This window comes from Occallatibacter sp. (assembly GCF_036502485.1).
Lineage (GTDB): Bacteria > Acidobacteriota > Terriglobia > Terriglobales > Acidobacteriaceae > Telmatobacter.
In genome coordinates this window covers 1-54,956 of the sequence record NZ_DASXYM010000078.1, presented here as the reverse complement: position 1 = coordinate 54,956, position 54,956 = coordinate 1, and the positions used below count along the sequence as shown (strand labels likewise).

The window sequence follows — 54,956 nt, the reverse complement described above, 5'->3', positions numbered from 1 at the left end:
GGAGTCTACGGCAGCGCGGCGATGGCGATGGCCCGGGTTGGGTCGGTTCCGGTCGCGAGGGTGGTGCCGGCCACGAGCTTGCCGGGGGTGGTGCTGTCGAAGGTGTACGTGCTCAGGTCGGGGCTGCCGCCGGAGTTCACGGCCAAAAGATAAGTCCCCGTATTCTCTTCAGCCAGGCCAACCGTGCCGGGTCCCGCCGCAATGGTGTTGATGATGGCGCCCAGGGTGTATACCCCCGCAGTGGAGACCAGGGGATAGCCGGTGATGTTTCCGTTACCGCTGCCGCTCACCGCCTTGTTGGCTACATAAACGTAGTTTGTCAGCGGCACGATGGCTGACGGGCCGGTGCCGGCGGTCGGGTAAGGTGAGCCGGAGACCTCAGTGAGCTTGGTGCTGCCAATATTGAAGACGCGCAGGCCCCCGGTCTGAGTGCCGGTCACGGCAACGGTCTCGCCCACATAGAGCAGCCGATTGGTGGGATCGACGGCAACTGCCGTGGCTCCGCCGGTGGTCTTGGCCACTGCGATATTGCTCAGCGTGCCGAAGGGGTTTCCTGTGGATCCGGCGCTGAAGGGGATCACCTCGGTGCCGCCCGCGCCCATGGCGATGAAGACATAGGGGCTGCTGGAGTTGGCGGGCGAGACGGCGATTCCATTGAGATTGGTGTTGGGCAGGTTCGCGGTGTAGGGATTGCCGGAATTGCGCGTCGTGTCGAGGAGGCCAGTGGAGGCGGAGACGGGAATGGCGCGCAGAAGGCCGCTGCCTCCGATGGACTCGATAAGCCACGTGCCGGTGCCGTCTACCGCCATGGCAGTGGGCAGATCGCCACTGATGGCGCCGGAGTTGTTGAGCAGGGTGAGCCCGCCGCCGGAAGCGATGCTGTAGACGAACACGCCGCCGCCGGTGCTGACGTAGAGGAATCCACCGCCCGGTGCGAGAGCCACGGAGTACGGGATCGCCCCGAGAGTCGCCGTGCCGCTGGCGACGGCCGTGGGCGTGATGGCGCCGGAAGCGAAGGCGAAGCCAACCACCTGCTGCGTGCCCTGGTTGAGGACGTAGAACGTCCCGCTGGCGGACCCGCCGCCTCCGCCGCTGCTGGAGGACTTGTCCCAGAAGCCACTGCAACCAGTGAGTAGTACCACGAGTGCCAGGGCCAGCTGCGCCCAACGAAAGCCTTTCATCGCTGCTCCTTTGCCCGATGCGGAACCCCGGAGTGGGAAATCGGTCCGCATAAGCATCCCCCAGGGAACACTCAGGGTACCGCCCGCGGGCGAGGATTGTCTCGCATGCGAGCGTTGTGGGGGTTCACTCCTTTGGACGCAGAAGAGGCGTGCTTCGCTCGCCACCAGCACCTGCGGGCGCCTGCGGTCCGGCCAACTGCGAGCTTGGCTCGCCGCCAGCACCTGCTTGGGCCGACTGGCTGCGGGTGGGTTTGCGGTTTTCCCAGGTCTCAGAATCGAGACCTGGGAATCCCGGATTCGTGGGGAGCGATCCGGCGGCGGAGCGAGTCAAGCCAGGGCGGGTCAAGCCAGGCTGGTCAAGCCAGGCTGGTCAAGCCAGGGCGGGTTCGGCGGCGGGCTGGCCCGCTGAGGCCTGCGCTTGGACGGCGTCCAGAACGGTGCCGATCGCGTGGATGACGGCGGCCACGCGCACCGCGGCCAGCACGAGTTCTTCGCTGGCGCCCTTGTCGCGTACGACCTTTTCATGCGCGCCGACGCATTTGCCGCAGGCGTTGATGGCGGAGACGGCCAGCGACCAGAGCTCGAAGTCCACCTCCTCCACGCCGTGGCCGCGCAGGCCGTTCATGCGCAGGCGCGCCGGCATGGTGGCGTACTTCTCATTGGGCGTGAGGTGGTGAAAGCGGTAGAACACGTTGTTCATGCTCATGATGGCCGCAGCGGTTTGGGCTGCTTCGAGAGCCTGCGCGCTCAGGTGTGCCGGGGCCGCCTCAAGCACGGCCGCGGTGAGGGGGGCGCTGCGCGTGGCGATGGCTGAGGCCACAACCGTTCCCCAGAACTGCTGCGCAGTCAGCTCAGAGTTGTTGCGGACCAGCGACGAGTAGTTCAGCTTGAGGTCTTTGGCATGGGCAGGAAGGCTATCGATGAGGGCGTCAAGGGGCATGGGACTCTCCGGGTCGGTGGCTGATTGCAAAGTTAGGGAGTGACAAACTTGCAAGGTTACAGAGTGGAAGAAGTTGCAAGGTGAACCGCTCGCATCGAGCGAGAAGCGATCCGGGAAAACCCGCGGCGCGCTCCAGCCACTCTGCACCCTGCCCACTTTTGCCACTCTGTAACCCTGTCACTCGCTCGCCGCTATCCGTGCAGGGTTTCCTCGCCCTTCTGCCAGTTGCAGGGGCAGAGCTCGTCCGTCTGCAGGGCGTCGAGGACGCGCAGGACTTCCTGGGGGTTGCGGCCCACGGAAAGATCCGTGACGTAAACGAAGCGGATCACGTTGTCGGGATCGACGATAAAGGTGGCGCGCTGAGCCACACCGGCCTTTAGATCAAGGATGCCGAGCTGTTCGGTGAGATCGCGCTTGATGTCCGAAAGCATGGGGTAGGGCAGGTCGCGGAGGTCGGCGTGGTTTTCGCGCCAGGCGCGGTGCACGTACTCGGAGTCAATGGAGGCGCCGAGAAGCTGAGTGTCGCGATCCTGGAACTCCTGGTTGATTTTGCCGAACGCCGCGATCTCGGTGGGGCAGACGAAGGTGAAGTCCTTGGGCCAGAAGAAGTAAACCTTCCACTTGTCGGCGTAGGTTTCGTCGGTGATGGTCTTGAAGGCCTTGTCTTCGTCTTTTTCAATCCCGACAACGGCGCGGAGCGAGAACGAAGGGAACTTTTCTCCAACGGTAAGCATGAATAACTCCTTGAAAAAAGGTGATGTGTGACTCAGGTGGAAGCGGGCGCGAACGGGCTGCCCCGCGGCGATTTCAAATGAATGAAGCCGGTTTTTAAAAAGCCAGTGAGTAAAACATGGGTCGTTTAAGAGATGCGCCAGCCGGCCCGAAGTTGCGGGGCGCGGGCCGGCTCATTGCTAGGGCCAGCGGTGCAGGCGCGCTGGCCCGTGCGGTAGACTGCGGGGCATGATCAGTCAGATTGCGCCCGTGCTGTTCACCAGGGACATTCCGCGGACGGTGAAGTACTACGCGGAAAAGTTGGGGTTTAAGTGCCTGGGGTTGTGGCCCGGCGATGAGGACCCCTCGTACGCGATTGTGGCGCGGGATGGGCGGGCGATTCACTTTCGTTGCGCCGCGCCGCCGGCTGCGCAGGCAGACAAGTACGAAGAAGAGCTGCTGGACGCGTACCTGTTTGTGGAAGACGCCGACGCCCTCTTTGCGGAGTACGCGGGCAAGGGCGTGGAGTTTGCGCGCGGGCTGGGCGATATGCCGTGGCGATGCCGCGAATTTGTGGTGAAGGATTGCGACGGAAGGCTGCTCGCGTTCGGGGCAAATATCTGAGGCGGCGAGAGCTGGTTCAGCGGCCAGCAGCCATGCGGGCCTGCCAGACGAGGCGGGCGGCGACAAGGTCTTCGATCGCCATGCCAACCGACTTGTAAAGGATGCGGCCCCCGGTCGGGACCCTCTGCGCATGCGCCAGAATCTCGCCGATTTCCGCCTGAACCCGGGAGCCTGAGAGGACGATGTCGCCGGATTCGCGTTCGGCGGCCTGGCGGGATTCGGCAACGATTGTGCTCGTGTGGAGGGTTTCGTCGTCGAGTTCGCGAACCGTTGGCCCCACTGCGCCCACCGAGATCACCAGGGCATCGGGGTTGAGCCAGCGGCCCATCAGGACGGGCGTGGGTGAAGCCGTCGCGACCAGAACCACGTCGGCCGAGGCGGCTTCCTCGATGCTGGTCGCGCGCGGACCGAATTGGAAGGGGTGCCCCAGGTCTCGATTCTCAGACCTGGGAAGAGATGCCTCCTCAGCCAAGCGCCGTGCGTTCTCCGCGGTGCGGGACCAGATGCGGACGTCTGCCAGGCTTGGCCGGACGAGGCGGAAAGCGGCGAGATGCGACCGGGCCTGCACGCCGGAGCCGAGAATGCCGAGGCTCGTGACGTGGGGGCTGGCGAGAGCGTCGAGGGCGACGGCGGAGACGGCGGCGGTGCGCATTTCGGTGATGAGCCGGCCGTTCATGAGGGCGATGGGCTCTCCTGTGGTGCGGCTCAGCAGCTCGATGACGGCCATGTGCGTGGGTAGGTTTCGCTCCGGGCCAAGCTCCGCGTTGCCAGGGAAGAAGGTGACGGTTTTAACCGCCATCACGTCCTGGTAGACGACGGGCATGGTCGCGAACCAGCCGTTGTTCGGACCTTCGGTATGGTTGGAGCGCAGAATGAGCCGCGGCGGCTGGTCGACCCCGCCTGCGGAGAAATCGATGAGAGCCTGCCGGAGCGCCGGAATAAGGGGTTCATAAGTGAGAAGGGAGCGGATCTCGGGCTCAGCGATGTACATGTGAAATCAGGGTACACGGGAAAGACGCCGGATTACGGCGTTCGCCAATTTCTTAGGGACTTGCAAGAAAAGGTTAAGGTGCTAGTTTAGGTTTTAATGCTCGGTAGCGGCACTGTCGAAGGCCAGGGGTCGCCCAAGCGGGATCTTGGTGCGAGGGAGCGTGGCGCCAGCAATCGAGGTGAAGTGATGCATTTAAGTTTGCCGCGTATCGGTCTTAAAAATAAGATACTTATCTATCTAATTCGGCCGATTCCCGGAGGTCTTGCCGCGGCGGAAGCGGTCGTCTACCGGCTTACGGCCCTTGAAGCCGGATTCCACGGTGTGCCAATGCTCTATGGACTGCTCGCCGAGTCGCCAGCAGAGCAGGACAACCTCGTCTTCCAGCTTGAAGGGAAAGTCGAGCAGTCCGGAGTCGAGGTCTTTGATCTGGACGCCGATGGAGTCGATTTCCGAGAGCATTTCGCGGACGCGCTCCAGGTGGACGTCCATTTCAGCGCGCTGGCGGACCACCGAGCCAACATCGACCTTCATGCCCCCGGAGAGATAGATGCGACGGCTGAGCTCGCTGAGCTTTTCCTCCACCTGCTCGGCATCCTGCTTGCCCGCCAGCGCGCGCTTGAGCAGGGACTCAACAACAGGGAGCAGGGACTGAGCTTCGTCGAGGGTGAAAGTCTTCATGGCTGTATCTAGGATAAGGGAAATTGAGGGGAGAGGGACAGAGGGCGGAGCAATGAGGGGGCGTGCAGGTAACCGGTTGAACCGGTGGATAAGTGAACAAGTGACCGGGTGCTACTCGTCGTCGGAGAGGGGCTCGGTGAATTTGAGTTCGTTGCCGAAGTCGTCCTTGATGCGGAAGTCGCGGTTGCCCCAGGGCTTGCGCGATCGGTTTTGTCACGCAAAGCCCGCTTATCTGTCGATCGAGGCTGCGGCAATTCCTGAGTGCAATGACTTCCGGGAAACAGCGGCTCAGGAATTGCCTTCAGCCTCTAATCTCCAGCATGCGATCCAGCGCCACGCGTGCCCAGTGCTTGACATTGCGGCGGACCTTGATCTGGTTGACCACACGGCCTTCGACCAGGTTTTCGAGCGCCCAGGCCAGGTGCTGCGGGCTGATGCGATACATGGTGGTGCAGAGACAGCCGGTGTCGTCGAGCGTGATGATCTTCTTGCCCTTATCCGCGAAACGCTTGGCCAGGCGGTTGATCAGGTGGATCTCGGTTCCTATGGCAAACATGCTGCCTTCCGGGGCGTCTTCGACGAGCTGGATCAGGCGCTCCGTGGAGCCCAGGGCGTCGGCCTTCTGGCAAACCTCCCAGCGGCACTCGGGGTGGACAATCACCTGGATGCCTGGGTACTTGGCGCGGACCTGGTCGACGTGGCTGGGCAGGAAGCGCTGGTGGACGGAGCAGTGCCCCTTCCAGAGAAGGACGCGGCTGGCTTCGAGCGCCTGCTTCGTCTGGCCGCCCTGCATGGCGCCAAGCTGGACAGCCCACGGATCCCAGACCACCATCTGGTCGAGCGGGATGCCCATCCCGTAGCCGGTATTGCGGCCGAGGTGCTGGTCAGGGAGGAAGAGAATTCTTTTGCCGCTTTTTTGAGACTGTCCGAAGGCCCATTCGAAGGCCTGCCGGGCGTTTGAGGAGGTGCAGACCAGGCCGCCGCGTTCGCCGCAGAAAGCCTTGATGGCGGCCGTCGAGTTCATATAGGTCAGCGGGATCAGGTCTTCCGTCAGGCCAAGCTTTTCGAGGGCTTCCCAGCAGGCTTCCACCTGGGAGATTTCGGCCATGTCCGCCATGGAGCAGCCGGCGTTCAGATCGGGCAGAATTACTTCCTGGCCGCCCTTGCCGAGCACGTCAGCGCTTTCCGCCATGAAGTGCACGCCGCAGAAAAGGATGTACTTTGCGTCCGTTTCGGCGGCGGCCTTTGAAAGCTTGTAGCTGTCGCCGGTAAAGTCGGCAAAGCGGATGACCTCATCGCGCTGGTAGTGGTGGCCGAGGATCACGGTGCTGGCGCCCAGCTTGCGGCGGGCCGCCGCAATGCGCGCGTCCATGGTGTGATCGGGCAGCGCCAGGTAATTGTCGAGACTGCAGGCGGATTCCGCCGCCTGGATTTCGTCGAGTACGAGAGTCAAGTTGTTCCGCCTTCAGTCCTTTCATGGCTTGCGCCGTTCGGGACGGGGTTGTTGAAAGCTAATCGGCTGCAGTGGAGGCACATGCCCCGGCAATATTCAGCTCGGGCCCCCTCCACGGGGTTGTTGCAGCTTTCCAAATAGTTGACGCGCCTGAGGGTGTGACAGATTCATGAATCGCAACACCCTGAGATCGCGGCTATTTGTTCATATTGTAATGCGGTTGTAATGGAGATCACAACTGCAGGAAACAGGAAGCGGGGAACAGGGACAAAGGACAAAGGGACACAGCGGCAAAGGCGACGAGCTAAAAAGCCACAGAGTTGCAAAGTCGGAAAGTGACGAAGGGGTACGGGGAGGTTGGTGTGAACGAGTTGGAGCAGATTCTGGTGGGGGACGGGTATGCGGCGGCGCCTGACCACATTTTGGAGGGCCTGGCCGAGGACTTGGTGCATCGTAAGCCCGAGGGAGCGCCCCACTCCATCTATGAGGAGCTGTGGCATGTGGCGTTCTGGCAGCAGGTGACGCTGGACTGGATTCGCGGCGTGGAGACGCCGTTCCCGGTCAGCCCGTCCGACGGCTTTCCAACGGTTCTGGACATGGAGCGGGAGAGCTGGGCGCAGCTGTGCGGAAGGTTCTTCAATGGGGCGCAGCAGGGCGCCGCGGCGGCTCGGGATGAGAACTGGCTGGCGCGCAGGGTGCGGTGCCCGTCGCGGCCGGGAAAGCCGGTGCGCACCATGACCGTGCTGGAGCAGGTGGAGAACATGGCCGCGCATAACGCCTACCATCTGGGGCGCATCGTGCTGCTGCGGCAGTTGCTGGGTGCGTGGCCGCCGCGGTCCGGGGGATTCAGCTGGTAGAAGGCACGCAGGGACTGAGGCACAGAGTGACAAATGACAGAGTGGCCCTTCTGATCCCTGACCACTGACCCCTGACCACTGATCCCTGACCACGGGTTCCACGTGACCCGCGGCACTCGTCTTCCGCGGCGGATTGTTCGGGTGTGTTGCGGGCAGGTATCATGATCCTTCATGGGTGCACCTCCGCCAATTCAACTCTCCACCATCAGCATGTACGACTCCATATTCCTTATGCTGCTGGCTCTGGTGGTCTTCGGGCCGCGGCGTCTGCCGCAGATCGGCCGTCAGATCGGCAAGCTGATGTACGAATTCCGCAAGGCTTCCAACGATTTCAAATTCCAGATGGAAGAAGAGCTGCGAATGTCGGAAGACGCCGACCGGCGCAAGAAGGAAGAGGAGGAGCGGGCGCGGCAGATGGCTCTGAATCCGCCCGCAGCCACGCAAACCGTCGAGGCGCAGGCAGACATCGGCGCCGTCGAGGAGCAAGCCTCGGTTTCGGCTCCTCCCGCTCTGGAGCAAACCACTGCTTCGCCGTATCCGGGCGAGGAGACGTATCCGCCTTCCGTGACGGAGCCAGCCGCCACAGAGGCAGCTTCTGCACAGCCGGAGCCAAAGACCTATCCGCGCATCAGCCCCCCTGCGACCGGCGAACAGGTGGCGGCGTCGCGCTATGCGACCAATGGGAGCGCGCCTGAACCAGCACCGGTGATGGCTCCCCTCCAGGAAGTCGCGACGGAGAGCATTGCGGCCGAGGCCAATATCGGCGCGGAACCGGCGCCGGTCTCTGACGCCACCACCCAGCCCAAGGGAACGGAGACAGTAAGCCAGCATGGTTGACGCCGCGGACGCAATCGACAGGGCCCGGGCCGCGGTGAGCGAGCGCGTAGATCTCCCCGGCATGAGCCTGATGGAGCATCTGGACGAATTGCGCCGGCGGGTGATCCAGTCGGCCGTTTTCCTGGTTTTGGGAATGATTCTGGCGTGGGTCTTCCGCGACCGCCTGCTGACCTTTCTGCAGGAGCCGCTGTTGAAGATTGGCAAGACCCTCGTCTTTACCCACCCCATGGACGCGCTGAACCTGAACCTGCAGGTCTCTTTGCTGGCCGGGGCCATCGTGGCCAGCCCGTTCATTCTTTACCAGGTGTGGTTGTTCATAGCGCCAGGGCTCTATCACAACGAGCGGCGCTTTGTGATTCCATTCATGCTGGCGACGGTGGGCCTGTTTCTGACCGGCGCGGCGTTCGGATACTTCTTTGTGCTGCCGGGTGCAATCAAAATCCTGGTACTGGGGTTCGGGCACAACTTCACGTCGATGATCACGATTGAGGACTACAGCAGCTTTTTCCTCTCCATCATCCTGGGGTTGGGGGTGAGCTTCGAGCTGCCCATTCTGATTTTCTTTCTGGCCATGTTCGGGATTGTGAGCCCGCGCTTCCTGTGGAAGAACATCCGTTACGCCATCCTGGCGGTGTTCATTGTGGCGGCGGTCATCTGTCCCAGTCCGGATCCGTGGACGATGTGCGTTTACGCGATCCCGATGCTGAGCTTGTATGTGCTCGGCATCGGCGTGGCCTGGTGGGTGCACCCATCGCGGCGCAAGGCCAAGGCGGCAAAGGCAGGTTAGAGGATTAGTCGGAACCGGTTGTAATCGCGGCACGACGTCAGTCGGGCCACTCAATAGCTCATGGTTGAAGCGCTTGAGCTTTAGCCCCTGCTCCAGCCGGCAGCCTCAAACCAGCTCTGGTGAGCTGTTTCCCGCTGCGGTCGAAGCAGGGCCGCAGCCTTACAAAGTGAGAGCTTGATGCGACTCGCAACGTGGATTGCCGCACTGGTTGTCTTCGCGCCTTTGACGGCTTTGGCGCAGCATTTCGACGGGGCCAAAGCATACGAATATACGCGGGAGTTCGCCGCGATAGGCCCGCGCTGGGTCACCGGCCAGGGGCACACCAAGGCCGAGAACCTGCTCCGCGCGCGCTTCCAGCATGACCCCGTGGAAGAAGACACCTTCATGGCCGATACCCCGATCGGGCCGGTGAATCTGCGCAACTTCATCGTGCGCTACCCCGGCAAGAAGCAGGGCGTCATTGTGCTGGCCACTCATTACGAGACCAATTACCCGCTGCGCAATATCAACTTCGTGGGCGCCAACGATGGGGCCGCCACCACCGGCCTGCTGATGGCCATTGGCGACAAGCTGCGGGCGCAGACGGCGGGCGGCAGACAGTTGGATGGCTACTCGGTGTGGCTGGTGTTTTTCGATGGGGAAGAGGCGTTCCAGTCGTGGTCGCAGTCGGACTCGACCTATGGGAGCCGGCACCTGGCGGCGAAGTGGGGACGCGACGGCACTCTCGGCAAAATCAAGGCGTTCATCTTGACCGACATGATCGGCGACAAGGACCTGGACATTCAGCGGGAGTCGAACTCGACCGCGTGGCTGGTGGACCTGGTGAAGCAGTCGGCGCACAAGTTTGGCTATGACCGCTATTTCTTCCAGAACGAGGAGCCAGTGGAAGACGATCATCTGCCGTTTGTGAAGCGCGGCGTGCCGTCCATCGACATCATCGATCTGGACTACGGACCCAACAACAGCTATCACCACACCGCGCAGGACACGCTGGATAAAGTGAGCGCCAGAAGCCTCACGATTGATGGCGATGTGATTCTGGAAACGATCCGGCTGCTGGATCAGAAGTAGAGACGGCTGTCAGCTCTCGGCCCTGACCTTGTATGTCAACTACACGGCGTCTTCGGCAGGCAGAAACCCACTGGATTCAGCCCAGATTTCGCATTCGATGGAATCGTTAGCTGACGGCTGAAAAACTGTCAGCCGCCCCTCACGGCGTGACTTCGGCCGGACTCACGTCCGTGCCCGTCTTCGTAAAGGTGAAGCGCAGGTCCCAGGTGCTGGCAGCGGGCTGGCCGTGAATCCTCGCCGGGCGGAAGCGCCATTTGCGCGCCGCATCGAGTGCCTGATTGGCGAAGTACCGGCTGCGGCCGTCAGAGACGATAGCAGCATTCATCACCGCGCCCGAGTGGTCCACCGTAAGCTTGATCTTCACTTCAACCTTGCCGCGGATGCCGCGGGCGGCGTGAGCGGGAATCTCCGGAATAACGCGCTGCGCCACCTGGCCTTTGACCGTGGGGCCGGAGGGTTGCGGGAGAGGCTTGATGGGCTTGTCGGCAGGGCCGGCCGATGCCGCGGATGTTTGATCGGGGGCGGGCGCCAGGGTCTTCTTGCCGTGACGCGAGTAGGCGACGAGGCCGACGATGAGCAGGAAAAGTAGTGCAGCCGCGCCGGCAAGAATCGGGATGGGCAGGCGCAGGCGGGGCTCATCGTCTTCATCCTCAAGAGCGCGGAAGGATTTGCGCAGACGCGGCTCCTCGAGCCCAGCCTGATCGGATGCCTCGGGCGCGGTCTCGTCGAAGAGCGGAAGCTGTTCGGTGATGCTGGCGGCGGGAATTGCCGGGGTGACGCGCGGCTGTTCGACGGCGGCGGCCGCTCCATGGGAAAGAATTTGCCTGATGTCCGCGAGAGTGCAGCGCTGCGTGGGTTCGATGCGCAGGCAGCCGCGGGCAATCTCGGCGAGAGGCTGCGGCACCGTGACGGGCACCAGCGGATCGCGTCCGGAGCTGCGAATCCAGGTGGGCGCGTGCTGCGTGAGTGCTTCAATGATGAGGATGCCGAGAGACCAGATGTCTGCATCGGGCGTCAGCGGACCGTCATCGGTTTCAGGCGCGTCGTAGATCCGCGGGCGCTCGTCGCCCGCGGGCGACGAGCCCGCCGGCTGCAGGCTGTAGGTCGAGAGCTTTAGCCGATCGCCGATCACCAGGACGTTCGCCGGCTCGATGCTGCCGTGGACCAGGTCCTGCGCGTGCAGATGAGCCATTGCGTCGAGAATAGGCGGAAGCATCTCGCCGACTTCTTCCGCGGTAAGGGCGCGTTCAGGAAGGATCTGGCCGAGTGCTTCTTCGGGGAGTTCCGTGACAATGTAGATGATGGGCGAATCGTCAATGTGCGCGCGGGCGGCTTCAAACGCGTGCAGCAGATGCGGGTGGTTCAGCGCGGCCGCGGTTTGCCAGTTGTGCAGCAGGGTGGCGGCATTCTCCTCTTCTCCTGATGCGACGAGGAGGGCAGCCGGTGTTCCGTCGGGCAACTCGGTGCGGAAGATATCGCCCATGCTGGTGGCGCCCAGCCATTCCTGCAGGGGGAGCCTGTCGTCGATCCGCTGCCCTACCCAACTAGTTTTTAGTACCGCCGTATGCGTAGCCACAGGGCGATTGTAAGGGAGTTTGAGGCCCCCCGAGACATGAGGCGAAACTAGTTAGACAACAGGACCGACGGACAAAGTCACAGAGTTACCGAAGGACAACGGACCAGCAAAGCCTGTCGCGCCCGGCGGAACAGGCTGCCATGCTGCGGCTGTTGGTTTGTCGCGTCGAAACTCCCGCCCCTGATCTTGTAGCATCCTGACATGATTGGTGGCGCGGCGTGGAGTTGGTGGATCGGCTTTCACATAGCTGTGGTGGTGCTGCTTGTGGCAGACACGTTCCTGCCCCTGCATGGCGACGATCGCCGCTCCCACATCCTGAGCTGGATCTGGACCGGATGCCTGGTGCTGATGGCCATGGGCTTCGCCGGGTGGATCGCGATGAAAGAGGGCCACGCCACGGCACTGCAGTTTGTGGCGGGCTACACCATCGAGATGTCGCTCAGCGTCGACAACCTGTTCGTGTTCCTGGTGATCTTTCAGGGATTCCACGTTAGGACCGAGCAGCAGCACAAGGCCCTGGCGTGGGGCGTGGGCGGAGCCATCGTGCTGCGGGCGATCTTCATTGCGCTGGGCGTGACGCTGATCCATCGTTTTGAGTGGATCACCTATGTGTTCGGCGCGATGCTGCTGTGGGCCGGCTGGCGGCTGATGAGCCAGAGTTCGACGCACGACGTGCTGCCGCGGTTCTTGCGCAGGATGCACCCCGCGGAGGGATCGCTGCTGCCCGTGATTCTGGCTGTCGAGGCGACCGATGTGATGTTCGCGCTCGATTCCATTCCGGCGGTTCTGGCTGTCTCGCGCGATCCCTTCGTGGTGTACACGTCGAACATCGCGGCCATTCTGGGATTGCGGTCGCTGTACTTTGCGATCTCGTCTCTGCTCGACCGGCTGCGCTATCTGCACTACGGACTGGGGGCGCTGCTGGGGTTTGTAGGACTGAAGATGATTCTGGCGCCATGGTTCGACATCTCCATTGTGGCCTCTCTCGGCGTGATTGGCGGCATCCTGACCGTGTGCGCAATCGCCTCTGTGATCGCGAACAAGGTGGAGAACAAACGCAGGCAGCGAGACGCGGGGCAGGAATCCAGTCAGTGACGGGTGACGCCGGCCGCGAGTCCCGCCGGTGCTATCCTCGAAGAGAACCCAGCTGTGAATGCGCGTCCCCCCATCGTTTCTTCTGTCGCCCGACGACTTTCTCTGCTTGCCATTCCCTGCGCATTGCTGAGCGTTGTGGCGACCCTGCCGGGCTGCAGCAAGATGCATGTGCAGAAGCAGGAGACGGTCTGGGTGGTGTCGCGGCAGACCTATCTGCATGACCGCGTGGCGGCCGTTTCGAACCGCGTGGGGCAGGTGGCCAACGGGGAAAAGCTCGAGGTGCTGGAGCACGGGCGGCGCTTCCTGAAGGTAAAAACTCCCAAAAACGAAATTGGGTGGATCGAGCAGCACGCGGTCATCGACCAGGACGATCACGATCAGTTCGCAAAACTTGCCGAGCAGCACAAGAACGATCCGGTGGTGGCCACCGCGGTCCTGCGCGATGACGTGTACCTGCACGGCGCGCCTGGACGCGACACGCAGCGATTCTTCCTCCTGCCGGGGAATGCCAAGGTGCAGATGCTGGTGCGCGCCTCCGTGCAGAAGCTTCCTCCCGGGGCTAAGCGGCCGGCGGCTTCGACCGCCAACAAGCCGGCAGAGACGGGTCCGCCGCAGCCCGAGGAACAAAAAGGGGCGACAGGCCCGCAACCCCCTGCGTCAGCGGGAACCGCCAGGCCTGTGCCGCCAAAGCCGCCGGCCGCCTCCAGTGCAACCGCAATGCCGGAGATGCCGGTGGTGATGGAAGACTGGTGGCTCGTGAAGGATGAGCAGGGGCAGTTCGGCTGGGTGCTGGCCAGGCGCATGGACGTGGACGTGCCGGACACGGTGGCCCAGTATGCCGAAGGCCAGCGGATTGTGGGCGCGTATGTCCTGACCACCGTCCATGACGAGAATGCCGACACCCCCAATCACGACGTGCCGGAGTACGTCATGCTGCTCGAGCAGCCGAAGGCAGGCCTGCCGTATGACTTCGACCAGGTGCGGGTGTTCACTTGGAGCCGTAATCATCATCGCTACGAGACGGCCTTCCGCCTGCGCCCTGTTGAAGGCTTTCTGCCGGTGAACATCACCCGGATTCCGGGGCCAACGAAGGATGGCGCGATGGTGCCGGCCTTCGGGATCAAGATTGCGGCCAATCAGGACCTGGCCATTGACGCGCAAACGGGAATCACTCGCCCGGCCAACACGCGAACCATCAATTTCGTGATGCTGGACACGGTGGTGAAGCGCGTGGGGCCGGATCTGGCGCCGATCACGGCGATGCGCTCCGCGGAAGAAAAAAAGGCAGCCAAGGCGAAAGCCAAAAAACCGAAGAGATAGCGGCGCCGGTAACGCCAGGTTGTCAGCGTATGCGGACGCCGTCCGATACCGTGACTTCAGATCCCTCCGCCAGAAAAGCGGAATCCGGCGCGCGCCGAAGCACCTCGGCAAACGTTTGTCCGTACACGCTGGCGGCATCGCCCGTGAATCTGGACCCGGCAGCATCCCGCACCCGCCATTGCGGATGCTGAACCTGGTACTCGAGGCAGCCGCCGTCCTTTTGTGCGGCATAGCCCCAGTAGTGCTCGGTGATGAACTCGCTGAGAGATCCTTCGCGAGGCAGATATCCTTCTCCCTCGGTTTCAATGTGCATGGCACAGGCTGCCTTCCCCCGTCCCCAGGAGTATTCCGCCGCAAACGGGTTTCCGTGCACATCAAGATGCAGACGATGGGACATGGGCACGCACAGATACTTTTCGTTGAACGCGAATCGCGCCACGGCGGCGACCGCGAATTTGGGCACCAGCTCGCGGATGAACACCACGCCTCTGCGCTCTCCGCGCCGAACATAGAAGCGCAGGTTAGCCTCCTCGAAAGACTGGTGGAACGGGACCGCGAATCCGCGGAGGCGGGTGCGATTGAATTCGAATCCGATCACGCTCAGGTAGGTCTTGCCGCCGAACGAGTCCAGCAGAGTTCCCGCAGGAACCAGGGGAGCGAGCATCGCCGGATCGACGACGTAGTTCAGCATGACAAGGTTCTTCCACTCCGCGCTGAGGAACATGCCGCCCATATTTCAGCTCCTGCCGTTCAACCTCTTCGTTTCAGTTCCCGTTCCACAACCCGCCGCATTTCGCCTTCGGGCGGCGTTTTGCCGGTCCAGATTTCGAACTGGCGAGCACCTTGCTGAATAAACATTTCGAGGCCGCTGATCGTGGCGATGCCGCGGGATTTGGCGAGCTTGAGCAGCGGCGTTTCCAGCGGGTTGTAAACCATGTCGAAGACCAGATCGGCGTTGAGCTCGTCTTCGGCGATGGGCAGCGGTTCCTTCGCGTCCTTCATGCCGCAGGGTGTGGAGTTGATGATTGCGTCAAAGTGCTGCCTGGCGAATTGCGCGTGTTTCAGGGCCTTGGCCTTGGCCGCACGGGCCAGGGCGACCCCGTTCTCGTGCGTGCGGTTGACGATAAAGACCTCGGCGCCTTGATCGACGAGCCCGAAGACGGCGGCACGGGCAGCTCCCCCGGCGCCGAGAACGGCAATGCGCGCGCCTTTGAGCTTCATGCGGCGCTCCAGCGGGCGGACGACTCCAGCCACATCCGTGTTGTAGCCATACAGCTTCAGGTCTCCGCCCACGCGCAGGGTATTGCAGGCGCCGATGCGCTGGACCAGCCGATCCATGCCGGCGGCCTGCCCGGCGAGATGCGGCAACACTTCCTGCTTGAGCGGCATGGTGACCGCGGCACCGCTCATGGGCAGCTCGAGCATCAGGGCGAGCAGGTCCTGGACCGTGCGGGTTTTGAGCGGCAGCAGGACGGCGTTGACGCCTTCGCGGTGGAAGGCTGTGTTGTGCATGAGCGGCGAGAGCGAGTGCGCGATGGGATTGCCGGCGACGCCGAAGATGCGTGTGTCTCGGTTGAGCTTATGCGCGCGGTAGAGCGTGCGCATGGCTTTCGCAGTGACCTGGCCGGGTGCGGTCGCGGCGCCGTCTTCGAGCGAGGCGAAGGTGAAGGCAGAGCCCGCGCGCGGGCCGAGCACGCGGCTGACAAGCCCTTCTTCGCCCATGGCGATGCCAAGAATACGGGCGGATGCCGAACGGTCTTCAACGAGGCGCAGGATAGCCAGATTGTCGGAGAGAGCCTGCGCCGTCGAGACCACTTTGATGAGATCGGGTGCGAACGCAGCGATGCGGTCAGCAGCGCGGTCCACTCCGCGAGTCCGCGAAAAATCATGAAAGCTGATGAGGAACTGGACCCCCGCTTTGTGGAGGTCGGCGCGGAACTTTTCGAACTGGACGGGCGCGGCCTCTTCAGCGGATTCGACTTCGAGGTCGACGATGTTGCACCCCGCGCGGGCGGCCCTGAGCAGGATCGACAGCTCTTCATCCACCGAGCCTGCAAAACCGCCGGTGTTGGCAGTGCGGCGGCACGTGGCGATCGCGGTGATGTTTTCATTCGCGATCAGGAATTTTTTGAGTTGAGCCAGCGCCGCGGCGGGAGAGGGAAGCGAGTCCAGCCGGAACTCGAGGAAGCGCGTCTCTTTCAGCGCGAGGCAGGCGCGCGAGAGCATCTCCGCCGGGCTGGCGGCCTGTATGGCGATGCAGATTTTGGGCAAGCGTGGTGGCATGGGCAGTTGGGGTGATTATCGCAAACCACCTGCTGTGTCCGAGCGCGACTGCGCCGGACACCGCGACTATCGTCACAGGCTTTTACGCGCGCAAGGCAGACGTGGTTCCCCGGAAAAAGGCGCGGGACGACAAAGCAAAACGACATCGCGACCTGGGCGCCCGAGCGTGTGCTCTCGCGCCGTTCCGCCGGACCACGGGTCTGGTATGGCAACCTAGAAGGGTTGGAGGTTTGCCGTTCTATGTCGCTCGATCCGATGGCCATTGTGCATATTTGTGACGAACTTCACGTGTGGGAAGCGGGGGGCGCCGCATCGCCCGAAAAGCTGACCGCCTGGGTGGACGCGCGGCTGAAGACCCATCAGGCCGCGCTCGAGGCGCTGCTAGCCATCGATCATCCGCGCACCCCGGAGAACACGCTCCGCCTCTATGACGCGGCGCTGGAACAGTTGAGCCTTGCAGGCGCGCAGGCCGGCATTCTCAATTCCGTTGCAGCCGATAAGGCCGTGCGCGACCAGGCGCAGATGGAGGCGCAGCGCGTAGGGCAGGCCGGCAGCGCGCTGAGCCTGAACCGCGGCGTGTATGACGCACTGGCGGCAATGAATATCGACTACTGCAGCGCGGCGACAAAGCACTACGTGGAGCGCACGCTGCTCGGTTATCGCCTGTCCGGCGTCGACAAGGACGAGCCTGCACGGGCCCGCTTGCAGGCGCTGCACGAGCAGGCGACCCGGCTCGCGCTCGAGTTCAGCCGCAATATCCAGGAGGGCGGCAAAAGTATTACGGCGACCGCGGATGAGCTCGTCGGGCTGCCCCAGGATTATCTCGAACGGCATCCCGCCAATGCGGAAGGGATGATCACCATAACGACCGATCAGCCCGACATGCAGCCGGTGATGACGTTTGCCGCGAGCCCGGCGCTCCGCGAACGCATGTTCCTCGCCTACCACACCAGAGCCTATCCGCAGAACAAGACGGTGCTCGAACAACTGCTTGCAACCAGGCAGGAGATTGCCGGCACACTGGGATTCCGGAGCTGGGCCGATCTTGCGACTGCGGACCAGATGATGGGCTCGGCCGCGAATGTGCGGGAGTTTCTGCACAAGCTCGATGACGCCAGCCGTGATGGGGCGCTCCGCGAGCACCAGATGATTATGGACTTCGTGCGCAAGCACCAGCCGGGGCTGCAGGAGATCGACATCACCAGCCGCGGCTACTGGTATGAGCAGTTCCGGCGCGCGGCGTTCGATTTCGATTCGCAGTCGGTGCGGCCCTTCTTCCCATACAAGCAGGTTGAAGCTGGCATCCTGGATACCGCGGCGCGGCTCTTCAAGGTGGAGTTCAGGCCCTCGGATGTGCCCGCTTGGCATCCGGCCGTGAGTGTGTTTGAGGTGTTTGAAGAAGGCAAGCGCGTAGGACGGTTCTACCTCGACATGCATCCCCGCGAGGGCAAGGACAAGTGGTTTTCCGCGGCGCCTGTGGTCACCGGCGTGAAGGGTCGCTACCTGCCGGAGGCGGCGCTGATCTGCAACTTCCCCGGAGGCGAAGCCGGCGATCCGGGCCTGATGCAGTACAACGACGTGGTCACGTTCTTCCACGAGTTCGGCCATCTCATGCACGCCATTCTGGGCGGCCACACGGAGTGGGCCGGATTGTCAGGCTTTTCGACCGAAGGCGATTTTGTCGAAGTGCCGTCGCAGATGCTCGAGGAGTTTTTCCGCGACGAGAAGCTGCTGCAGTCGTTTGGGAAACACTATCAGACGGGCGAGGTGCTGCCCTCGGGCATCATCCACAACATGAAGGCGGCTAGCTCCTTCGGCCGCGCGGATGGCATGCGCCAGCAGATTTACTACACGACCATCTCGCTCGACCTGCACGATCAGGACGCCTCGAAGGTGGATCTCGACCGCATGGTGAGCGGCCTCTACAAGCAACTGATGCCATGGACGTGGCTCGAAGGCAATCGCATGTATGCGAGCTTCGGCCATCTCACCGGCTACTCATCGAACTACTACACCTACGCCTTCGACAAGGTCATTGCCCTCGACTTCTTCGCTCAATTCGATCCGCAGAATCTGATCGATGGGGAGACCGGCGGGCGCTACCGCAAGGCTGTGCTCGAGCAGGGCGGATCGAAACCGGGGCGTCAGATGGTGCGCGACTTCCTGGGGCGCGATGAGGAGTTCGCAGCCATCGCGCGCTGGCTGAACGAAGAGTTTGAAGAGCAGGTCACGGTAGTGAACTGAGTTACAAAGTTACTGAGTTAGAGTTACAAGTTACTGAGTTACAAAGTTACAGAGTTGCTGAGCGGTGAGCCATGGACGCCAATGATTTTCGCCGCATCGCATTGAGTCTTGAGGGCGCTGCGGAAGGCGCGCACTTCGGGCAGGCGGATTTTCGCGTCGATGGGCGCATCTTCGCAACCCTGGCGGCGGAGAAGCAGGGATTCGGAAACCTGATGCTCAGCCCGGAGCAGCAGACCATCTTCGTCAGCGAGGCGCCGGAGATATTTCTTCCGATTCCCGGCGGCTGGGGTCGCAACGGCGCCACCCATGTTCGGCTCGCCCCGGCTCATGAAGATCTTCTGCTGGGCGCGCTGCGCACTGCGTGGAAACTGCGCGTGGAAAAGAACCAGAAGACCCGCAAGCGCGCCGCCCCCACGCGGACCAGGGCGAAGTCCGCCAAAAAAATAATGGAGCTCAGTTCTTTGCCCGGGAATCTGTCGCGAAGGAGAGTTCGGATGAAAGCAGGCGTTCTGGGTTCAGGCGTGGTCGCGCAGGTTCTTGCGGCCGGCTTAGTCAAGCACGGTCACAAAGTGATGATCGGGTCGCGCGATCCGGAGAAGCTGGCGGATTGGAATGAGAAAAATCCGCAGGCCAGCCGCGGCACGTTCGCCGAGGCCGCAGCCTTCGGCGAGCTGATTGTGCTGGCGGTGAAGGGCCTGGCCGCGGCCGGCGTGCTGCGCCTGGCGGGCGTGCACAGTCTGGCCGGCAAGACCATCATCGACGCATGCAATCCCATTGCCGACGCGCCGCCGGTGAAGGGCGTACTGCAGTTCTTCACCGGCCCCAACCAGTCGCTGATGGAGCAACTGCAGGAAGAATTTCCTGAGGCACACTTCGTGAAGGCGTTCAGCTCCGTGGGCAACATGCAGATGGTGAACCCGTCTTACGCCGAAGGCAGGCCGACGATGTTCATCTCCGGAAACGATGCGGACGCGAAGAAGACGGTGACCTCCCTTCTCGACCAGTTCGGATGGGACACGGCTGATATGGGCGACGTGGAAGCGTCCCGCGCCATTGAGCCGCTGTGCATGCTGTGGTGCATTCCCGGCTTTGTGCGCAACGAGTGGACGCACGCCTTCAAGATGCTGAGGAAATAATCCCGACATGGCATCTACGCAGGACTTTCGCGGACGCTGGGCGCTGGTGACGGGCGCCAGTGCGGGCATTGGCGTAGCGTTGGCGCGTGAACTCGCGAGCCATGGCGCGAACCTTATTCTTACCGCGCGGCGCGCCGACCGCCTCGACGCCCTGGCATCGGAGCTGCGTGCGCGCGGGGTCGACGTCCGGACCGTCACGGCGGACCTCAGCGATCCCGCGGCGCCGCGCCATATCTTCGACGCCACCGAGGGCGCCGGCGTCCAGGTCGACATCCTCATCAACAATGCGGGCCTCGGCGTCTTCGGGGAATTTCGCTCGAATGCAACCGAACAGGAGCTCGGCCAGATCCGGGTGAACTGCGAAGCGATGGTCGCGTTGGCTCGCCTGTTCGTACCGAAAATGATCGAGCGGCGCCGCGGGTGGATCCTGATCACCGCTTCCACGGCCAGCTTCCAGCCGGTGCCCTACCTGTCCACGTATGCGGCCACCAAGGCGTTTGACCGCTTCTTCGCGCTGGGCCTGGCGCAGGAGGTCGGGCGCTATGGCGTCAAGGTGACGGCGCTTTGCCCGGGGCCTACCGAGAGCGAGTTCTTCGACGTATCCGGTGCCGGGATTCTTCGCAGGAAGGGCGTTCAGTCTGCCGAAGAGGTAGCCCGGCTGGGCATTGAAGGATTGGCGCGCGGCGCCTGGACGGTGGTCCCAAATCTCATGGGTAGGGCCTCCGCCTTCGCGGTGCGGTTTCTGCCGGTGCGCCTGATCACGTACCTCGTGGACAGGCTGGCGAGGCCGGCCGGCGAGCCGCCAAGTCACAAAGTTAAAGAGTGATTAACGATCGAGTGGCAAAGCGGGTCAGGCGGGCGGCAGCGTAGTGTCGGGGTGCAGGGCGGTGAACGAATTGTAGAAGCGCGTCACGTCCTGCTCGCGCCGGGCATTGGACGAGGGATAGAGCGCCATCAGGGTGTAGAGACGGTCGCCGATGAGGAGAAAACGCGCATCGAGGATGCCGCCCTCGGAGTTTCTGGCCGTGATGTCGCGCGAGGGATAGCCGTTCGCGGGGTTCTTGCTCTCGCGCATAAGGGTGGTTCGCGTACGCGCCAGCATGCCGTCGCGAGCCTGGTCGAGGGTGAGTTCAGGCAGGCGGTGGTTCACCCGCGAAACAGGCGGATTGTCCGCCCAGGTGATGGCGAATACCGTGTCCGAGTCGGGGCTGGAATAAAGCATCGTAATGGGTTCGGAACCGCCTGCCTCGTTGTACGCCGGAACCTGCGTTTCCTTGGCATCGGGCGGCATATCGACCCGAAAACCTACGTCAGGACGGGTGAGGGACTGCCACTGGATAGCTGCGCCGCGCGATTCGGAACTGCCGCCGCCCTTATCGCCGGATCCGAAATGCAAACCCCCAAACCGGAATCCGCGATAGTAATAGAGGTACGCACCGGCCGCGATTACGGCCGCGGTCAGCGCGATCACCTGCCAGCGTTTCATGGTTAAAGTGTGACAAGCCCATTGTCTTTCTGCAACTTGAATCGCTCCGGCAACGCTCGACCGGGACAAATTCAGACACCTTGAAAATTCCCGGCAAACTTTTAAGCAACCTTTGGAGGCAGGGTGGCGTCCAACCAGTTAACAAGCAGAGGCTTCCCCGAATTATGGCCCACCAAAAAAGGTGTTCCATCCTCATTGAAGGTCTCAGTGATGAGACCCCTCCTCCAATCCCCCTCCAGGATCCCTTCCTTTTGTAAGCCTCTCGAGCGGGCCTGCCGGAAGGCAGGCCCAATTGCTCCCCTCCTTTGCACTCCTGTTCCTTACAACTGATCCCCCGGTAAAATCAGGAAGATGCCGTCCCCTTCCCATGCCTCCCCGCGTTCCCGGCGCAAGGTCCCCGCAGACCCTCCAAGCCCCTCCGGCGCTGTTGAGACGGGCAGAATTGCCAGCCGCCCGCTGGATGCTCTCCTCGAAACAGCCGGATTGACGCGCAGCCCCCGCTCGAAGTCCGGCGGCTCTGTCAGCCCCGCGCGCGTTCAGGACAAATTGCCTGAAGAGCTCCGGGCTGCGGAACCGCGGACCGCCATAGCTGCGAGCGGCGTCCAGTGGATTCCCGTTCCCGCCTGGCAAAAGAGGAAGTGGCTGTGGCACGGGTTTTCTACCCGCCGCGGTGGCGTCACTACCTGCTACGCGCCGGACGGCGCTCCAGGAGAACTGAACCTGACCTTTGCGCCGCACGACGAGCGCGAGAATGTGCTGCGCAACCGCGGGCTGTTTGCTGAGGCGATAACGGGAAGCGCGGAGACGCCCCTGGTGACCGTGCGGCAGATCCACTCCAGCGTGCTGGTGGTGGCTGGGACGTCGGATCGGGCGTGTAAGGCGGATGGCCTCATTACCGACCGGCCCGGGATCCTGATCGGGGTGCAGACAGCGGATTGCACGCCCGTTCTTCTGGCCGACCGCAAGCGCAAGGTGGTGGCCGCGTTTCATGCCGGCTGGCGCGGCACGGTGCGGCGCATCGTCGAAAACGGTATCGGGCGCATGCGGCTGGAGTTCGGCTCAAAGCCGGAGGACCTGATCGCGGCGGTAGGTCCCGGAATCGGTGCCTGCTGTTACCAGGTCGGCGAGGAATTGCTCTCGGAGTTCGAATCGCAGTTTGTGTACGGGCGGGAGCTGTTTCACGAGGTATACGATTCTGACCCGGTGAAGGCGAAATACCCCATGCTGTTCCTCACCAGGAGGGCCCCGGGCCACTCTCCCATCGGTCCCGGTCTACACCTCGATGTGGCGGAGGCCAACCGCCGGCAGTTGCTCGACGCCGGGCTGAAAGCCGAGGCCATTCAGATGGTGGGCGGTTGCACAAGCTGCCATGGCGAGCTGTTCTTCTCGCACCGCGGATCGAAGGGACATGCGGGCCGGATGCTGAACGTGATCGGCATCCGTTCGTGAACGCGCGTTCCCCGCAACGCTATACTCGACCCATGCGCCGGCTCATTCTCGTTCTTCTTCTGCTGCTATCCAGTCCCTTTCCGCGCATGGCTCACGCCCAGACAGAGGCTCCTCCCGCGGAAATCTCCGCGGACCTGGGCCCCTGCTCGGCGCTCATTGCCGTCACTGACGCCGGCGCCAAGCCGGTTTATGGCGCCAAAGTCTCCGCCCGCGTGCAGTACGGGATGATGGGTGTAAAGAAGCTCGATCTTGAAGCGTTCACCGGCGCTGACGGCAAGCTGAAGATCACGCGCCTGCCCGACACGCTCAAGAAGCCGCTCATCATCCACATCGACAAGGACGGCAAGGCCGACCAGGTAGAGTTCAAGCCCGGCGTGCAATGTCACGCCACCTTTGACGTCCAGTTGAAGTAGCGCCGCGCGGCATTTAAACCCCGGCATCCAAACCCCGGCATCCAAACAGGTGTGCCGCAGACCGTTGAATCCGCCCCCCTCAGCAACGCGGAAATCGCGGACCGGCTCGCTTCTCTGGCCCAGATGCTCACCGTCGAAAAGGCCAATCCCTACAAAATTCGCGCCTACCGGCGAGCCGCCGCAGTAATCCGCGGCCTCGGCGAGAGCGTGGATGAGCTGGTGCGCAGCCGTGCCGACCTTCGCGTCTACGCCGGCATTGGCGAGGGGATCAGCGCGGCCATCCGTGAAATTGTGGAAACCGGCTCGCTCAAGAGCCTTGAAAAGCTGCGCTCCGGCGCAAGCGCGGAAATGGTGAGCCTCAGCGAGCATCCCCGCCTCGACCCGCGGCGGGTGCTGCGGATCTACAAAAAGCTGGGAATTTCGAGTATCGAGGCCCTGCGGAGGGCTCTCGATTCCGGTCAGATCGAGCAGACGATGGGCCCTCGCATAGCCCAGCATGTGCGCCAGGGGCTGGTGGAGACGGAGACCATCCTGCTCTACCACGCGCACCCCCTGCGCGAATCCATCGAGAACTTCCTCGTGAACAAGGCCGGCGCCGAGCGCGCCAAGGCGGCGGGCGAGTACCGGCGCCACGTCGAGGTCATCAGCAGGCTTGATTTTGTAGTGCAGGCGCGCGACTTCGGCAAAGTAGTGGAGGCGATCAAGCTCTTCGGCGGCCGCACGCCCCTGATAGAGGCGAACGCTGATTCCGCCACTTTCTCGCTGCCCTCTGGGCCCCTGCTGTGCCTGCAGCGTGCCCGAAAAAAGGACTGGGGGCTGTTGCTGGTTCGCGCCACCGGCTCAGCGGCACATCTGCGCAAATTGACGCGAGTGACCGGGAGCCTGGCTGCTCTTGAAAAGCCGTTTGCAACGGAAGAAGCGTTCTACGAGCGTTATGGCCTGGCGTTTATCCCGCCGGAACTGCGCGAAGGGCGGGACGAGATCCGGCAGGCCCGCAATGGCGCCCTGCCGGTGCTTGTCACAGAGGAGGACCTCCGCGGCGACCTCCATGCCCACACCTTCAACTCGGATGGCGTCGATTCACTCGAGGACATGGCCCGGGCGGCTCAGGAGCGCGGATATGAATATGTCGGGATCACGGACCACTCCCCCAGCCTGAAGATCGCCAACGGCCAGTCGGTAGAGAATCTGCGCGCGCAAATCCGGGCCATTGACAAGCAGAATGGGCGGCTGACAGGGTTTCGTGTGCTGAAGTCGGCGGAGGTGGACATCCTCGCGGATGGCTCGCTCGATCTCCCCGACGACGTGCTCCGGGAACTGGATTACACAGTCTGTTCCATCCACTCGCGGTTCGCCATGAACCGCCAGCAGCAGACCGAACGCGTGCTCCGCGCCATGGATAACCGGTACTTCACGATTCTCGGACACGCAACGGGGCGCCTCCTGCTGAAACGGCCCGGTTACGAGCTGGACTTCGAGCGGGTGATTGCGCATGCCAGGGCAAGGCGGTGCTTCTTTGAGCTGAACTCGAGCCCGGACCGGCTGGATGTGTCGGCGGAGAATGCGCGCCTGGTGCGGGCGGCGGGAATCCGGATCGCCATTTCAACCGACTCGCACAGCACCGGGGAATATCGCACGATCCGCTACGGCATCGAACAGGCGCGGCGCGCCGGCCTGGCCAAGGCGGATGTGCTGAATTGCCTCACGCTGAAAGACCTGCAGATAGCCTTCCCCCGATGAAAGCCCTCAGCCCTCTCCCCTCAGCTCACGCCGGATCTGCTGAGAGCTGAGAGTTGAGCGCCAACAGCCAAAAGCCAAAACCTGCCTTACTCGTTGCCGCACATGGGGATGGCCGGCCCGGAGAGGGGCTGTCCATCAGCCAGAGCCGCGCCTTGAATCGCGAAGGCAGCGTCCTGAATCTCAGACGGCTTGGGCGGCGCGGCGTAGCAGGCCTTGCCGGTCGTCGTGTCCAGAACCATCGGATAGCCGAAATACGAAACATAGTGGTGGGCGGGCTTATGGCGGCCGGCCACAAAGGCGGACGTCCCAATTGCCAGCACAGCCGCGGCCACGGCCCAGGCCGGCATGCGGAGAGGCTGGCGCACCGCGCTCAGAACGGGCTTCCGGAGCAGGCGGAAAACGGGTGAGACAGAGCGGACAGCGGGCTTTTCAAGGGTCAGAACAGGCATGCAACTCCTAAATAGTGTGCCCCTTCGACCTGAGACTTGCCGGATGTGCAGGTGAACCCATGCCTGCGGCTGGGGGCGCTAATTTGGGCTTGAATCTATGATAGCCAAAAATCCAAATTTCAGAGCTGCTGCTGACACCAAAGTGGTAAAGCTTTTTTAGCATTTTGTAAGGAGCCGCAGCACTCGACCCCCTCCGGTCCGCGAAGGACTGTAAACCTACGCAGTTGCCAACGCGCTGTTTCCGTGACGGGAATGGAAGCTGAGAAATTCGGGTTATCGTGCCCGGATCGCTGGTGACCGGCGGGATGAATCGCTGACCGCATATTGCGATTCGATCCAGTCGCGTATACCTTGAAGTCACCCACTTAACCTAGAGGAATCCTGTGCCGCACCCAGTTTTCCGGCATTTCCTGCCTGTATCCGCCCTTGTCACCATCGCTGCCGGCGCTGTCGCCCTGCAGGGCCAGCAGGCGGAGAATCCCTCCCCCGCGGGTCACTTCACCCGGGCCGCCAGGGAGCTGTTCGCAGCAGCCGGCTCCATGCCGGCCGACGGAGCAAACATCGCCATCCTTGAGGACGACGACTCCTATTCCTTCGACGAACAGGGGCGCATGACGCACGTCGGTTACACCGTATATAAGGTGCTGACCGAAAAGGGCGCGGAGGCCTGGGATTCGATCTCCATCGGCTGGGAGCCATGGCACGAGGCTCGCCCGGAGATCAGGGTCCGCGTCATCACTCCGGACTTCGCCGAACATGCGCTCGACCAGAAAAATGTCAACGAGGCCCCGGCCCACGAGGGCGACTACAAAATTTATTCAGACGGCAAGCGTCTGCACGCGCCCTTCCCGGCCATCTCCGCCGGCGTGGTGGTCGAAGAGGAATATACCGAGCACGAGACGCAGCCCCTCTTTGCGGCCGGGCGATCGGGGTGGTCCACCTTCGGGCGCGAGGATATTCCGGTACAGCACAGCCGCCTGGAGTTCGACGCGCCGCTCAGCCTTCCCTTGCGCACGGCCACCATGCTGCTCGATCAGAAGCCCCAGCGTACTGAGGCCAACGGGCGGGTCAAGCTGGTCTACGATGTCGCCCGCTTGGAAGGCGTTCCGGACGGCGATCCCAACTATCCGTCAGACGTGCCGCGCTTTCCGCAGGTGAGTTATTCCACCGGCGCGTCGTGGCAGGCTCTGGCCACGGAGTACGCAAAAATTGTGGACACCCGCGCCAGTGCGGCCGCGGTGCAGAGCCTGGTGGACGGGCTCATTGCCGGCAAGACCACAACCGCCGGGAAGGAAGCCGCGCTGCTCGATTATCTCGACCGGCAGGTGCGCTATACCGGCATCGAGTTCGGCGGGGCCGCAATCATTCCCCATGAGCCGGCGGAGACCCTGGCCAAGAACTACGGCGACTGCAAAGACAAGGCAACGCTGCTCGTGACGATGCTCCGCGCCGCGGGCATTCCAGCCTATGTGGCTCTGCTGAACGCCGGCTCGCGGATGGATGTGCCCACGGCCCTGCCGGGGATGGGCCTGTTCGACCACGCCATTGTGTATGTGCCGGAAAATGGCGCCAGCCCGGCGTTGTGGATCGACGCCACCGACCGCTATGCCCGGCTGGGGCAGTTGCCGATTGCCGACCAGGGACGCATGAGCCTGATTGCGCGGCCGGATACCACAGCCCTCACCCAGATTCCGCTCGCCGGCTCGAAAGAGAACATCCTCCTGGAATACCGCACCATCACCCTCAGCGAGAACGGGCCCGCCCGCGTAGAGGAAGAAACCCAGCCCCAGGGTGTATACGAGTCGCGCTACCGCTCCTACTATGCCGACAAGCCCGACAAGGACACCCGCGAGAATCTCACCGGTTATGTCAAAGCCCAGTACGCCAGCGACAGCCTTGCCAATGTAGAGCGCACCGACCCAGCCGACCTTGCCCGGCAATTTGAGCTGACCGTGGTCTGCGACAAAGCCAAACGCGGATACACATCGCTCACCGGCGCCGATGCCGCCATTCGCACCGAGGCGCTGTTTTTCCGCCTGCCCGAGGACCTGACCCACAAGGAAGACGACAAGGACAAGAAGGACGGCGCGTCCGCGCGCACCGTCGACTGGCAGATAGTCGAGCCCTATCTCGTCGATCTGCACTATCGCGTCGTGCCTCCGGTGGGATTTGTTCCCAAGGCGCTCCCGGCGAATGCCGCGATCGCCATGGGCCACGCCACCCTGACCGAAGAGTTCTCCACCGATAAGGATGGCGCGGTGCTGGCTCACCTGGTGTTTGACACGGGCAAGCGGCGCTACACGCCAGCCGAGGCCAGCGAACTGCGTGCCAGGGTATCGGATATGATCTCGGGGCCCGCCATTCTGGTCTCCTTTGAGCCCAAAGGCGAACTGCTTTTGCGCGAAGGCAAGGTGCGCGAGGCGCTGGCAAGTTACCGCGCTCTGGTTGCGCTCCATCCCAATGAGGCCGTGCATCACCTGCAGGTGGCCAATGTGCTCCTGGAGGCCGGCATGGGTGGCCCCGCGCGCGAGGAAGCACGCCTTGCGGTCAAGCTCGAGCCGACTTCGGCGCTGGCGCAAAAGACGCTTGCGCAAATTCTGAAGCATGACCTGGTGGGGCGCAGCATGCGTCCTGGCAGCGACCTCGCGGGAGCCGCCCTGGCCTTTCGTGCCGCCGCTAAGCTCGATCCCGACGACAATGCCACCCTGGGCGACCTCGCCATCCTGCTGGAGTACGACGCCGTGGGCCGGCGTTACAGCCGCCAGGCTCCGCTCGGCGACGCCATCGCGGAGTACCAGCAGATTGGGCAGGACCGCCTCAACCAACTCGACCTCTCCAACAATCTGGCTTTCGCGGAGTTCTACTCAGGCGACTATGCGGGCGCGTGCAAAACGGCGCAATCGCTGAACCCGGAGCCCAAAGCGCTGATTGCCGCCTGCATTGCGGTGGAGCAGGGCGCCAAGGCCGGTATGGCCGAGGTCAACAAACGCGCCAACGACGATTCAAGCTTCAAAGACACAGCCCACACCGCCGGCGAGATGCTGATGAATGTGCGGCAGTATCCCCTGGCGGCGGATTTTCTGCAGGCGGGCGCGGGCGGCGACAACGCCGCGCAGTCGATGAGCCTCGCCTCGCTGCTGAAGGATGCGCCCCATCACGAAGACCTCAAGTTCGACAACACCCCGCAGGACCTGGTGAAGCGATTCTTCCTGCTCTCCATGGATCCCAACCTGACGGTGGCCAAAATGGAGGTGCTGGCGTCAAAGAGCGCCCGCGCCTTGATGGCGAAGCAGGATCCTGATGAAATCAAGCGGTCCCTCGAATCCGGACGGCAGTTGAATTCGCAACTGGCGCGGGAGGGCTCGTTCCTCGATGTGACGCTCGACATCCTGGCGCAGGCGTTCGATCCCAAGGTGGAAGGCGACGACGCCACCGGCTACCGCCTGAAGGTGCAGATTCCCGGCGGCGCCAACATGACCTTCTTCGTCGTCAAAGAGGACGGAGAGTACCGGTTGCTGGATACCTCCCAGGAGCCCAACGCCGTGGCCTGGGAGATGCTCGAGCGGATCGATTCCGGCAAAGCGGCGGCCGACCCCCGCGGAGCGAAGATCCTCCTCGACTGGCTCCGCGAAGATATGCACCTCGAAGGCGGCGACGACCCGCTGGGCGGTCCCATCTTTCCGCGGTTCTGGACCCGCGGCGCGGCGCCCGACCCAAACCGGATGAAGCTGGCCGCGGCGGCCATCCTGGTCGGTTCCAGGTCTACCGCCGACCGCGGAATCGGCATCCTTGAGCCGGCGCTGAAAACGGCCGCCACGGAGCGCGAACGGCAGAATATTGAAATTGCGCTCTGCATGGGCTATTCGCTCAAGCAGAATTTTCAGGCGCAACTGGCCATGGGGCAGAAACTCCTCGAGCAGGTGCCGGAGTCACGCCTCGCTTACCTCAACAACATTCAGGCTCTGCTGGGCCTCGAGCGCTACGACGATGCCGTCAAGCTTGCGGATGAGCGGCTCAAGCTGCTCGAAAACGATCCCGACGCACTGCGCTCCAAGACCCAGGTTGAATCGGCGCGCGGCAATTACCTCGCGGCGCGCGGCTGGCTCCAGAAACTAGCCGACATGGGCCGCGAAGATGCCGAGCTGCTCAACGAAAGCGCGTGGCTGGCGCTCTACACCGGCAAGGTGGACGACAAGGACATCGCCACCGGCATCAAGGCCACCCAGATGGCAAAGGACAATCCGCATATCCTGCACACGCTCGCTTGCCTTTATGCTGAGGCGGGCAAAACCAAGGAGGCGCGGGACCTGCTGGTGCGGTCCATGGATGAGCTCAACCTCGACGAGCCCAACGACGACTTCTGGTACGCCCTGGGCCGCATCGCCGAGCAGTACGGCGAACGCGACATCGCCATCGCGGACTATCGCAGGCTGCAGAAGCCCAGTCAGGTTCTGGAAATTCCAACCTCCACCTACGAATTGGCCCGGATTCGCCTCAAGGCCCTGAATGCTGAGAAGGACAGCGGCACGACCGTGCGGGCCGCGAGCCGGAAAAGCCGCTGAGAGCCGGGTCTGCCCGACCTGTATCCGGCGCCTCCCTTGTGACCGCGAGCACAGGCACGCCGATCTGCTCTGGTCCATACTGGATTCCTTCGTTCATGGAGAGCCGCACAGAAGCCCGGGCTGCATCTCGCATTCAGTTCATCGAAGAATAAGCAAGGGTGTTAATCAGAAAACTAATAGGGTTTCACCCCCATTCGCTGCAGAAGTTCTCGGCTTACTTAATCCGATAAGTGGATGTATTCAAACAAGTTAACTACAAATTGTAGACCGGCTCGAATTTTCGCCCCGAACCCGAAAGAAAGACGAAAATCCGGCGAATAAACGAGCACCGGCGAAATGTTCATTTTTATGATTTGTGTACTAACATATAAACAGTCTCTCCCCGGATCGTCCTGACCTTGCCTCTTTTGTCCGCTAGCGTACGTACCGCCAGGCAACCCCGCTCCCGATCGTCGCACCCAAAACAGCAAGGGCGAACTACGTATTGCGTGCTAAAGCGTTTAACTCATGAAATCTAGAGATATAAACGCCCGCTGGAAAGCCTCCTGCCCGGGGCATAGTTGGAGGAAGGGCCGTGAGCAGGGAATTCTGCCAGACCTGCGAGTCGCTTAAAGAATTTTATTGGCTCAAGCTGAACCAGTTCCTCATTGCCGCAGGATCGAGTTCAGCCTGGCCGCCGCCGCTCCATGTCGCAGGAGAAGAGGAGCTGCTGGTGCTGAAAAACGAGTCGCTGGACGCGCTCCGGGAACTCATGCGCCACGCCAAGGCCTGCTACGGACTCACCATCGACGACGTCACCGTCGACGACGCGGCCTGACCGCGCTCAACTCCATCCGCAACGCCAAAAAATTGACCCCGGCACGATGGCCGGGGTCGGGGTTGAACCTGATTGGGGTGCGTTTAGGCCTTGGCGGCCACTACGCGCTCCACTTCCTTGAGACGGGCAGCCTTGCCGCGCAGTCCGCGAATGTAAAAAAGCTTGGCGCGGCGCACCTTGTAGCTGCGGATCTTTTCGACCTTGTCGACGACCTTCGAGTTGAAGGGGAAGATACGCTCCACGCCCTGGCCAAAGCTCATCTTGCGGACGGTAAAGGTGCCCTGCGGTCCGCGGTTGATGGCGATGACCAGACCTTCAAATGCCTGCAGGCGTTCTTTTTCGCCTTCCTTGATCTTGACCTGGACGCGAACCTGGTCGCCGGGCACGAAAGTGGGTAGATCGGTGCGCTTCAGCTTATCGGCCAGGCGCTGCATAACGGGATGAATTGACATGGTTTCTTCCTGCGGTTGAACTCAGAATTTCCAGTTTATCAGAGAACCGTGTTCTGCGCCTAATGCAGCCCTGACGCAGCCTAATGCAGCCCTGACGCAGCCTGACGCAGCCCTGATGCAGCCCTAACGCAGCCCGGAACCTTGCCCGTGCGCTGGCGCTCTGCGCCGGGCGAGAGCGGGGCGAGCAGGATGCTTGCTTCCTGCCCGCCTTATCGATGGCCCGCCCTATCGACGCGGTGTGCGATGCCCAACCATAGATCCCAGTCACTCAGTGCGCTGTCACATTCACAACTGAGTGCCAGGAGGCCCCAAGCGTGTTGACGGCATAGATGTCCATCTGGTGCGATCCGGGCGGCGCCGGCACCGCCGCATCAAGGTAAGGTGTGGTCGCTTGCGTGTACTCCTTCACGCCATCCACCCAGATCTCCATGCGCGCAAAGGTGCCGTCCACGGTGGCCGACGCGTGCACTGCAATAGGCCGCCCGACCGTTGCTCCCGCCGTCGGGGTGCACACGGCAATTCCCGGCGCGGATGGGGCGGCGCAGACCGGCGGCCCCACGTTCAGGCTGAAATTGACCTTCTGCAGCGCGTTGTCGATATCTCCGGAGTAGAACGTAATGGCGTGCGTGCCGTTGGCAAGAGAGGCGGAAGAGTTGAACCAGGCCTTCGTTCCCCACGTGTAGTTCTGCTCCTCGATCTTCTTGCCGTCGATCCACAATTCCATCTTGCGAACGTCACCGTAAGATCCCGCGGAGGCGCTGAAGGCCACCGGCGAGACCGCCGTCTGGTTGGGCGAGCACACGTTGATGCCCTTCGGTGGATAGAGACAATTGCTCCAGATGCCCCCGCTGGTGCTGTTGATAAACACTGTCATGTTTGAACTGCCGCCATCGCTCTGGTTGACGGCGACGTCAGGCTTCCCGTCATGGTTGAAGTCGGCCACAATCGGATTGGTGGTGTAGAGGTGCGAGGGAAGCGGCTGGATCTGGGTAGTGAATGCGCCCGGGCTCCCCGTCGAGAGGAAGAAGACCAGGCTGTCTTTTCCGGTGCCGGCGTTGTGCTCGTAGCCGGCCAGGTCCATCTTCCAGTCGGCATTGAAATCGGCCATGGCAAGCTGAGGCGAGAAGGGAGCATTGGTCGTGTCTTGCGTGTAATTCTCAAACCCGCTCAGCGACCCGCCGGCCGAAGTGGCGCCGAAAGTGCCGGGAGGCACGGAGCTGAAATAGCTTGAGAAGGTCCCCGTTCCTCCTCCGTAGAAGACCGCCAGCTGGCCTGCCGCTGCATCCACTCCGAACAGATCGGTCTTTCCGTCGCTGTTCAGGTCGCCCGCTGAAATGTTGAAAGGCCCATGGGCCGTGTAGACGGTCGTGTCGCGGAAGCCCAGTTTGCCGTCCCCATACAACACATGCAGCACTGCGGAGCAGACGGTCGACCCGGAGGCGCAAAGCGTAGTATTCACGAACGCCACATCGGCATGACCGTCCCCATTGAAATCGCCGACCACCACGTTGTGCACCTCGGTCCCGGAGGGCTCCGCAAAGGCGAGGGCCCCGACGATCCCGAAACGGCCATCGCCATTGCCCGTATACACATAAAGCGCGCGGGGCGTCCCACCGGACGCGTAGTGCTCCGCAATCAGATCGGCTTTGCCATCGCTATTGAAGTCGGCCGCGGACGTCGCTGAGTAATCCGCGAAGTAAGGGATGTCCGGGTTGTAGGTGTCCGTCTGTGTCTCTACGGTTGCCAAGGTTCCATCGGCTTTGCCGAGATACACGTTGACGTAATAAGTACCGTGGATCGCCACAGCCACATCGGGGATGCCGTCGCCATTGAAGTCGGCGATGGCGAGCGGAAGCTGCGTCACATCCATGCCCCAGCGCTCCGCTCCCAGCACCGGAGAACGGAAGTTGCCCGGACCGGAGGCGAGGATGACGGACCAGCCGTCCGGGGTCTCAGCGGTGTCCTGAAGGATGTCAGGAAGACCGTCTTTGTTGAAATCGGTGGTGTAAAGATTGCCGGGTCGATTGCCTCCGGCAACAGTTTTCGCGTTGAAGGTGACAGTTTTTTGCGCCATGGCGGCGCAGGCAAACAGGGTGGAAACAGCCGCGGCGAGTGCGCAGCGAAGGTAGGACATACGACCTCCTCAAACGGGGCAGAAGCAAGAAGTCCCGAAGGGACATCCGGCGAAGGTGGGGCGCCGGAAAAGTCTATGCAGATGTCTACGGGCCTGATGAGAACTGCGCGCAGATTTTATCGGATGTATCGAAGCGTGTGGCGGGCGTACTCTGCAGTCACACCAGACATTCTGGTCCTCATCTCCGCATTCGTCAATTTCGATACGGCAAATGCGCAGCTTCATGCGCATGGCGATTTCTCGAACGTCCCTGGCTGGAGATCGGAAAGCCGCGCCGTGATTGATATAGTGCGGCATGGACGAAAAACGGGAGTTTCTGCGTCATACATTGGCGGCGCTGGCGTATCGGGCAAACCGCGCGCTCCAAGGCTCGCCGGACGAATTCGCGGCGTTCACCGGCTGCGGCAAGACGCCGGCGCAGATTCTGGCGCACATGGGCGACCTGTTCGACTGGGCCCTTAGCAGTGCGCAGGGGCAGCAGCGCTGGCATAACTCCGAGCCGCTGCCATGGGGCGAAGAAAAAGCACGGTTTTTCGCCGCCCTGACCGCGCTCGATGGGTATCTGGCAGGCCCGGAGCCGGTGCGCGCGGAGCTGGAGCGGCTCTTTCAGGGCCCAATCGCCGACGCCATCAACCACGTGGGCCAGTTGGCCATGATGCGGCGGCTGGCAGGATACAAAGTGCCGGGCGAGAACTTTTACGTCGCCGAGATCAAAACCGGACAGGCCGGAGCCGAACAGCCGGCTCCGGTGAGGACGTTCTGAGGCCGCGGAGCTACCGGCTGGCGATGACGCGAATGTGCGCCATCATGCCCCCATCCTGGTGCTCGCCGATGTGGCAGTGGTAAACAAAATCACCCACCTCGGCGAACGGGATCTTTACCCGCACCGTCGGCACTTTGCAGGTGCCCAGACGCCATAGCGCAACGCTGCCGTCGCAGTTGGTCCCGCCGGTGGGGAGCGGCACGTTATCCATCAGCGCGCCCCCGTCGCCTTGCGGCGCATTGTCCGATTCCACGTAGAACTTGGTCTGATGCATATGGAAGTTGTGCACCTCGCCCGCGACGTTCACCAACTCCCACTCCTCGGTGACGGGCTGGTTGCCCGGTGCGAGCGGCAGGCAGACGTTGATGCTGTTGGGATCGAACGGCGAGATCTCCTGGTAAGTGCCGGCAACCGGATTGTCGTTCTCATCCACCTCCTCATACCCAAGCCCGAACTGATCCGGGTTCCAGGGTGGGACCCCGAAGAAAATGCGGCGGCGATGGCCGGAGGGCAGCGCAGTGCACGCGGGCGAGGCGAGCGATTTCACCGGCTTGGATAGCTCGGCCATTTCCATGTGCATGGTGTGCATCTGCTGCGCCGTGAGCGGATGCTGAAGAGCCGGCACGCTGCTGGATTTTCCGGCCGCTGCCGCCTGCGCATCGCGGAGGGAAACATCTGGTCCCACGCCATTGAAACTCGCGGTGACCGGCGCGCCCAGCAGCCCTGTGGACGAGAGCAGGTTGCGCCCGACGGCACGGACCTGCGGGCGGCTTATGGACCTGCTGGAGGCCTGGCCGAAGAGATGGATCGCCGAGGTGCCCGTCGAACTGCCGAACGACACGTGCGACAGCTTGATTGACGGCCATGAATCGCCGATCGGGCCGGTATTGACTCCCTTTGTGATGAGGGTGGCCGATGACGAGCCGGATTGAGGAGCGATCCAGATTTCCGCGCGCGCGCTCGGATACATCACAAGGTGGTTGGCGCAGACCGGCGCATTGGCGCCCGAGGACGAGCCGCTGCACGCCACCGCTTCGACCTTGCCGGCCGTGGCGGCGCGAATGTGGGCCAGGTCGCTGCCCGCGGGCGGAGCCAGGGCCACGCCATCGAGCGAGAGCACCTGAAACTGCAGCGGCGCCTTGGTCTGATCGTCCTGGAGAACCAGATCGTAGGCGCGAGTGGGGCCGGTGTTGAGCAGGCGCCAGATCTGACCCGTGGATTCCGTCACACTGAGCGACGGATAGACTTGCCCGTTGATCGTGAAGAGCCAGCGGCCGCCGGTGTAATTGGACCCCTCAGGGTCGTCCGGATCATTGGAGCGGTCTTCTCCGTCGCAGGCGCCTTCGCGGTTGTCGCCATCGTCGGGATCCTGATTGCAATAGGCGGCGTCTTCCTGGTCCTGCACCTCGCCGCTGGGCAGCACCTGCATGTCTTTAAGGGCGATGTAGTGGACCGGTATGGTTGCGGCGGATTGAACGTAGTCGCTGACCGCGCCAATGGTGATCAGCCCTGACAAGCCTTCCGAGAGCTGATTGCCGCCGAGCCCATGCACGTGGGGATGGAACCAGAAGATGCCGGAGGGATGGTTCGGGGGAATATAGATGTCGTATTGGATGGGCTGGTCTGTGGCGGTTTCGTCAGCCATCACCATCGACGGCATTTTGCCCGAGGGATAGCCGAGAACATAGACGTAGTCGCCGTATGTAGGGTCGGAGGCGTCGGCTTTGCGGGGTTCAACGATCAACCCGTGGGTATGAATATTCACGGGGTTGGCGGCCAGCATCTCGTTCATCATGGGATCGTTGCCGTGCGCATTCTCGGCATCATCGGGAACGGGCGGCAGATGGTTGATAAGACGGATGCGCAGGTGATCGCCGGGCATGAGCTGGAGGCGCACGCCGCCGTAAGGCGCGGCCGTGCGGGGATCCGCAGGGCACTGATCGCCCTGCGCGTCGGCGATCTCGCAGACTTGAAAAACCCAGGCCGTAGGCTTGAACCCGCCAAGCGTGACCGGCGAAGGCTCCGCGATCATCAGCAGATCGAGCACGCCGTTCGCGCTGGTGAACGCCGGCGGGTCCGGGAAGGATGCTTGCGGTGAGCTGGAATTGTGAACGTCACTGCAGCTTGCAAAAAGACACAACAATCCCATCCCAAGAAGAATCTTGCGTATCAAAGTGGATTTCCCCCACTGGATTCGATTCAGCGAGGCGGGATATGAGTTGCTAGGAAAATGACGACACTGTCATTTTCATCTCAATGTAAGTTTGCAACGGTCGCCAGGCAAAAAAAGCAGCCGGAGCGGGCGGCCACTCCGGCTTGTTTTTCATTCGCGCCGCCCCCGCCTATTGCCTCAGGCCTTCCGTCTGGAAGGGTAGCCCCGTTTCAGGCGACTGCATCGGATCAGCTTCCTTGTTGGGCGCGATGGAGACGCCGGAAGCCGATGCGGGCGTGACGGTCGTGTTCCAGCCATCGAGGACCATCAGGGCATCTTCGCCGTGAAGGTCTTTGAGGTCGGCGTCGACGTTGATGGTCCGGCTTTCGCCGGGCGCCAGCGAAACATAGTTGCCGTCGTAGTACACAGGCAAGACGCGCTCGCCGGATTTGCGGCGGAGCTGCACATGCGCCATGAGGGCGATGTGCTTTGACGAGTTGCGGAGGGTTAAGGCGATGCGGGCGCGCCCCTCCGAATCGTTACGCGTCACACTAGCGTCGAGCGCAACCTTCGAGAGCTTGTCGAGCTTTTTGAGATCGTCGGGGCTGCCGGTTGCGCCGCGCCAGTAGAAATTGGTCGAGAGCAGCTTGCCATTGGCGTCGTGCAGATCGAGCTTCAGGAGAGAGAGGTTCTTCCCCACCTTGGCGGGTGCGTCCACCGGGCCGGCGGAGGTGGCTGTGTCGGCAGGCGCGGTCACTTGGGCGTCGTGCTGGTACGCGACTGAGCCGTTCGGTTTGTAGACCGTCTCGTGGACCACAGCGTTCTCCAGCGGCGTGGGCAGGTTATTGATGATCTGCACCTGCCCGGTGGATTCGTTGAGCTGGACGTGCTGCAACTCGCCGGCTGAGCGTACGCCGAAAAGCGATGCGCTCGGCTCGAGGTCGTAGTGGTAGAGCTGCCACACAAAGCTGGGCTGCGCGGGCGCTGACATCCAGGTGATGATGGCCGTGGTGGGATGAAAGAGCTGCGCGTTGCGGCCTTCATACATGGCGCGGTACGCCTCAAAGTTCATCAGCTGCGCCTTGCGCACGAAGTCCGCTAGATTGCGCACCTTGCCGTAGCGGTCTTCAAGCTGGCCCTTGTACTTGTCGCCCCACTGCGCCCCGCGGGCAAAGTCGTGCTCGGCCCAATCGTCGTTGATCGACTCCCAGTCCTTCTGCGGCATCATGCCGTGAATGGACTCGAGCGTGGGCACAGAGAGGGAGCCGGTTTCGGTTTTGAAGAAGTCGTCGGTCACGAGGTAGAACTCTTTAGGCGTGCGCCAGTGGTATGGACCGTTGGAGCGCACGCCGGCGCCTGAAGTAGAACTCGGCTGATAGCGCCGCGTGGGTTCAAGCTCAGACATCAGGACCTGAAGCTTGTCGTCAATCGACTTGGGCGGGAAGCCCTCGTTCCGCGCGCACCACACGGCGATCGACGGGTGGTTGCGGAAGCGGAGAATCTTGTCGCGCACATTGGCCATGTAAGTGACCAGGTCGTCGGGGTCAGGGCCATCTGAGGGGTTAGGCTGGAAGAACTCGTCCCAGAGCAGGATGCCGTACTTGTCGCACAACTCGTAGAAGTCCTCGCCCGTCGACTGGCCCACCCAGTTGCGAATGAGATTGAGGTTGGCGAGCTGGTGCATGTGGATCTCGGCATCGAGACGCTCGCGCGGAATGCGCTTGAGCATCTCGTCGAGACCCCAGTCGCCGCCCCTGATGAACACGCGCACGCCGTTGATGCTGATGGTGAGGTTTTCGGAATCGGGGACCGAGTAAGTGATCTTGCGTACGCCGAAGCTCACGTCCTGTGCGTCGGACGTTGTACCGGCCGCTTCGAAGCTCAGGTGCAGCTTGTAAAGGTTCTGCGGACCGTAGCCGTTGGGCCACCACAGGCGCGGGTTTTCGATGTGGAGCGCCGGCGTGGTCTTGGCATCGAAGGTGATCTTCTGCGAACCGTGCGCCGGGATTTCAACCGTCTGCTCGAACGTGATGTTCTCGATGGCGCCTTTGAGCACGCCTTTCTGCGGCTGATCGGTGACGTTCTCCACGGTGGCCTGAACGGCGACGTCAGACGAATCCCTGCGCGGCAGCGGCAGGTCGGTAGTGACCAGCGGGTCCTTCACCAGCACCGGGCCTGTGGCGGAAAGGTACACCTTCTGCCAGATCCCGGTGTCGCGGTCGCGGATGCCGGGCAGCCAGTCCCATCCAATGGTGGAGAGGAACGTAGGCCCGTCGAGCGCGGTGATGCCGCCGTTCTTCCCCAGGCCGTTCTTGAGGGTGTGCTCAATGGGCACGCCGGGGTGCGGCTGCGGCCAAACCAGCACCGCAACCACGGCCTTCTGCCCGGGCTTCACCCGCTCTGTGATGTCGAATTTGCCGCGAATGAAGGCACCCCGCGTAGTGCCCACCTTTGCGCCGTTGACCCAGACCTCAGACGAATAGTTGATGCCGTCGAAGTTAAGCCAGACGTGCCGCCCGGCATAGTTCCCGGGCACCTCGACCGCCGTGCGGTACCAGTACGACGCTTTGTTGAGGGACTCAGGAATGATCTCGGGGCGGTTGTTCTCGCCGTACGCCGGATCGGGATAGACCTTATTGTTGACGAGTGTGGTGAGCACGGTGCCGGGAACAGTGGCCGTGTACCAGCCGGCGGGACTGAATCCTGACGAGGAAACCTTCTCGGCCGAGTCTTTCACCTTGGCGGCATCCTGGAGCTGCCAGCCGGACGCGACAGTTACAGCCGCGGGCGGAGCGGACTGGGCCGCTGCGCGGAGAGGAGTGCAAAGCAGCAGGGCCAGTGGGACCGATATCAAACCGAGGCAAAAGCTCTTTCGAGAGGTCAACGATTCTTCCTCACTCATCTGGGATTTTCGCGCGCGGATGGAGCAGTGCGCGATGAACTAGCCATTGTAGCCGGGGTCGGCCCGCCTCCGGAAACTACGAATCTGCATGAGAAAAGCCCTCGGTGCCCGGCGGACACAACTGTGCTGGAGCGCATCGGATAATGGTGACATGGAATTCCAGCGTTCCTCGGGCATCTTGTTGCACGTCAGCTCCCTTCCTTCCTATGGCGGCATCGGCGATATGGGGCCGGCCGCTTATGAGTTCTTGAAGTTTCTCGCCGACGCAAAACAGCACGTGTGGCAGGTGCTGCCGCTGTGTCCTACGGGCTTTGGCAACTCGCCCTATGCAAGCTCCTCGGCATTTGCGGGGAATCCGTATCTCATCAGTCTCGAGTTTCTGTCGGACTGGGGCTGGATCGCGGGTCAGCGCATCGCGGGTCTCGCCGGGCGCGCGGGCGCGGTCAACTTCCACCAAGTGGAAACGCGCAAGCTGCCGCTGCTCTATGAGGCGGCCGGGAATTTCCTCGATCGCGGTCCCCACGACGCGAAGCTGGCAAACCAGTGGGCGGAGTTCCAGGAGTTCTGCCAGCGGGAGGCCAACTGGCTCACGGACTATGTGCTCTACGCCGTGCTGCGCGCCAGGTACAACACCGGCGCGTGGACCGCGTGGCCCGAAGAGGTGCGCAAGCGGGACCGTGCAGCGCTGGATGCGATTGCGCGCGAACACCGCCGCCACCTGGCCCTGGAACAGGTGCTGCAGTATGCGTTCACGCGCCAGTGGGAAGATCTGCGCGAGGCCGGCAGGCGCGACGGAATCCGAATCCTGGGCGACGTGGCCATCTTCGTGAACATGGATTCGGCCGATGTGTGGACGCATCCTGAGATCTTCGAACTGGACGAAGACCTGAAGCCGATTCGTGTCGCCGGTGTCCCGCCGGATTATTTCTCAGCGACAGGGCAGCGCTGGGGCAATCCGCTCTACCGCTGGGATGTCTTGCGCGCGCAGGGTTTCGACTGGTGGATTCAGCGCATGGCCCGCGCCAAAGAGATCTATGACATCGTGCGGCTCGACCATTTCCGCGGCTTCCAGGCTTATTGGGCGATTCCCGCGGAAGAAGAGACCGCGATTCACGGCAAGTGGGTCAAGGCACCCGGCCTGGAACTCTTCCAGGCGCTGGAGCGCGCCCTGGGTCCGCTCGCCATTGTGGCGGAAGATCTGGGCCTGATTACGAAAGATGTGGATCAGTTGCGCATGGATGCCGGCTTCCCGGGCATGCGCGTCATTCAGTTTGGGTTCACAGACAAGGGCGCCCACATGCACCTGCCGCATCAGTACACGCTGGATATGGTCGCTTACACCGGAACGCACGACAACGACACCACCCGCGGCTGGTGGGAGTTGGCAAGCGACGTGGAGCGGAAGGCGGCTGCTGCGTGTGTGGGTGTGGAGACCGATAAGAAGGCGAGCCCGGTATGGCCCCTGATTCGCGCAGTGGAGGGCAGCGTGGCGCAACTCGCGATTGTGCCCGCCCAGGATCTGTTCGAGATGGGCTCCGAGGGGCGCATGAATACGCCGGCGGTCCCGCAAGGCAACTGGAGCTGGCGCGCGCCGGAGAGACTGTGGACAAATGAACTGGCGGCCAAGCTGGCCGAGGTTGTCGAGGTGACGGATCGCGAGAATGATCCGTTGGGGGAAAAGCTGGAAGAGGTCGATTCACCCGACTCTATCTAGGAAGAGACAACGACGTTTCTTTGGTGATAGCCTTCCCCCAATTTCTCTATCTGAAGAAAGGGCGTAAGCTGCCTGACGCCCTGCGCTCTCGGGCTCTCTGGTGAAATCCGTCCTGTACTTTCTTTTGGCGGCAGGCATGACACTTCGCATGCCGGCTCAGCAGGTAAACTCTGCTCCTCCTCAGAACGGCCAGGCTTCGGCCGAGAGTGATCGCGGCGAAAAAAGAGTCGAGAGACCTCCCCGCATCGGCCCAACTGCAGCAGAAGCTTAGCGAGAATGCGGTCAAGATTCAAAGTGATGTCATGGCCGAGACCGCTCGCATCGGAGGACGGCTGGGCGGGGAAATTGGTCAAGAGATCGCGAAAGAACATCCGGGCTGGGTGAAGTCCTCCAAACCGTCGGACGAACCGATCAAGCAATGATCCAGACAGCTTGGTCTTGATGCCGTTTCCCGCAGAACTTGTTCCTTGTTATCCTTGCCCCACATGGAAATCGCTGCCATTCAGACCCGCGGGCTTACACGGCAATTCGGCGAACTCACGGCTGTCGAGAACGTCGCCTTCAGCGTAGCGCCCGGACAGTTCTTCGGATTCCTCGGCCCGAACGGGGCAGGGAAGTCCACCACCATCAAGATGCTCACCGGACTGCTGGAGCCGAGTGCGGGAACCATCGAAATACTCGGCCAGCCGTTTCACGCATCTTCGCTCGACCTCAAACGCCAGATCGGCGTCGTTCCTGAAGGCATGGCGCTCCTCGGCCGCCTCACCGCAACCGAGTATCTCAGCTTTGTAGGCCGCATGTACGGGCTTGATCACGACACCGCGAATCGCCGTGCCGGGGAACTGCTCGAGTTCATGCAACTGGCTAACGAGGGCCGCAAGCTGGTCACCGACTTCTCCCACGGCATGCAGAAGAAGCTGGCCCTGGCCGCCGCAGTGATCCACGGGCCCAAGCTGCTGTTCCTCGATGAGCCGTTTGAGGGCGTCGATGCGATTGCGGCAGGCATGCTGAAGACCATGCTGCAGGGAATGATCCAGCGCGGCGCCACCATCTTCCTGACCACGCACGTGCTGGAGATTGTCGAGCGGCTCTGCAGCCACGTCGCCATCATCAGCAGGGGCCAGCTCGTTGCCAACGGTTCGCTTGAAGAACTGCGCGTCGGGGTGGCCAGCACCCTGCCAGGTGCCGAGGCTGACCAAAAGCTCACGCTCGAAGAAATCTTCTTATCGATTGTGGGCGCCGGCGGCACCGAGCCGACGCAGGAGCTGTCATGGCTGGCGTAGCCGGACTGTCGCATGCGCATGGGGTGCTCAGCCCGCAGTCGCGTGCACAATATGGCGCTCTGGCGCGGATCCGTTGGATCATGTTCCGGAACACCATCCGCTCCACCCGCGGCGCGCTGGAACTGGGAGCGCGCATCGCCACAAGCATCCTGTTTTCGTTCATTGGCCTCTCCATCGCGACGGGGCTGGGAGCTGCGGCCTATGCCATGGTGTCGCACGGCGAATGGACGTTCCTGCCTGTCCTGTTCTGGACAGTCTTTCTAATCTGGCAGTTGGTCCCAATCACGATTGCCTCTTTTCAACAGCAGTTTGACCTGGCCGGGCTGCTGCGCTTTCCAGTGAGCTTTGGCACGTTCTTCGTCCTCAATCTGCTGTTCGGATTGATTGACGCCTCAACGATTGTGGGCGCGTTCTGCAGCATGGGACTGTGGGTCGGCATGGTGGTGGCGCGGCCCGGCCTGTTTGTGTGGGCGACGTTGGCGCTGCTGGTGTTTGCGATCTTCAACGTGCTGCTGGTGCGCACCATCTTTGCCTGGATTGAGCGCTGGCTGGCGCAGCGGCGCACGCGCGAAATCGTGATGGCGATCTTTTTTCTGCTGATGCTGGGGTTGCAGTTGCTGAATCCGGCGCTGCGACAGAGCCCCAACAAGCCTCCCTTCAATGCCGCAACGCGCACGGCGGCTCTTCATTGGCTGCATGAGGCGGATCTGGTGCAACGCTGGCTCCCGCCGGGATTGGCCGCGATGACATTGCAGCAGGGGCAGGACCGCCGGCCCGTGCAGGCGTTGGGCGCGCTATGCGCGCTGGGACTGTTCGCCACCGCCACCGGGGCCACGCTGGCCGCTCGGCTGCGCGCCGAGTATCGCGGTGAAAATCTCGGGGAAGGACCGAAACGCAGTGAGGCCGAACGCAAGGGGCGCGAGTGGTCGGTGGGCGGCTCAGGGCCAATTGCGGCCGTATTCGAAAAGGAACTGCGCACGCTGCTGCGGGCTATCCCGCTGCTCTATCAGGTTGGGTCGCCCATCATTGTGGTGTTCGTGCTGGCAAGCGTAAATCGGAATGTGAGCAGCCCGTCACGTCATATTCCGCTCGGGCTTTTGCTGTCCCTCGCATACGCGATAGTCGGGTTCACGCAGCTCATCTATAACAACCTGGGCGGCGAGGGCGCGGGGATTCAGCTTCTGTTTCTTTCGCCCACGCCCATCCGCACCGTGGTCCTGGCAAAGAACCTGTTCCACTCTGCGCTGTTCGCTATCGTCGCGGTCCTTGTGGGCGTTGTGGCTTGCTGGAGATTCGGCACCCCCCCGCCCGATGCCATTGCAGCCAGCGCGGCGTGGGTGTTGTTTGCGCTGCCGGTTCACCTGGCGGCCGGCAATGCCTTCTCACTGCTGATGCCCTACAAGATCAACCTGAGCCGCATCGGAAAACACAAGGGCTCGCAGGCGAATGCCTTGCTGAGCCTTCTCATCCAGCTTGTCACCATGGGGCTGGGAGCCGGTGTGTTTGCTTTGTGCGGCTGGCTCGGCCGGCTCTGGCTGGCGGTGCCGATCTTTGTGGCGTTGGCTGTTGGCGCCGTGTTTGGCTGGATGCACATGCTGGGCCGTGTGGATGGGATCGCGAATCGGCGTCGCGATGAACTGATCGCAACCCTCGCCAAGCCCGACTGAGTTGGTGTGCCCGCGAACCACAACTCAGACCGCGGAAGTACAACTCAGGCGTTTGGCTGAGCCTCCAATGACCGTGGAGACCAGTATCCAGATTCCGCGGCGACCCTCCTTGCGGGCATGGTTCGATCCGCAGATGGGCGAGCGCAACGCCGCCCTGGCGCGCTGGATCTGGCTGCGCGCGCTGGCCCTGATCTACTTCTCCGCGTTCTTCTCGCTTGTCTTTCAGATCAAAGGCCTGATCGGCCCGCACGGCATTGAGCCGGCGGGCAACTATCTGCGGGCCGCCGCGCAGTATTACGGGCATTGGTGCTATTGGCATGTGCCCACGCTGTTCTGGGTGTCTTCGAGTTCCGCAGCCGTGATGACCGTGACGTGGCTCGGCATCGTCGCGTCGCTGCTCGCGTTCTGCAACGTGGGCCCGCGGCTCAGCCTCTTCATCTGCTGGGCGTGCTTTCTCTCGTTCGTCGCGGCGGCCGGAGATTTCTCAAGCTATCAGTCAGACGGCATGCTGCTCGAGGCAGGATTCATCTCGCTCTTCTTTGCGCCCGCCGGCCTCTGGCCGGGGCTCGCAATGGAGCAGCCGCCCTCGCGCATGAGCCTGTGGCTGCTGCGCGGGGAGTGGTTCCGCATCTACTTCGAATCCGGTATCGTGAAGGAGCTGAGCGGCGATCCCCAGTGGCGCAACTTCACTGCGATGGATCAGTACTACCAGAACAGCCCGCTGCCTTCATGGATCGGCTGGTATGTGCAGCATCTGCCGCACTGGTTCCACGCGGCCAGCGTGGTGGGCACGCTGCTCATGGAGTTCGTGCTGGTGTGGATGCTGTTCTTGCCGCGGCGCGTGCGGCTCATCTGCTTCCTTATCGTGACGCCGTGGGAGATCGGCGTGATCCTCACGGGCAATTATGCGTTTCTGAATTACATTGTGCTGGCGCTGGGCTTTCTGCTGCTGGATGACGTGTACCTCAGGCGTGTGTTCCCGTCGCGGTTCCGGCCGGCGCGGCCGCTGGGCGATGAGGAACCCGTCCGCGCGGCCGCGCATCCTATTCGGAGTACCCTGCATGCCGTGGGTCTGGTGGTCTCAGCGTGCATACTGTCGTGGATCGGCTATGCAACCGTGGCGGAGTTGGTAGACATGGTCGCCGGTAATCTGCTGCCAATGAAACCGGCGGCCGCGATCGAGCAATTCCGCATCGCGAATCAGTACGGCCTGTTCGCAGTAATGACGCGCGGCAGATACGAGATTGAATTTCAGGGCTCGAATGACGGGCAGAATTGGCGGCCCTATCTCTTCACCCACAAGCCACAGCTGCTGAACCAAGCGCCAGGGCTCTATGCACCGTATCAGCCGCGCTTCGACTGGAACCTCTGGTTCGCGTCCCTGGGCAGCTGGCAGCAGAACGAGATCGTGCCGGTTACGGAAGAGAAGCTGCTCAACAACGATCGCGACGTGATCGGCCTGTTTCGCAGTGACCCGTTCAACGGATCGGGGCCGCGCTTTGTGCGCGCGGTGCTTTGGCAGTACTGGTTCACGACCCTGGAGGAGAAGCGCCGCACGGGCAACTGGTGGCGCCGCGAAATGCTGGGCCTGTATGCTCCGGCTATTGAGCGCACGCCGGACGGACAGTTTGAGATCAGCGCGCCGGCGGATGATTTGCCGCGGCACGATTAGGAGTGAAGATGCGAGCCAACGTGATTGGCGCCGGACCGAACGGACTCTCGGCCGCAGTGGTGCTGGCGCAGGCAGGGCTGCAGGTAGAAGTGTTCGAAGCGGAAGAGCAGCCCGGCGGCGCGGCGCGGACCATGGAACTCACGGTGCCCGGGTTTCGCAACGACTTCGGTTCTTCGGTGTATCCGCTGGGTGCCGGCTCGCCATTCTTCCGCACCCTGCCGCTCAAGGATCTCGGCCTCGAGTGGGTGCACGGCGAGGCTTGCGTTGCGCATCCGCTCGATGATGGCACTGCGGTCTTTCTTGAGAACTCGCTGGAAGCGCAGAAGCGCGAACTCGGCGAAGACGGCAAGGCATGGGTGAACCTCATGCGGCCCGGCGCCGAACGGTGGTGGGACCTTGCAGACGACATACTGCGGCCGCCGATCCACGTACCCAAACATCCCGTCCTGCTCGCGCGATTCGGCATGTACGCTGCGCTGCCGGCGGACGTGCTGGCGCGGCGCTTCAAGACGGAGCGCGCCCGCGTGCTGCTGGCCGGAATCGCGGGCCACTCGATGCTTTCGTTCGATCAGATGATGAGCTCCGCAGTGGGCATGATGTTCGGCGCCAGCGCCCCCGCGGTCGGCTGGCCGGTGGCCAGAGGAGGCGCTCAGGCCATTCCCGATGCTTTGATCCGCAGGCTCGAGCAACTGGGCGGCGTGGTGCATACTGGCAGGCGCATCCAGTCGCTCAGCGAAATCGATATGCGCGATGCCATCGCGATGTTCGATGTGACTGCGCATCAGTTGCTGCAGATTGCCGGATCGCGTCTCGCACCTACCTACCGTCGCAGCCTCGAGCAGTTTGAATACGGTCCGGGCGCATTCAAGATCGATTACGCGCTGTCAGAGCCGATTCCCTGGAAAGCAGCCGGTTGCCGTCGAGCCATGACCGTGCACCTCGGCGGCACCTATGCCGAAATCGCGAGCTCCGAGCACGAGGTGTGGAGAGGACGCATCCCGCAGGTCCCATACGTCCTGCTCACGCAGCCCTCTCTGTTTGATCCCATCCGCGCGCCGGCAGGGCAACACACCGCCTGGGCATACTGCCATGTTCCCAACGGCGCAACAATGGATCGCACCAGGGCCATGGAGGACCAGATCGAACGGTTTGCGCCGGGGTTCCGCGACTGCGTGCTGGCGCGGCGTGTTTCCACTCCGGCGGATCTCGAGCGGATGGATGCCAACCTGAGCGGCGGCGACATCAACGCCGGCGCGTTCCACATGAGGCAGGTGCTCTTCCGGCCCAGCATCCGCAGTTATCGCACTGGAACAGAGGGGCTGTATCTGTGCTCCGCATCGACCCCGCCAGGAGGCGGAGTCCACGGGATGTGCGGCTACAACGCCGCGCAGGCTGCGCTACGCGATCTGCGCCTCTAAAGCGGATTCGGGGCTGGGCTGCTCCGCCAGCAGGCGCATGACGTGGTTGACGATCATCAAATCTTCCGCCGGAGGAATCACGCGCACAATCACGCGCGAGTCCGCGGCAGAGATGACCGCTGCTCCGCGCACGTTGTTGCGCTCGGCATCCACCCTGATTCCCAAAGCTTCCAGGCCGGCGCACATCTCCGCGCGCGAGGCAATGTCGTTCTCGCCAATGCCGCCGGTGAACACCAGCATGTCGAGCCCGCCAAGCTCCGCCACAAAGCTGCCGATCCACTTCTGGATCGTCCACACAAACTTGTCTACGGCGAGCCGCGCCTGAACGTTGCCGTCGTCGATCGCGCCGCGCAGGTCGCGCATGTCGTTCGAGAGCTGGCTCATGCCCAGAAGGCCGGACTTTTTGCTGACCAGAGTTTCGAGCTGGTCCGCGGCTTCTTTTGCGCTCACACCCGTCTCGGCGATCTTGTTGAGCATGAACAGCAGCACGCCGGGATCGATGTCGCCGGTGCGCGTGCCGCTGATGATGCCGCCTGTGGGCGTGAGGCCCATGGAAGTGTCAACGCACTCGCCGTTGCGGATAGCGGTCATGGATGCGCCGTTTCCCAGGTGCGCCACGATCAGCTTTTCCGGAACGTTGGGCCGCAACTGGTGAATGATCGATTCATACGAGATGCCGTGATACCCGTAGCGGCGCACGCCCATCGCTGCAAATTCGGCGGGGATCGGCATCGCCTTCACCAGCTCTGACATGGTCCGATGGAAGTAGGTATCGAGAACGGCGAAGTTGGGCACGCCGGGAAAGAGCTTGAGCGCTTCGCGCATGATGTAGACGGCGATGGGCGTGTGCAGAGGCGCGAGCGCGGAGTGGCTGTCGATCTCGTCAATGAGTTCGGTCGTGATGTGCTGGTTCTCGCTGATGGACGGACCGCCGCACACGGTGCGATGCCCGATGGCCAGCGGCGACGGGAATTTGCCGGAATGCAGCGCGTCCGAGACCAGCGCAAAGGCCACCGCGCGATTGGGCAGCGCGGGCGTCTCATCGATGATCTTTCTTCCCTCGCCATCCTTCATCCAGAACTTGCCCAGTTCTGTGCCGATGCCGTCGACTGCGCCTTCAAAGAGCTTGATGCGCTGATCGCCGGCTGCTTCGTAGATGCCGAACTTGATGGAGGAAGAACCGCTGTTCAGAACCAGCACTGGAAAGGACGCCATGGGTAAGAGCCTCGATCTTAAATGGTGGATCGCGCCGCGCGGCTTGACCACTGTTCAGGCTAACAGCGGATCCGTCAAAATCCGGTGATTGAGATCACGGCAGATGAGCGCTATGACTCAGGGAGCGGATGCGTTTCAGCGTTCGAAATATCGCTTGAGCTTGAGGATGCGGGATTCGAAGCCGTACCACAGTAACGTTGCCGCCGCCGTGCAGGCGGCAAGGCGGAACGCGACGACTGCGAGATTGCCGGGGATGCCGTAACGGTCCATGCGCGCATCCACCCAGCCGTAATAGATGAACACCAGGATGTGCGTCATATACATGCCATAGCTGATGCGACCGTAGAAGGGCAGCGGTCCGCGGCGCAGCAGTGCATTCAGTGGGCTCTCCCACCCGGTAGAGGCAATCGCGGCAAGCACCGCGCCCCCAAAACCGCAGCTAAGCGCAGAGTCCAGCAGCGCCGTCCCACCCGCAAACGTTGCCGCCATCGTGAATCCCAAAGCCATGGCGCACAGCCCAAGCGCGATCCACGTGCGGCGCTGCAGGGGCAGCGTGTAAAGCGCGAGCGAAAGCAGGCTGCCCATCGCAATTCCGTCAAGATGCGTCAGCGTGTGCGTCTTCGTGATCCACCCAAAATGAGTAGCGCGCAAAAGCGGCGAGACAACGAGTGCCGCCGCCAGCACGGAGCCCAGCATCCACGGCCTGCGCAGAAAGCGCACCACCGGCGCCCAAAGAAAGTAGTACTGCTCCTCGATGGCAAGCGACCACGTGGGCCCCAGCCCCGGAGGAAGGTCAAGGTGAAACAGGTTCTGCACAAACAGCAGATACGCCCACCAGGGCGCGGTGCGGATGGACTGCCAGACCGGCGCGCCAATGAACCAGTCGGCTTTCAGATAGCAGACGGCCAGAACCAGCAGATAGATCGGCCAGATGCGCAGTGCACGGCGTCCATAGAAGTTGCGGAAGTAATGCGGCTTCTCCCGCGCTTCCAGAAGAATCGACGTGATCAGAAATCCCGACAGAACGAAGAACAGGTTGACGCCGGCCCATCCCCAGAGCGAAGCGCCGTAAAGCGGCGTGCCTGCAAGCCGCGGATGCGAGTGATAAAGCACGACCGCCAGCACGGCAATGCCGCGCAAACCCTGTAGTTCAGGGATGTAAGAGGGAAGCCACACCGGGCGCGCGGGCTTGGCGAGCTCTGGAGTCCCGACCATCTCATCTGCCGTTTCAACGCCCGGTTCGCCGGCTGGTTCGCGGTCAAGCCCCTCGCGTTCTTTCCCCACCGTCACCCGGCAGCCAGTTCCTTGGCGCGTTCCGTCGCGCGCATCACGGCCTTGATCAGCGTAACGCGCAGGCCGCCTGCTTCCAGCTCGAGGAGGCCGTCGACCGTACAGCCGGCCGGCGTGGTTACCGCGTCCTTGAGCAGCGCGGGATGATAGCCCGTTTCGAGCACCATCTTGCCGGCGCCGAACACCGTCTGCGCGGCGAGCTGCGTGGCCGTGTCGCGCGGCAGGCCCACCTTCACGCCGGCTTCGGCCAGCGCCTCAATGACGATGTAGATGTAGGCCGGCCCGGACGCCGATAGGCCCGTCACCGCGTCCATGTGTTTCTCGTCCACAACCACGGTGCGGCCCACGGTCTCAAAAATGCGCTGCGCCAGCTCCATCTGCTCCGCTTTGACAAAGCGGCCGCGGCACAAACCCGCTGCGCCCGCACCCAGCGCGGATGGCGTGTTCGGCATCGCGCGGATCACCGCCATCTCAAGCCCCGCGGCCTCTTCAATGGCGCTCGTCTTCACGCTGGCGGCAAAAGAGACAATCGTTTTGGCAGTCGTGAGCGCGGGCTTGATCTGCTCCACGAGATGCGGCACCTGGAAGGGCTTCACTCCAAGCAGGATCAAATCGGCCCGGCGCGCCGCTTCAAGATTATCCGTGCTTACGTCCACCCCCCACTGGGTACTGAGCGCAATCGCGCGCTCGGCATGCGCAACAGTGGCAAAAATCTGCTCGGGAGCGAAGAGATTCTGCTTGAGAAATGCCTGCAGAAGGATTCCGCCCATCTTTCCGGCGCCCAGCACTGCAACCCGTACGTTCGGCAACTGTGCAGGAATTTGATTGGCCTCAACGGAGATGTCCGCCATTTTCTTCCTTGTGATTCTGGTAGTTTCGGGGACTTGATGATGCTGTGAACAGGATACGCGCCTGATGGGTTCAAGTGCCAACCGGCCCCCGTCGAGGTCAGGGCTCCGTGTCGAGGGGAAGATATTCGGTGCGGTTGCGACCGTTCTGTTTGGCCACGTAGAGGGCGCGATCGGCGGTGGCGAGTATGGCTTCCGCAGGAGTGCCGTTGATACGCATCCACGTGGTTACGCCAATGCTGATGGTGACCTGGCGATCGATTGAAGGCAAAGGCTGAGAGCGGGACAACGTGCTCTGCAGACGCTCCGCCACGTTGAGGGCCCCAGCATCGTCAGTTTCAGGCAGCAGAGCGATAAACTCTTCTCCGCCGTACCGTGCCAGCAGGTCGCCGGGCCGGCTGATGGTTGTCTGCAGAAGATGCGCCACCTGCACCAGGCACTCGTCCCCGGTGAGATGGCCATAGGTATCGTTCAGCTTCTTGAAGTGGTCGATGTCAATAAGCAGCAGAGAAAGGGGACTGCCGGTCCGCCGCGCGCGTGCCCATTCCTGCAAAAAGCGCTGATCGAAGCAGCGGCGATTCGCAATGCCGGTGAGACCGTCCTGCAGCACCAGCCGTTCCAGCCGTTCGCTGGCCTGTTCAAGCGCCTTCTGCGTCTGCGAAAACCGGTTCTGCAGCATGGCGGACCGAATCCCGTAAACCACAAAGGCGCCGAAGATCATGCCCATCGCCAGGTTCAAGTGGGTGCGTGCATTCCAGCCGCTGAGAGCCACCAGTGCCAGCCCCAGCAGAATAGGCCGGGCATTGTCGATCACCACGGCAAGCGGACGCCGGTTCTTGCCTTCACCGGGAACACCCGCCGGCGGCCAATCCAGCCAGGCCGTGAGTGCAAGCACCACGAAGGGAATGTCTACCAGCATGTCCAGCACGCCCGCATCGTTCTGGCTGGCGACGATGTGGTTGTAGATGGAGGCTGAGACGGCATAGATCCATAGATACGCGCTGAGAGCCTTGAAATAGCGGCGCTCGGCCGATCCACGCGGACAGGCGAGGGCGCGAATGGGAGCAAGTAGCGCAACCAGAAAATCTTCCACGTCATAGATGCCGATTAGCCGCTGCACCGGAACAGGATGGAGGGTTCCACCCGAAAACGGGATCACCGCAAAGAATGCGGTGTACGCAAGAAAACCGATAGCCACAATCTGAATGCCGTCCAGCCAGAAAAATACCGTACCCAGCTGCATATCCTGAGGGGACGTAATGGCCAGCAGGATGGGCACTGCGTAGAAGAAATAGAAAAAATCGTCGATCGTGGCGAAGTCAGAAGACGCGTGCTGGAAGAACTGCGCATGGATCGCGATGACGGTGCCGCCCACCCAGAACAGCAGCGCTATGGCCAGAAGCGCCCAGCTGCGACGCACCGCCAGCCCCGAGCGGAGCGCTCTCCACGAACAGGCACACAGAGCCGCAAGCGACCAGAAGATGTAGAACACATAGGAGAGGGCGTCCGATTGCTGAGGAAAGGCGATCGCCAGGCCGGAATGCGCGCACAGCAAGGCCACGGACACGACGATGCCAATCGCCGGACTCGTCCGGATCTTTGTCACGCAGGACCCTCCCGGGGATTCAAAATGAAAAATCACAACAGCAGCTCTCAGGACAAGCAACGGCCGTCCTTCGCTGCATTCTCTACCGCTTGTCAATTCAGATGATCGGCAACTTTGTCAGCAACCGCAGAGACGGTTCACCATGCTCGCTCATTTCTGCGCGGCAACCCAGGCGTCGATTCTCAACTCAAGCATATCCAACGGCATGGCACCGGCGTCTAGTACCTGATCGTGAAACGCTGGTAACTCGAACCTGGTGCCAAGGGTTTTACGCGCCCTTGCGCGAAGCTCCAGGATCTTCATCTGCCCCGCCTTGTAGGCCAGCGCCTGCGCCGGCCACGCAATGTAACGATCCACCTCAGACTGCACAGTAGGCTCATCCAGCGACGAGTGCTCGTGGAAATAATCCACCATCTGCTGCCGGGTCCAGTGCTGCGCGTGCACGCCCGTGTCCACCACCAGGCGGATGGCACGCCACATGTCCGCGTCAAGCCGCCCGAAGTCGGAGTAGGGATCCTCGTAGAAGCCAATATCCTTGCCCAGTTGCTCGGAGTAAAGCGCCCAACCCTCGACGAAAGCTGTGTACTCGTCATGCTTGCGAAACTCCGGCACACCCTCCTGCTCCTGCGCAATGGAGAACTGCAGATGATGGCCGGGCAGCCCCTCGTGATACGAGATGGCCTCCACGTTCAGCAGGCTGCGGTTCGGCACGTTGTAGAGATTCACCCATAGATGGCCCGGGCGTCCCGCAGTCGGCGAGCCGGGATCGTAGTAGGCAGGCGGCGCGGTCTTCTCCAGGTATTCCGGCATGCGCACCACCTCGAGCTTGTTCTTCGGCAGCCGGCCGAAAAGCTGAGGCAGCTTGGCCTGCATCTCGTTGACGTGCCCCTGGTACGCATCCAGCAGCGCCTGCGGCGACGCCGGCTTGAGCTTGGGATTGTCCTTGAGGCTGGCGCGGAAGGACGCGAGGTCCTTGAAGCCGAGCTTCTGCGCAATCGCCAGCATCTCGGCTTCGTCGCGCTTCACTTCCTCCAATCCGATCTGGTGAATCTGCTCGGGGGTGAGCTTCAGTGTGGTCTCGCGGCGGATGAGGAACTGGTAATACTTCGCCCCGTCGGGAATCGACCAGATGCCGGGCTCGTCGCGGCCCGCCGGTATGTAGCTCACCTCAAGGAAGCGCGCGAAGCGCTGGTAAGCCGGCAACACGCGCTCCTCGATCGCTTTCAGCGTCTCGGCGCGCATCAGTTGCTGCTCGGCAGGCGTAATGGACGAAGGAAACTTCTTCAGCGGAGCCGCAAGCGGCGAATCTTCCGGCTTTTGAGCAGCCAGTTCTTTCACCTGGTCCAGCGTCTGCTTCAGCAGATATTTTGGCGGAACCCGATGGTCGTCCATCCCTATGGACATGTTCTCGGTGACTTGGGCGAACGCCGTGGGAATGGCCTTGAGGCGCGCAATCCAGTCTTCGTAATCCTTCGCCTCTTTGAAACTGAGATGATTGGCCAGGCCCGGATAGGTTTCGTAGATGCCATGCATCTGGTCCACCGGCATCTCCCATTCCCTGAAGTCGGCGGCCTCGATGTCGTCCGCAAATTCGCGCAGCAGGAGCTCGCGGCTGGTCTTTTCGGCGTCCGTGAAGCCGGTGTCATCCACGGCGCCCAGCTTCAGAAGGAAATCCTGCTCCTTCTCGAGCCAGGCGTTGCGTGCTCTGGCAGAGTAGTCAGTAATCTTGTCGTTCCACCGCTTGTCGCCCAGGGTGGAGGCAAACTCAGGGCTGCGCTCCAGGCTTGCGTCCCAGTATTGCTGAAAGAGAGCGTTCATCGCGGCGCGGCGCTCGGCCACCGGCGCGCCGGCGGCGGGTCCCACATCCCTCAGCTTCTGGGCTAACGCAAAGGAAGGGATCAGCAGAACGGCAGCGGCGAGAGAAGCGAACTGGATGGGGCGCAACGGCGGGTCCTCGGATAGAAGTATCTATCTATCGTCGAGTGTAGAGCAGCGGGTGCATGCTTACTCACCCCAGTTGCCGCGCCGGCCGAGCGCATAGCGGCCTTGCTCGCACTGTGATGACTAGAGGATCGTCTCGTCGCCGAGGATGCGGTATAGGGTGGAGCGGCTGATGCCGAGCTGGCGCGCAGAGCGCAGCTTGTTGCCGCGATTCAGATCGACCACATACTGCACATGCCGGCGGATCACATCGTCAAGCGTGAGGCTGCCGCCTGAGCCGGCCACGGCTGGCGGCTCGAAAGGTACTTCACCGCAGGATGGAATCGCCAGATCGCCGGGGCGGATGACATCGTTGACAGCTTCAAACAAGGCCGATTCCAGAACGCTGGCCAGCTCGCGCACATTTCCCGGCCACCCGTGCTGCAACAGACGCGCCATTGCGCCCGGACCCAGCTCAACGGGCCGGTGCTGGTAGCGGGCGCAGATGCGATCAAGCAACTCCTGCGCGATCGGAGGGATGTCTTCCTTGCGCATCCGCAGCGGCGGCACTCCGAAACGCACCGCGGTGAGACGGAAGGCGAGGTCCGGCATCAGCAGGCCCTGGCCGGCCATTTGCCGCAAGGGCGTCTGCGACGATGCGACCAGCATGACCCGGCCGTGCGGAATGTCCTGCAGAGATTTGAGCACGCTGAGCAGAAGGCCCTGTCCCGGAGGCGCCAGCAGATCCACGCGGTCCAGATATGTGAAACCAGCAAGGTCCGACGGGTCGGAGTCGCGCAAAAGCCACTCGCGCGCATCGCGGCGCTGGAAAGCCGACCCAGCCAGAGGCGAGCGGCTCAAAAGATAACGAGCCAGAGTCTGTTTCCCCGCGCCATGCTCGCCTTCGATGGAGGCCACCTGGACGTGGGGAGCGGCCATTTCGGCCTGCAGCAGAAGCTTGCGCCAGGGAGCGCTCACTCCTGCCATTGAGACCTCATTGGCCGACTCCATCGCAACCAGAGCAGGCCCCGCTATCGGATGACTGGAGAGAAGCGGGATTCGACATTGCGCGGCGTTCTGCATGGCTGTCAAAATGTCTCGCCTCCGTGACTCAATTTTGTGCAATCTTGCCAACACGTGTTTCATCGGCGCACGGGAGAAAAGCTTGAGGGCGGACAACAAGCGGCAGAGGGAACAAGGGAACAAGGGAAAAAGGGAAC

Annotated in this window: 43 protein-coding genes; 22 read left to right on the top strand and 21 right to left on the bottom strand. The window is 62.4% G+C overall.

Annotation, left to right across the window (positions count from 1 at the left end; all coding sequences use genetic code 11):
• Nucleotides 1-5 precede the first annotated feature (5 nt).
• The 3 genes from VGL22_RS11455 to VGL22_RS11445 all read right to left on the bottom strand — a co-directional run bounded on the left by VGL22_RS11455 (nucleotide 6) and on the right by VGL22_RS11445 (nucleotide 2,855).
• Complete coding sequence (locus VGL22_RS11455) at nucleotides 6-1,181, bottom strand: lactonase family protein (protein ID WP_465267058.1); 1,176 nt, start codon at nucleotides 1,179-1,181, stop codon at nucleotides 6-8.
• Between the two features lie 370 nt (nucleotides 1,182-1,551).
• Nucleotides 1,552-2,121 carry an alkylhydroperoxidase, AhpD family gene (gene ahpD, locus VGL22_RS11450; RefSeq protein ID WP_465267057.1) on the bottom strand — a complete coding sequence of 190 codons (570 nt, stop codon included), beginning with the start codon at nucleotides 2,119-2,121 and terminating at the stop codon, nucleotides 1,552-1,554.
• Nucleotides 2,122-2,312: 191 nt separating this feature from the next.
• Nucleotides 2,313-2,855, bottom strand: coding sequence for a peroxiredoxin (locus VGL22_RS11445; RefSeq protein ID WP_465267056.1), 543 nt, complete (start codon nucleotides 2,853-2,855; stop codon nucleotides 2,313-2,315).
• 226 nt (nucleotides 2,856-3,081) lie between these two features.
• Here VGL22_RS11445 and VGL22_RS11440 point away from each other — a divergent pair, with 226 nt between their 5' ends.
• Entirely contained in the window at nucleotides 3,082-3,456 is a 375-nt protein-coding gene (locus VGL22_RS11440) for a VOC family protein (RefSeq protein ID WP_465267055.1), read from the top strand.
• A 16-nt stretch (nucleotides 3,457-3,472) separates the two neighbouring features.
• Here the strand turns inward: VGL22_RS11440 and VGL22_RS11435 are convergent, their stop codons facing one another.
• From VGL22_RS11435 to nadA, 3 genes are all read right to left on the bottom strand, one after another.
• Nucleotides 3,473-4,447, bottom strand: coding sequence for an ornithine cyclodeaminase family protein (locus tag VGL22_RS11435; RefSeq protein ID WP_465267054.1), 975 nt, complete (start codon nucleotides 4,445-4,447; stop codon nucleotides 3,473-3,475).
• Between the two features lie 237 nt (nucleotides 4,448-4,684).
• The gene (locus VGL22_RS11430) at nucleotides 4,685-5,125 is read right to left on the bottom strand and encodes a DUF2203 domain-containing protein (RefSeq protein WP_465267053.1); all 441 of its coding nucleotides are present in this window, start codon (nucleotides 5,123-5,125) and stop codon (nucleotides 4,685-4,687) included.
• A 301-nt stretch (nucleotides 5,126-5,426) separates the two neighbouring features.
• The gene (gene nadA / locus VGL22_RS11425; RefSeq protein WP_465267052.1) at nucleotides 5,427-6,578 is read right to left on the bottom strand and encodes a quinolinate synthase NadA; all 1,152 of its coding nucleotides are present in this window, start codon (nucleotides 6,576-6,578) and stop codon (nucleotides 5,427-5,429) included.
• Nucleotides 6,579-6,940: 362 nt separating this feature from the next.
• Here nadA and VGL22_RS11420 point away from each other — a divergent pair, with 362 nt between their 5' ends.
• The 4 genes from VGL22_RS11420 (at nucleotide 6,941) to VGL22_RS11405 (ending at nucleotide 10,130) form a co-directional block, all read left to right on the top strand.
• Nucleotides 6,941-7,435 (top strand): DinB family protein, encoded by a 495-nt coding sequence (locus VGL22_RS11420; RefSeq protein ID WP_465267051.1) that lies wholly within the window; start codon nucleotides 6,941-6,943, stop codon nucleotides 7,433-7,435.
• A gap of 171 nt (nucleotides 7,436-7,606) precedes the next feature.
• A complete protein-coding gene (locus VGL22_RS11415; protein WP_465267050.1) occupies nucleotides 7,607-8,272 on the top strand; it encodes a twin-arginine translocase TatA/TatE family subunit in 666 nt (221 codons plus the stop codon).
• Nucleotides 8,265-9,059, top strand: a complete 795-nt coding sequence (gene tatC / locus VGL22_RS11410; RefSeq protein ID WP_465267049.1) for a twin-arginine translocase subunit TatC — start codon at nucleotides 8,265-8,267, stop codon at nucleotides 9,057-9,059. Before VGL22_RS11415 ends, tatC begins: the two co-directional genes overlap by 8 nt.
• A gap of 177 nt (nucleotides 9,060-9,236) precedes the next feature.
• Nucleotides 9,237-10,130 (top strand): M28 family peptidase, encoded by an 894-nt coding sequence (locus tag VGL22_RS11405; RefSeq protein ID WP_465267048.1) that lies wholly within the window; start codon nucleotides 9,237-9,239, stop codon nucleotides 10,128-10,130.
• A gap of 139 nt (nucleotides 10,131-10,269) precedes the next feature.
• Here the strand turns inward: VGL22_RS11405 and VGL22_RS11400 are convergent, their stop codons facing one another.
• Nucleotides 10,270-11,706, bottom strand: coding sequence for a TonB family protein (locus VGL22_RS11400; protein ID WP_465267047.1), 1,437 nt, complete (start codon nucleotides 11,704-11,706; stop codon nucleotides 10,270-10,272).
• A gap of 201 nt (nucleotides 11,707-11,907) precedes the next feature.
• Between VGL22_RS11400 and VGL22_RS11395 the strand changes: the two genes are divergently transcribed.
• Nucleotides 11,908-12,801: a TerC family protein gene (locus VGL22_RS11395; RefSeq protein WP_465267046.1), complete on the top strand. Its 894-nt coding sequence runs from the start codon at nucleotides 11,908-11,910 to the stop codon at nucleotides 12,799-12,801.
• Between the two features lie 135 nt (nucleotides 12,802-12,936).
• Complete coding sequence (locus VGL22_RS11390; RefSeq protein ID WP_465267045.1) at nucleotides 12,937-14,121, top strand: SH3 domain-containing protein; 1,185 nt, start codon at nucleotides 12,937-12,939, stop codon at nucleotides 14,119-14,121.
• A 22-nt stretch (nucleotides 14,122-14,143) separates the two neighbouring features.
• Here the strand turns inward: VGL22_RS11390 and VGL22_RS11385 are convergent, their stop codons facing one another.
• Nucleotides 14,144-14,854, bottom strand: a complete 711-nt coding sequence (locus VGL22_RS11385; RefSeq protein WP_465267044.1) for a YqjF family protein — start codon at nucleotides 14,852-14,854, stop codon at nucleotides 14,144-14,146.
• A 17-nt stretch (nucleotides 14,855-14,871) separates the two neighbouring features.
• Nucleotides 14,872-16,404, bottom strand: coding sequence for a shikimate dehydrogenase (gene aroE, locus VGL22_RS11380; protein WP_465267043.1), 1,533 nt, complete (start codon nucleotides 16,402-16,404; stop codon nucleotides 14,872-14,874).
• Nucleotides 16,405-16,644: 240 nt separating this feature from the next.
• Here aroE and VGL22_RS11375 point away from each other — a divergent pair, with 240 nt between their 5' ends.
• The 3 genes from VGL22_RS11375 (at nucleotide 16,645) to VGL22_RS11365 (ending at nucleotide 20,610) form a co-directional block, all read left to right on the top strand.
• Nucleotides 16,645-18,648 carry a M3 family metallopeptidase gene (locus tag VGL22_RS11375; protein ID WP_465267042.1) on the top strand — a complete coding sequence of 668 codons (2,004 nt, stop codon included), beginning with the start codon at nucleotides 16,645-16,647 and terminating at the stop codon, nucleotides 18,646-18,648.
• Between the two features lie 71 nt (nucleotides 18,649-18,719).
• The gene (locus VGL22_RS11370; protein WP_465267041.1) at nucleotides 18,720-19,784 is read left to right on the top strand and encodes an NAD(P)-binding domain-containing protein; all 1,065 of its coding nucleotides are present in this window, start codon (nucleotides 18,720-18,722) and stop codon (nucleotides 19,782-19,784) included.
• Nucleotides 19,785-19,791: 7 nt separating this feature from the next.
• Complete coding sequence (locus VGL22_RS11365; RefSeq protein WP_465267040.1) at nucleotides 19,792-20,610, top strand: SDR family NAD(P)-dependent oxidoreductase; 819 nt, start codon at nucleotides 19,792-19,794, stop codon at nucleotides 20,608-20,610.
• 24 nt (nucleotides 20,611-20,634) lie between these two features.
• On the opposite strand, the gene VGL22_RS11360 is transcribed toward VGL22_RS11365, so the two are convergent.
• Nucleotides 20,635-21,270 carry a hypothetical protein gene (locus tag VGL22_RS11360; protein WP_465267039.1) on the bottom strand — a complete coding sequence of 212 codons (636 nt, stop codon included), beginning with the start codon at nucleotides 21,268-21,270 and terminating at the stop codon, nucleotides 20,635-20,637.
• A gap of 546 nt (nucleotides 21,271-21,816) precedes the next feature.
• On the opposite strand from VGL22_RS11360, the gene pgeF reads away from it, so the two are divergent.
• The 3 genes from pgeF to VGL22_RS11345 are packed head-to-tail and all read left to right on the top strand — an operon-like array spanning nucleotide 21,817 to nucleotide 24,872.
• Nucleotides 21,817-22,719, top strand: coding sequence for a peptidoglycan editing factor PgeF (gene pgeF, locus VGL22_RS11355; RefSeq protein ID WP_465267038.1), 903 nt, complete (start codon nucleotides 21,817-21,819; stop codon nucleotides 22,717-22,719).
• Nucleotides 22,720-22,751: 32 nt separating this feature from the next.
• Nucleotides 22,752-23,132 carry a hypothetical protein gene (locus VGL22_RS11350; protein WP_465267037.1) on the top strand — a complete coding sequence of 127 codons (381 nt, stop codon included), beginning with the start codon at nucleotides 22,752-22,754 and terminating at the stop codon, nucleotides 23,130-23,132.
• A 51-nt stretch (nucleotides 23,133-23,183) separates the two neighbouring features.
• Nucleotides 23,184-24,872 (top strand): PHP domain-containing protein, encoded by a 1,689-nt coding sequence (locus VGL22_RS11345; RefSeq protein WP_465267036.1) that lies wholly within the window; start codon nucleotides 23,184-23,186, stop codon nucleotides 24,870-24,872.
• A gap of 86 nt (nucleotides 24,873-24,958) precedes the next feature.
• Here VGL22_RS11345 and VGL22_RS11340 read toward each other — a convergent pair whose 3' ends face one another.
• On the bottom strand, nucleotides 24,959-25,321 hold the full coding sequence (locus VGL22_RS11340) for a hypothetical protein (RefSeq protein WP_465267035.1): 363 nt from the start codon (nucleotides 25,319-25,321) through the stop codon (nucleotides 24,959-24,961).
• A gap of 383 nt (nucleotides 25,322-25,704) precedes the next feature.
• On the opposite strand from VGL22_RS11340, the gene VGL22_RS11335 reads away from it, so the two are divergent.
• Both VGL22_RS11335 and VGL22_RS11330 read left to right on the top strand, forming a co-directional pair.
• Nucleotides 25,705-29,883 (top strand): DUF3857 domain-containing protein, encoded by a 4,179-nt coding sequence (locus VGL22_RS11335; protein WP_465267034.1) that lies wholly within the window; start codon nucleotides 25,705-25,707, stop codon nucleotides 29,881-29,883.
• 574 nt (nucleotides 29,884-30,457) lie between these two features.
• Entirely contained in the window at nucleotides 30,458-30,700 is a 243-nt protein-coding gene (locus tag VGL22_RS11330) for a hypothetical protein (RefSeq protein ID WP_465267033.1), read from the top strand.
• An 83-nt stretch (nucleotides 30,701-30,783) separates the two neighbouring features.
• On the opposite strand, the gene rplS is transcribed toward VGL22_RS11330, so the two are convergent.
• Both rplS and VGL22_RS11320 read right to left on the bottom strand, forming a co-directional pair.
• On the bottom strand, nucleotides 30,784-31,152 hold the full coding sequence (gene rplS / locus VGL22_RS11325; RefSeq protein ID WP_465267032.1) for a 50S ribosomal protein L19: 369 nt from the start codon (nucleotides 31,150-31,152) through the stop codon (nucleotides 30,784-30,786).
• Between the two features lie 268 nt (nucleotides 31,153-31,420).
• A complete protein-coding gene (locus tag VGL22_RS11320) occupies nucleotides 31,421-33,286 on the bottom strand; it encodes an FG-GAP-like repeat-containing protein (protein ID WP_465267031.1) in 1,866 nt (621 codons plus the stop codon).
• Between the two features lie 295 nt (nucleotides 33,287-33,581).
• Between VGL22_RS11320 and VGL22_RS11315 the strand changes: the two genes are divergently transcribed.
• Complete coding sequence (locus VGL22_RS11315) at nucleotides 33,582-34,049, top strand: hypothetical protein (protein WP_465267030.1); 468 nt, start codon at nucleotides 33,582-33,584, stop codon at nucleotides 34,047-34,049.
• Between the two features lie 10 nt (nucleotides 34,050-34,059).
• Here the strand turns inward: VGL22_RS11315 and VGL22_RS11310 are convergent, their stop codons facing one another.
• A complete protein-coding gene (locus VGL22_RS11310; protein ID WP_465267029.1) occupies nucleotides 34,060-36,222 on the bottom strand; it encodes a multicopper oxidase family protein in 2,163 nt (720 codons plus the stop codon).
• Nucleotides 36,223-36,391: 169 nt separating this feature from the next.
• Complete coding sequence (locus tag VGL22_RS11305; RefSeq protein WP_465267028.1) at nucleotides 36,392-39,085, bottom strand: glycoside hydrolase family 2 protein; 2,694 nt, start codon at nucleotides 39,083-39,085, stop codon at nucleotides 36,392-36,394.
• 169 nt (nucleotides 39,086-39,254) lie between these two features.
• On the opposite strand from VGL22_RS11305, the gene malQ reads away from it, so the two are divergent.
• From malQ to VGL22_RS11275, 6 genes are all read left to right on the top strand, one after another.
• Nucleotides 39,255-40,817 (top strand): 4-alpha-glucanotransferase, encoded by a 1,563-nt coding sequence (gene malQ, locus VGL22_RS11300; protein WP_465267027.1) that lies wholly within the window; start codon nucleotides 39,255-39,257, stop codon nucleotides 40,815-40,817.
• Nucleotides 40,818-41,023: 206 nt separating this feature from the next.
• A complete protein-coding gene (locus tag VGL22_RS11295; RefSeq protein WP_465267026.1) occupies nucleotides 41,024-41,239 on the top strand; it encodes a hypothetical protein in 216 nt (71 codons plus the stop codon).
• Between the two features lie 63 nt (nucleotides 41,240-41,302).
• Entirely contained in the window at nucleotides 41,303-42,100 is a 798-nt protein-coding gene (locus VGL22_RS11290; protein ID WP_465267025.1) for an ABC transporter ATP-binding protein, read from the top strand.
• Nucleotides 42,088-43,767: a hypothetical protein gene (locus VGL22_RS11285; protein ID WP_465267024.1), complete on the top strand. Its 1,680-nt coding sequence runs from the start codon at nucleotides 42,088-42,090 to the stop codon at nucleotides 43,765-43,767. The genes VGL22_RS11290 and VGL22_RS11285 overlap by 13 nt, the downstream gene beginning before the upstream one ends.
• 67 nt (nucleotides 43,768-43,834) lie before the next feature.
• Entirely contained in the window at nucleotides 43,835-45,439 is a 1,605-nt protein-coding gene (locus VGL22_RS11280; protein ID WP_465267023.1) for a lipase maturation factor family protein, read from the top strand.
• Nucleotides 45,440-45,447: 8 nt separating this feature from the next.
• The gene (locus tag VGL22_RS11275; RefSeq protein ID WP_465267022.1) at nucleotides 45,448-46,857 is read left to right on the top strand and encodes a phytoene desaturase family protein; all 1,410 of its coding nucleotides are present in this window, start codon (nucleotides 45,448-45,450) and stop codon (nucleotides 46,855-46,857) included.
• On the opposite strand, the gene VGL22_RS11270 is transcribed toward VGL22_RS11275, so the two are convergent.
• The 6 genes from VGL22_RS11270 to VGL22_RS11245 all read right to left on the bottom strand — a co-directional run bounded on the left by VGL22_RS11270 (nucleotide 46,837) and on the right by VGL22_RS11245 (nucleotide 54,723).
• Nucleotides 46,837-48,072 (bottom strand): acetate/propionate family kinase, encoded by a 1,236-nt coding sequence (locus VGL22_RS11270; RefSeq protein ID WP_465267021.1) that lies wholly within the window; start codon nucleotides 48,070-48,072, stop codon nucleotides 46,837-46,839. The genes VGL22_RS11275 and VGL22_RS11270 overlap by 21 nt on opposite strands.
• A 135-nt stretch (nucleotides 48,073-48,207) precedes the next feature.
• A complete protein-coding gene (locus VGL22_RS11265) occupies nucleotides 48,208-49,362 on the bottom strand; it encodes an acyltransferase family protein (RefSeq protein WP_465267020.1) in 1,155 nt (384 codons plus the stop codon).
• Nucleotides 49,359-50,213, bottom strand: coding sequence for a pyrroline-5-carboxylate reductase (proC, locus tag VGL22_RS11260; RefSeq protein ID WP_465267019.1), 855 nt, complete (start codon nucleotides 50,211-50,213; stop codon nucleotides 49,359-49,361). The genes VGL22_RS11265 and proC overlap by 4 nt, the downstream gene beginning before the upstream one ends.
• Nucleotides 50,214-50,310: 97 nt before the next feature.
• Complete coding sequence (locus VGL22_RS11255) at nucleotides 50,311-51,816, bottom strand: GGDEF domain-containing protein (RefSeq protein ID WP_465267018.1); 1,506 nt, start codon at nucleotides 51,814-51,816, stop codon at nucleotides 50,311-50,313.
• 150 nt (nucleotides 51,817-51,966) lie between these two features.
• Nucleotides 51,967-53,760 carry a DUF885 domain-containing protein gene (locus tag VGL22_RS11250; RefSeq protein WP_465267017.1) on the bottom strand — a complete coding sequence of 598 codons (1,794 nt, stop codon included), beginning with the start codon at nucleotides 53,758-53,760 and terminating at the stop codon, nucleotides 51,967-51,969.
• A gap of 120 nt (nucleotides 53,761-53,880) precedes the next feature.
• The gene (locus VGL22_RS11245; RefSeq protein ID WP_465267016.1) at nucleotides 53,881-54,723 is read right to left on the bottom strand and encodes an AAA-type ATPase lid domain-containing protein; all 843 of its coding nucleotides are present in this window, start codon (nucleotides 54,721-54,723) and stop codon (nucleotides 53,881-53,883) included.
• Between the last annotated feature and the right edge of the window lie 233 nt (nucleotides 54,724-54,956).

What these genes read in the sequence shown, in the direction of transcription:
- VGL22_RS11385 (WP_465267044.1), bottom strand. Translation starts at nt 14,854, where the DNA reads ATGGGCGGCATGTTCCTCAGCGCGGAGTGGAAGAACCTTGTCATGCTG.
- VGL22_RS11445 (WP_465267056.1), bottom strand. Translation starts at nt 2,855, where the DNA reads ATGCTTACCGTTGGAGAAAAGTTCCCTTCGTTCTCGCTCCGCGCCGTT.
- VGL22_RS11340 (WP_465267035.1), bottom strand. Translation starts at nt 25,321, where the DNA reads ATGCCTGTTCTGACCCTTGAAAAGCCCGCTGTCCGCTCTGTCTCACCC.
- VGL22_RS11290 (WP_465267025.1), top strand. Translation starts at nt 41,303, where the DNA reads ATGGAAATCGCTGCCATTCAGACCCGCGGGCTTACACGGCAATTCGGC.
- proC (WP_465267019.1), bottom strand. Translation starts at nt 50,213, where the DNA reads ATGGCGGACATCTCCGTTGAGGCCAATCAAATTCCTGCACAGTTGCCG.
- VGL22_RS11320 (WP_465267031.1), bottom strand. Translation starts at nt 33,286, where the DNA reads ATGTCCTACCTTCGCTGCGCACTCGCCGCGGCTGTTTCCACCCTGTTT.
- malQ (WP_465267027.1), top strand. Translation starts at nt 39,255, where the DNA reads ATGGAATTCCAGCGTTCCTCGGGCATCTTGTTGCACGTCAGCTCCCTT.
- VGL22_RS11360 (WP_465267039.1), bottom strand. Translation starts at nt 21,270, where the DNA reads ATGAAACGCTGGCAGGTGATCGCGCTGACCGCGGCCGTAATCGCGGCC.
- VGL22_RS11435 (WP_465267054.1), bottom strand. Translation starts at nt 4,447, where the DNA reads ATGTACATCGCTGAGCCCGAGATCCGCTCCCTTCTCACTTATGAACCC.
- tatC (WP_465267049.1), top strand. Translation starts at nt 8,265, where the DNA reads ATGGTTGACGCCGCGGACGCAATCGACAGGGCCCGGGCCGCGGTGAGC.
- VGL22_RS11430 (WP_465267053.1), bottom strand. Translation starts at nt 5,125, where the DNA reads ATGAAGACTTTCACCCTCGACGAAGCTCAGTCCCTGCTCCCTGTTGTT.
- VGL22_RS11285 (WP_465267024.1), top strand. Translation starts at nt 42,088, where the DNA reads ATGGCTGGCGTAGCCGGACTGTCGCATGCGCATGGGGTGCTCAGCCCG.
- VGL22_RS11440 (WP_465267055.1), top strand. Translation starts at nt 3,082, where the DNA reads ATGATCAGTCAGATTGCGCCCGTGCTGTTCACCAGGGACATTCCGCGG.
- VGL22_RS11245 (WP_465267016.1), bottom strand. Translation starts at nt 54,723, where the DNA reads ATGGCAGGAGTGAGCGCTCCCTGGCGCAAGCTTCTGCTGCAGGCCGAA.
- VGL22_RS11270 (WP_465267021.1), bottom strand. Translation starts at nt 48,072, where the DNA reads ATGGCGTCCTTTCCAGTGCTGGTTCTGAACAGCGGTTCTTCCTCCATC.
- VGL22_RS11395 (WP_465267046.1), top strand. Translation starts at nt 11,908, where the DNA reads ATGATTGGTGGCGCGGCGTGGAGTTGGTGGATCGGCTTTCACATAGCT.
- VGL22_RS11350 (WP_465267037.1), top strand. Translation starts at nt 22,752, where the DNA reads ATGCGCCGGCTCATTCTCGTTCTTCTTCTGCTGCTATCCAGTCCCTTT.
- rplS (WP_465267032.1), bottom strand. Translation starts at nt 31,152, where the DNA reads ATGTCAATTCATCCCGTTATGCAGCGCCTGGCCGATAAGCTGAAGCGC.
- VGL22_RS11455 (WP_465267058.1), bottom strand. Translation starts at nt 1,181, where the DNA reads ATGAAAGGCTTTCGTTGGGCGCAGCTGGCCCTGGCACTCGTGGTACTA.
- aroE (WP_465267043.1), bottom strand. Translation starts at nt 16,404, where the DNA reads ATGCCACCACGCTTGCCCAAAATCTGCATCGCCATACAGGCCGCCAGC.
- VGL22_RS11415 (WP_465267050.1), top strand. Translation starts at nt 7,607, where the DNA reads ATGGGTGCACCTCCGCCAATTCAACTCTCCACCATCAGCATGTACGAC.
- VGL22_RS11365 (WP_465267040.1), top strand. Translation starts at nt 19,792, where the DNA reads ATGGCATCTACGCAGGACTTTCGCGGACGCTGGGCGCTGGTGACGGGC.
- VGL22_RS11405 (WP_465267048.1), top strand. Translation starts at nt 9,237, where the DNA reads ATGCGACTCGCAACGTGGATTGCCGCACTGGTTGTCTTCGCGCCTTTG.
- VGL22_RS11370 (WP_465267041.1), top strand. Translation starts at nt 18,720, where the DNA reads ATGGACGCCAATGATTTTCGCCGCATCGCATTGAGTCTTGAGGGCGCT.
- ahpD (WP_465267057.1), bottom strand. Translation starts at nt 2,121, where the DNA reads ATGCCCCTTGACGCCCTCATCGATAGCCTTCCTGCCCATGCCAAAGAC.
- VGL22_RS11315 (WP_465267030.1), top strand. Translation starts at nt 33,582, where the DNA reads ATGGACGAAAAACGGGAGTTTCTGCGTCATACATTGGCGGCGCTGGCG.
- VGL22_RS11375 (WP_465267042.1), top strand. Translation starts at nt 16,645, where the DNA reads ATGTCGCTCGATCCGATGGCCATTGTGCATATTTGTGACGAACTTCAC.
- VGL22_RS11275 (WP_465267022.1), top strand. Translation starts at nt 45,448, where the DNA reads ATGCGAGCCAACGTGATTGGCGCCGGACCGAACGGACTCTCGGCCGCA.
- VGL22_RS11280 (WP_465267023.1), top strand. Translation starts at nt 43,835, where the DNA reads ATGACCGTGGAGACCAGTATCCAGATTCCGCGGCGACCCTCCTTGCGG.